This window comes from Mycobacterium decipiens (genome assembly GCF_963853665.1).
Classification (GTDB): domain Bacteria; phylum Actinomycetota; class Actinomycetes; order Mycobacteriales; family Mycobacteriaceae; genus Mycobacterium; species Mycobacterium decipiens.
In genome coordinates, this window is record NZ_OY970459.1 from 1380718 (window position 1) to 1438008 (window position 57291).

General features: G+C 64.5%; 51 protein-coding genes, 1 other RNA gene and 1 pseudogene (2 of these 53 cut by a window edge). 27 read left to right on the forward strand and 26 right to left on the reverse strand.

Going from position 1 to position 57291, the window contains the following annotated elements:
- Nucleotides 1-213, forward strand: partial view of a hypothetical protein gene (locus AADZ55_RS06380; protein ID WP_085323347.1) — the 3' portion only. 117 nt of this gene lie to the left of the window's left edge; only the last 213 of its 330 coding nucleotides appear in the window; the start codon falls outside the window, past its left edge; its stop codon occupies nt 211-213.
- Between the two features lie 8 nt (nt 214-221).
- Here the strand turns inward: AADZ55_RS06380 and AADZ55_RS06385 are convergent, their stop codons facing one another.
- Both AADZ55_RS06385 and AADZ55_RS06390 read right to left on the reverse strand, forming a co-directional pair.
- Nucleotides 222-1370, reverse strand: coding sequence for a PPE family protein (locus tag AADZ55_RS06385; protein WP_085323348.1), 1149 nt, complete (start codon nt 1368-1370; stop codon nt 222-224).
- A 782-nt stretch (nt 1371-2152) separates the two neighbouring features.
- Entirely contained in the window at nt 2153-3289 is a 1137-nt protein-coding gene (locus AADZ55_RS06390; protein WP_085323349.1) for a PPE family protein, read from the reverse strand.
- Between the two features lie 741 nt (nt 3290-4030).
- Here AADZ55_RS06390 and AADZ55_RS06395 point away from each other — a divergent pair.
- From AADZ55_RS06395 to dosS, 3 genes are read left to right on the forward strand one after another with little or no spacing between them, the layout of a single operon-like run.
- Nucleotides 4031-4837: a universal stress protein gene (locus AADZ55_RS06395; protein WP_085323351.1), complete on the forward strand. Its 807-nt coding sequence runs from the start codon at nt 4031-4033 to the stop codon at nt 4835-4837.
- 24 nt (nt 4838-4861) lie between these two features.
- Entirely contained in the window at nt 4862-5515 is a 654-nt protein-coding gene (gene dosR, locus AADZ55_RS06400) for a hypoxia response regulator transcription factor DosR/DevR (protein WP_085323352.1), read from the forward strand.
- On the forward strand, nt 5512-7236 hold the full coding sequence (dosS, locus tag AADZ55_RS06405; protein ID WP_085323353.1) for a hypoxia sensor histidine kinase DosS/DevS: 1725 nt from the start codon (nt 5512-5514) through the stop codon (nt 7234-7236). The genes dosR and dosS overlap by 4 nt, the downstream gene beginning before the upstream one ends.
- Here the strand turns inward: dosS and AADZ55_RS06410 are convergent.
- Entirely contained in the window at nt 7216-8214 is a 999-nt protein-coding gene (locus AADZ55_RS06410; protein WP_085323354.1) for an Acg family FMN-binding oxidoreductase, read from the reverse strand. The genes dosS and AADZ55_RS06410 overlap by 21 nt on opposite strands.
- A gap of 185 nt (nt 8215-8399) precedes the next feature.
- On the opposite strand from AADZ55_RS06410, the gene AADZ55_RS06415 reads away from it, so the two are divergent.
- Nucleotides 8400-9803 (forward strand): WS/DGAT/MGAT family O-acyltransferase, encoded by a 1404-nt coding sequence (locus AADZ55_RS06415; protein ID WP_085323355.1) that lies wholly within the window; start codon nt 8400-8402, stop codon nt 9801-9803.
- Between the two features lie 14 nt (nt 9804-9817).
- On the opposite strand, the gene AADZ55_RS06420 is transcribed toward AADZ55_RS06415, so the two are convergent.
- The gene (locus tag AADZ55_RS06420; RefSeq protein ID WP_085323356.1) at nt 9818-10246 is read right to left on the reverse strand and encodes a pyridoxamine 5'-phosphate oxidase family protein; all 429 of its coding nucleotides are present in this window, start codon (nt 10244-10246) and stop codon (nt 9818-9820) included.
- Nucleotides 10247-10249: 3 nt separating this feature from the next.
- Nucleotides 10250-11233 (reverse strand): Acg family FMN-binding oxidoreductase, encoded by a 984-nt coding sequence (locus tag AADZ55_RS06425; RefSeq protein ID WP_085323471.1) that lies wholly within the window; start codon nt 11231-11233, stop codon nt 10250-10252.
- A gap of 144 nt (nt 11234-11377) precedes the next feature.
- On the opposite strand from AADZ55_RS06425, the gene AADZ55_RS06430 reads away from it, so the two are divergent.
- Genes AADZ55_RS06430 through AADZ55_RS06440 form a run of 3 tightly spaced genes read left to right on the forward strand, consistent with a single transcriptional unit; the run spans nt 11378 to nt 14581 of the window.
- Entirely contained in the window at nt 11378-12742 is a 1365-nt protein-coding gene (locus tag AADZ55_RS06430) for an HNH endonuclease signature motif containing protein (RefSeq protein WP_085323357.1), read from the forward strand.
- Nucleotides 12743-12783: 41 nt separating this feature from the next.
- Nucleotides 12784-12987 carry a hypothetical protein gene (locus tag AADZ55_RS06435; RefSeq protein WP_165759313.1) on the forward strand — a complete coding sequence of 68 codons (204 nt, stop codon included), beginning with the start codon at nt 12784-12786 and terminating at the stop codon, nt 12985-12987.
- Nucleotides 12988-12997: 10 nt separating this feature from the next.
- Nucleotides 12998-14581: an FAD-binding oxidoreductase gene (locus AADZ55_RS06440; protein WP_085323358.1), complete on the forward strand. Its 1584-nt coding sequence runs from the start codon at nt 12998-13000 to the stop codon at nt 14579-14581.
- On the opposite strand, the gene AADZ55_RS06445 is transcribed toward AADZ55_RS06440, so the two are convergent.
- Nucleotides 14582-15958, reverse strand: a complete 1377-nt coding sequence (locus AADZ55_RS06445) for an FAD-dependent oxidoreductase (RefSeq protein ID WP_085323359.1) — start codon at nt 15956-15958, stop codon at nt 14582-14584.
- A 123-nt stretch (nt 15959-16081) separates the two neighbouring features.
- On the opposite strand from AADZ55_RS06445, the gene prfB reads away from it, so the two are divergent.
- The 10 genes from prfB (at nt 16082) to AADZ55_RS06495 (ending at nt 24848) form a co-directional block, all read left to right on the forward strand.
- On the forward strand, nt 16082-17197 hold the full coding sequence (gene prfB / locus AADZ55_RS06450) for a peptide chain release factor 2 (RefSeq protein WP_119184877.1): 1116 nt from the start codon (nt 16082-16084) through the stop codon (nt 17195-17197).
- A complete protein-coding gene (locus AADZ55_RS06455; RefSeq protein ID WP_085323361.1) occupies nt 17187-18158 on the forward strand; it encodes a mechanosensitive ion channel family protein in 972 nt (323 codons plus the stop codon). The genes prfB and AADZ55_RS06455 overlap by 11 nt, the downstream gene beginning before the upstream one ends.
- A 2-nt stretch (nt 18159-18160) precedes the next feature.
- On the forward strand, nt 18161-18583 hold the full coding sequence (locus AADZ55_RS06460; protein WP_085323362.1) for a hypothetical protein: 423 nt from the start codon (nt 18161-18163) through the stop codon (nt 18581-18583).
- A gap of 70 nt (nt 18584-18653) precedes the next feature.
- Nucleotides 18654-19343, forward strand: coding sequence for a cell division ATP-binding protein FtsE (ftsE, locus tag AADZ55_RS06465; RefSeq protein ID WP_085323472.1), 690 nt, complete (start codon nt 18654-18656; stop codon nt 19341-19343).
- Nucleotides 19344-20237, forward strand: a complete 894-nt coding sequence (ftsX, locus tag AADZ55_RS06470) for a permease-like cell division protein FtsX (protein ID WP_085323363.1) — start codon at nt 19344-19346, stop codon at nt 20235-20237.
- Nucleotides 20238-20239: 2 nt separating this feature from the next.
- Nucleotides 20240-20722: an SsrA-binding protein SmpB gene (gene smpB, locus AADZ55_RS06475; protein ID WP_085323364.1), complete on the forward strand. Its 483-nt coding sequence runs from the start codon at nt 20240-20242 to the stop codon at nt 20720-20722.
- A gap of 37 nt (nt 20723-20759) precedes the next feature.
- Nucleotides 20760-21611 carry a maleylpyruvate isomerase family mycothiol-dependent enzyme gene (locus AADZ55_RS06480; RefSeq protein ID WP_085323365.1) on the forward strand — a complete coding sequence of 284 codons (852 nt, stop codon included), beginning with the start codon at nt 20760-20762 and terminating at the stop codon, nt 21609-21611.
- Nucleotides 21612-21700: 89 nt separating this feature from the next.
- Nucleotides 21701-22068: a transfer-messenger RNA gene (ssrA, locus tag AADZ55_RS06485) on the forward strand.
- 463 nt (nt 22069-22531) lie between these two features.
- Nucleotides 22532-24019: an ATP-dependent nuclease gene (locus tag AADZ55_RS06490; RefSeq protein ID WP_242669957.1), complete on the forward strand. Its 1488-nt coding sequence runs from the start codon at nt 22532-22534 to the stop codon at nt 24017-24019.
- A gap of 652 nt (nt 24020-24671) precedes the next feature.
- A complete protein-coding gene (locus AADZ55_RS06495; protein ID WP_207569001.1) occupies nt 24672-24848 on the forward strand; it encodes a hypothetical protein in 177 nt (58 codons plus the stop codon).
- On the opposite strand, the gene AADZ55_RS06500 is transcribed toward AADZ55_RS06495, so the two are convergent.
- Nucleotides 24845-25333 (reverse strand): hypothetical protein, encoded by a 489-nt coding sequence (locus AADZ55_RS06500; RefSeq protein WP_341286269.1) that lies wholly within the window; start codon nt 25331-25333, stop codon nt 24845-24847. The genes AADZ55_RS06495 and AADZ55_RS06500 overlap by 4 nt on opposite strands.
- Before the next feature lie 54 nt (nt 25334-25387).
- Nucleotides 25388-25474, reverse strand: a pseudogene (locus AADZ55_RS23475) (DUF2510 domain-containing protein); the annotation flags it as partial.
- A gap of 143 nt (nt 25475-25617) precedes the next feature.
- Between AADZ55_RS23475 and AADZ55_RS06505 the strand changes: the two are divergent.
- Entirely contained in the window at nt 25618-25902 is a 285-nt protein-coding gene (locus AADZ55_RS06505; protein WP_133056393.1) for a hypothetical protein, read from the forward strand.
- 58 nt (nt 25903-25960) lie between these two features.
- Here AADZ55_RS06505 and AADZ55_RS06510 read toward each other — a convergent pair whose 3' ends face one another.
- The 5 genes from AADZ55_RS06510 to AADZ55_RS06530 all read right to left on the reverse strand — a co-directional run bounded on the left by AADZ55_RS06510 (nt 25961) and on the right by AADZ55_RS06530 (nt 31963).
- Nucleotides 25961-26977 (reverse strand): NAD(P)/FAD-dependent oxidoreductase, encoded by a 1017-nt coding sequence (locus AADZ55_RS06510; RefSeq protein WP_085323368.1) that lies wholly within the window; start codon nt 26975-26977, stop codon nt 25961-25963.
- Nucleotides 26974-27483 (reverse strand): isoprenylcysteine carboxyl methyltransferase family protein, encoded by a 510-nt coding sequence (locus AADZ55_RS06515; protein ID WP_085323369.1) that lies wholly within the window; start codon nt 27481-27483, stop codon nt 26974-26976. The genes AADZ55_RS06510 and AADZ55_RS06515 overlap by 4 nt, the downstream gene beginning before the upstream one ends.
- A 12-nt stretch (nt 27484-27495) precedes the next feature.
- A complete protein-coding gene (locus AADZ55_RS06520) occupies nt 27496-28560 on the reverse strand; it encodes a type III polyketide synthase (protein ID WP_085323370.1) in 1065 nt (354 codons plus the stop codon).
- A gap of 38 nt (nt 28561-28598) precedes the next feature.
- Nucleotides 28599-30890 (reverse strand): MMPL family transporter, encoded by a 2292-nt coding sequence (locus AADZ55_RS06525; protein WP_085323371.1) that lies wholly within the window; start codon nt 30888-30890, stop codon nt 28599-28601.
- Between the two features lie 383 nt (nt 30891-31273).
- The gene (locus AADZ55_RS06530; RefSeq protein ID WP_085323372.1) at nt 31274-31963 is read right to left on the reverse strand and encodes a hypothetical protein; all 690 of its coding nucleotides are present in this window, start codon (nt 31961-31963) and stop codon (nt 31274-31276) included.
- A 236-nt stretch (nt 31964-32199) separates the two neighbouring features.
- On the opposite strand from AADZ55_RS06530, the gene AADZ55_RS06535 reads away from it, so the two are divergent.
- Nucleotides 32200-33576, forward strand: coding sequence for a PE domain-containing protein (locus AADZ55_RS06535; protein WP_242669971.1), 1377 nt, complete (start codon nt 32200-32202; stop codon nt 33574-33576).
- Nucleotides 33577-33657: 81 nt separating this feature from the next.
- Here AADZ55_RS06535 and AADZ55_RS06540 read toward each other — a convergent pair whose 3' ends face one another.
- Nucleotides 33658-34794 carry a cellulase family glycosylhydrolase gene (locus tag AADZ55_RS06540; protein WP_085323373.1) on the reverse strand — a complete coding sequence of 379 codons (1137 nt, stop codon included), beginning with the start codon at nt 34792-34794 and terminating at the stop codon, nt 33658-33660.
- 95 nt (nt 34795-34889) lie between these two features.
- Nucleotides 34890-35366, reverse strand: coding sequence for a winged helix-turn-helix transcriptional regulator (locus tag AADZ55_RS06545; RefSeq protein WP_085323374.1), 477 nt, complete (start codon nt 35364-35366; stop codon nt 34890-34892).
- A gap of 79 nt (nt 35367-35445) precedes the next feature.
- On the opposite strand from AADZ55_RS06545, the gene AADZ55_RS06550 reads away from it, so the two are divergent.
- Genes AADZ55_RS06550 through AADZ55_RS06565 form a run of 4 tightly spaced genes read left to right on the forward strand, consistent with a single transcriptional unit; the run spans nt 35446 to nt 40972 of the window.
- Nucleotides 35446-36576, forward strand: coding sequence for an acyl-CoA dehydrogenase family protein (locus AADZ55_RS06550; RefSeq protein WP_085323375.1), 1131 nt, complete (start codon nt 35446-35448; stop codon nt 36574-36576).
- Nucleotides 36573-37547 (forward strand): LLM class F420-dependent oxidoreductase, encoded by a 975-nt coding sequence (locus AADZ55_RS06555; protein WP_085323376.1) that lies wholly within the window; start codon nt 36573-36575, stop codon nt 37545-37547. Before AADZ55_RS06550 ends, AADZ55_RS06555 begins: the two co-directional genes overlap by 4 nt.
- Nucleotides 37544-38560 carry an NADP-dependent oxidoreductase gene (locus AADZ55_RS06560; protein WP_085323377.1) on the forward strand — a complete coding sequence of 339 codons (1017 nt, stop codon included), beginning with the start codon at nt 37544-37546 and terminating at the stop codon, nt 38558-38560. The genes AADZ55_RS06555 and AADZ55_RS06560 overlap by 4 nt, the downstream gene beginning before the upstream one ends.
- A gap of 36 nt (nt 38561-38596) precedes the next feature.
- A complete protein-coding gene (locus tag AADZ55_RS06565) occupies nt 38597-40972 on the forward strand; it encodes an arylsulfatase (protein WP_085323378.1) in 2376 nt (791 codons plus the stop codon).
- 8 nt (nt 40973-40980) lie between these two features.
- Here AADZ55_RS06565 and AADZ55_RS06570 read toward each other — a convergent pair whose 3' ends face one another.
- From AADZ55_RS06570 to AADZ55_RS06600, 7 genes are all read right to left on the reverse strand, one after another.
- The gene (locus AADZ55_RS06570) at nt 40981-42504 is read right to left on the reverse strand and encodes an acyl-CoA synthetase (protein ID WP_085323379.1); all 1524 of its coding nucleotides are present in this window, start codon (nt 42502-42504) and stop codon (nt 40981-40983) included.
- Nucleotides 42501-43922, reverse strand: coding sequence for a WS/DGAT/MGAT family O-acyltransferase (locus AADZ55_RS06575; protein WP_085323380.1), 1422 nt, complete (start codon nt 43920-43922; stop codon nt 42501-42503). The genes AADZ55_RS06570 and AADZ55_RS06575 overlap by 4 nt, the downstream gene beginning before the upstream one ends.
- Complete coding sequence (locus tag AADZ55_RS06580) at nt 43919-45337, reverse strand: WS/DGAT/MGAT family O-acyltransferase (protein WP_085323475.1); 1419 nt, start codon at nt 45335-45337, stop codon at nt 43919-43921. Before AADZ55_RS06580 ends, AADZ55_RS06575 begins: the two co-directional genes overlap by 4 nt.
- 106 nt (nt 45338-45443) lie before the next feature.
- Nucleotides 45444-46550, reverse strand: a complete 1107-nt coding sequence (locus AADZ55_RS06585) for an NDMA-dependent alcohol dehydrogenase (protein ID WP_085323381.1) — start codon at nt 46548-46550, stop codon at nt 45444-45446.
- Complete coding sequence (locus AADZ55_RS06590; RefSeq protein ID WP_085323382.1) at nt 46547-47398, reverse strand: SDR family NAD(P)-dependent oxidoreductase; 852 nt, start codon at nt 47396-47398, stop codon at nt 46547-46549. Before AADZ55_RS06590 ends, AADZ55_RS06585 begins: the two co-directional genes overlap by 4 nt.
- Nucleotides 47395-48309 carry an alpha/beta hydrolase gene (locus AADZ55_RS06595; RefSeq protein ID WP_085323383.1) on the reverse strand — a complete coding sequence of 305 codons (915 nt, stop codon included), beginning with the start codon at nt 48307-48309 and terminating at the stop codon, nt 47395-47397. The genes AADZ55_RS06590 and AADZ55_RS06595 overlap by 4 nt, the downstream gene beginning before the upstream one ends.
- 5 nt (nt 48310-48314) lie before the next feature.
- Nucleotides 48315-49805, reverse strand: coding sequence for a flavin-containing monooxygenase (locus AADZ55_RS06600; RefSeq protein WP_085323384.1), 1491 nt, complete (start codon nt 49803-49805; stop codon nt 48315-48317).
- A gap of 124 nt (nt 49806-49929) precedes the next feature.
- On the opposite strand from AADZ55_RS06600, the gene AADZ55_RS06605 reads away from it, so the two are divergent.
- Entirely contained in the window at nt 49930-50964 is a 1035-nt protein-coding gene (locus AADZ55_RS06605; protein WP_085323476.1) for an AraC family transcriptional regulator, read from the forward strand.
- Between the two features lie 59 nt (nt 50965-51023).
- Nucleotides 51024-54356: a serine/threonine-protein kinase gene (locus AADZ55_RS06610; RefSeq protein WP_085323385.1), complete on the forward strand. Its 3333-nt coding sequence runs from the start codon at nt 51024-51026 to the stop codon at nt 54354-54356.
- Nucleotides 54357-54377: 21 nt separating this feature from the next.
- On the opposite strand, the gene AADZ55_RS06615 is transcribed toward AADZ55_RS06610, so the two are convergent.
- On the reverse strand, nt 54378-54515 hold the full coding sequence (locus AADZ55_RS06615) for a hypothetical protein (protein WP_165759324.1): 138 nt from the start codon (nt 54513-54515) through the stop codon (nt 54378-54380).
- 230 nt (nt 54516-54745) lie between these two features.
- Here AADZ55_RS06615 and AADZ55_RS06620 point away from each other — a divergent pair, with 230 nt between their 5' ends.
- Complete coding sequence (locus AADZ55_RS06620) at nt 54746-55723, forward strand: DUF808 domain-containing protein (RefSeq protein ID WP_085323386.1); 978 nt, start codon at nt 54746-54748, stop codon at nt 55721-55723.
- A 22-nt stretch (nt 55724-55745) separates the two neighbouring features.
- Here the strand turns inward: AADZ55_RS06620 and AADZ55_RS06625 are convergent, their stop codons facing one another.
- The 3 genes in view from AADZ55_RS06625 to AADZ55_RS06635 are tightly spaced (at most 35 nt apart) and all read right to left on the reverse strand, a layout consistent with a single transcriptional unit that may run on beyond the window.
- Complete coding sequence (locus AADZ55_RS06625) at nt 55746-56174, reverse strand: flavin monoamine oxidase family protein (RefSeq protein ID WP_085323387.1); 429 nt, start codon at nt 56172-56174, stop codon at nt 55746-55748.
- Nucleotides 56171-56785 carry a hypothetical protein gene (locus AADZ55_RS06630; protein WP_085323477.1) on the reverse strand — a complete coding sequence of 205 codons (615 nt, stop codon included), beginning with the start codon at nt 56783-56785 and terminating at the stop codon, nt 56171-56173. Before AADZ55_RS06630 ends, AADZ55_RS06625 begins: the two co-directional genes overlap by 4 nt.
- A gap of 35 nt (nt 56786-56820) precedes the next feature.
- Nucleotides 56821-57291 carry the final stretch of a WS/DGAT/MGAT family O-acyltransferase gene (locus AADZ55_RS06635; RefSeq protein WP_085323478.1) on the reverse strand. Its footprint extends 1002 nt past the window's final position, so 471 of the gene's 1473 nt are visible here — the last part of the coding sequence; its start codon lies off the right edge, out of view; the stop codon is at nt 56821-56823.

A 57291-nucleotide genomic window follows, 5' to 3' on the forward strand; every position in this document is an offset into this window, starting at 1 on the left:
ACCGGGGTCAGCCCACGACCGGACGCCGACGGCGAGCAGTATGTCACCATCGCCGGGATCATCAACGGGCCCACGGTCAATGAGCACGCCGTGTATCAACGCATGGCCGTCGACGTCGACCAATGGCCCACCGTCGGCCAAATACTTCCGGTGGTGTATTCGCCGAAGAATCCGGACAACTGGAGGTTCGCACCGACCGAGCCGACTGGTTAGGGCCCGTGTCATCCGGCCGCGGGCGGATGCGCCATCACCGTGAGCCGGACCCCGTATCGGGGTAGGACGCCGGAGGCTCGCCCCGCCGCCACTGGCACCCCCGGTACGCCCGGCATCCCGTGCTCGGCCACATCGGTCCCCGGGAGTGTGGTCAAGCCGGCGGGCGACAATGCCGCGACAGTGCGCGCCGACGGTGCGGCCCAGCTGGGCGGTACCGACAGTTGCCCGATCGAGCCCGCCCGGCCGACACTCGCGAGCACCGCATTGCCCAGGCCCGCGCCGCCGCCCGACGCAGACACCGCACCGGCCGGACTGGTCGCCGAGAAGAACGAGCCGATCCCAAAGTCGAGCGGCGCCAACTCCGCGGGATTCTCGCTGCTACCCAACATGCCCTGTATCGTGCTGTCGGTCGAAATGAGCCCGCTAACCATCGACTGCAGATCCTGGGTCACGCCGACCGTCGCGTAGACCGCAAACACTTCGTCAAGGAAGGTGAAGTCGTCCGGGACGATCGGTGGCAACCCCGGTATCTGCTGCAACAAACTGGCGATCAGCTGCGACACCACGTCGATAACCTGGGCGCTACCGACAGCTTGGTCGACAGCCGCGCTCTGAGCGGCTATCCCGGCCGGGTCGGTGGTCTGCTGTGGGGCGGAGAACGGCGTCAACTGCGCCGCCGTCGCGGCGGCGGTGGCGTAGCCGTACATCGCGGCGGCGTCCTGGGCCCACATCTCGGCGTACTGCGCCTCGAGAGCCGCGATCGCCGCGGTGTTCTGGCCGAAGAAGTTCGTCGCGATCAGCGTTAGCAGCTGCGTCCGGTTGGCCGCGACCAGTGGTGGTGGCACGGTCATGGCATGTGCTTGCTCAAAGGCCATCGCTGCCGCTCTGGCTTGGAATGCAGTTTGCTGTGTCTGTTCGGCGGTCGCATACAGCCAGCCGATATAGGGAGCGGCCGTGGCCGTCATCAACTCCGATGCCGGTCCGCGCCAGTTCAAGCTGCTGAGGCCGGAAATGACCGACCCATATGTCTCGGCCGTCGTGCCCAACTCAGCGGCCAGCGCGTCCCAGCTGCCAGCGGCGGCCAACATTGATCCTGACCCGGGGCCCGTGTACATCCGGGCAGAGTTGACCTCTGGCGGCAATAGTGCGAAATCCATTGTGTCACAGCTCCTTAACTAGATATTGATGTGGTGTCCCGAGCGCTCCGAATAACGCCGCTCATCGTGGGTGCCCGCAGTCTGGCACAGGTCAGCGCTTGTTTTTGGCGTTTCCGTGCGTGCTCGTCACTGTCGCGTGGTGGGTGGGCGCGTCGCAGACCAGGTCAAGGTGGAGTGCCGGCGGCGCTACTCGGACCGACTATCTCGACGCCGACGAGGCTGCCCCGGGCGCCTGACAAGCCTGGCCGCCGAGTCAAAATGGCTGTGGCCCAAGTCATATAGGGGCTCGCGGCGATTGAGCGCCAGTGGCTCGGGTCTGGTTACGGGCGGGTCCGAGTACACGTTCGGGGTTTCGGTGCTCGGATAGCGGCTGACGCGCTGGACACCGTGCCGTGGGATCGTGCCGTGCCGTGCCGTCAGAGGAACTCGCTGCAGGCAACAACTGATCGGGTATCCAGGCATGCACAAGGGGCATCTCGGGTTGCCTTCGGTGACGGCGTGTCCTAAAACTTGCAAAGGTATCCGGGTGCCGGGCGAAGATTCGAGTGAATTCCAGGCAGCTATTCAGTGAATTCCTGGGGCACGGCGAATCGCCGAAATCATTGAGCGCCTAGTAGATTGCAGCGCGGTCGGCGAAGGGAAATACCTAGGGTGTGGTGCAGGTCGCCGCGAGAACCGGCGCGCGGACATTTGACTCGTGTATCGACGAAAGCCGCAGTCACACAGCTGAATTCACTAGCGGCACGCTACCGGTGATCGGGGTCAGCGCGCCCGTAGCCGCGTTACCCGGCCGCGGGTGGACGCGACATCACGGTGAGCCGGACCCCGTATCGGGGGATGACACCCGAGGCTCGCCTTCCTTCCCCTCCCGGCACCCCGGGGAAGCCGGGCGTGCCATGTTCGGCTACGTCGGCCCCGTCGAGCGTGGTCATGCCGGCGCCCGACAACGCCGAGACCGGGCTGGCCGTCGGTGCGGCCCACGACGGTGGTACGGACATCGGCCCAATCGAACCCGCTCGGCCGGCACTCGCGAGCACCGCATCGTGCATGCCCGCAGCAACGCCTTTTTCCGCCGAGCTGAGCGCCGCGCCGAGGCCAAGCGCGCCCGGCGCCATCTCCGCTGGATTCTCGCTGGCGGCGCCCAGCATGCCCAGGTTGTTCTCGGCCCCGATGATCCCGGCGCATATCGACTCGATGTCCTGTGTCACGCCGACCGTCGCGTATCCAGCGAATATGGCGTCCAGGATGGAGAAGTCATCAGGGAGGATATTTGGCCACGCCCCTACTGCCTGGGACGCCGACGAGGCAAGTTGCGACAACACCGAAGCCGCATTTCCGGCGGAGTTGGCGGCGGCCTGGCTGACCGCGGCGTTCTGGGCGGTTAGCCCCGCCGGGTTGGTGGTCTGTAGTGGGGTGGAGAACGGCGTTAACTGTCTCGCGGCCGCTGAGGTGGTGGCGTAGCCGTACATCGCGGCGGCATCTTGTGCCCACATCTCGGCGTATTGCGCCTCGAGAGCGGCGATCGCCGCGGTGTTCTGGCCCAGGAGGTTCGAAGCAATCAGCGCTTTCTGCTCGAGCCGGTTGGCTGTGACCACCGCTGGGGGCACCGTCATCGCAAACGCCTGCTCGAACGCCGCGGCTGCCGCCCTGGCTTGGGTGGCGGTCTGTTTCGTCTGCGCGGCGGTCGTCTCCAGCCATTCCACGTACGGGGCCGAGATGGCCAGCATCGAAGCGGACGCCGGGCCCCACCAGTGCATGCCGGTCAGATGGGTAATCACCAAGCCGTAGTTTTCGGCCGCTGATGCCAACTCGGCGGCGAGCCCATCCCAACTGCCCGCGGCAACCAGTATGGAACTCGGTCCGGGACCGCTGTATATCCGTGCGGAGTTGATCTCCGGCGGTAGGAACGCGTACTCCATACTCCGCAGGCCCCTAACGTTCGTTGCTCGCCCGACCCCATTGACTGGTCGGTGTGGGCATGCGGGAGACGGCAGTGGCTCCCCGGATGAATCACAAGCGGTTCCCGAGGTGGCCCCCGCCCGCGCAGACCGCCTGATAGTTGTTGACCAGTACGGTAAGTCGTGCCGCGGTCAGTGTATAACTGGGCGGGGTCCGTCGCATGGTGCCGAATTGGCGAATGATCGACGTCTCGCCATCTGAATCCGCGCCACGATTCGCAGCGCGATTGGGGCGAAAAGCCATGTGGGACAATCGATATGCGGTGAAAGGATCATCGCCGGCCCGGCAAACCTGGACCATTCCTGGACTATTTCTGGGATGTTCCTGTGAAAGTTTGCAGGGGCCGGTTGTGGCAAAGATTCTTTCTCGCCCTGACGGGTTGCGGCCATCAGATGGGCGATTTCGCGCCCGTCCGCAATCGTTCACGTTTTCGACGGCGCCCTGCAAATGTTTCCGATTGTTACGGGAGTGGTGCGCCGGTGTCGACCGGCAGCGGAACGCCATCGTCGAGTTCAGTTTTGCGGCTAACTCCAACAGCGTTTCTAGATCTGTACCAACCGTCGTCTTCGCCATCGCCGGTTCATAGGGACTAATGGCCCTCGATTGGGGACCAATGCCCCTGGGAGACAGGGGTCCCCGGCCAATAGCGTGGGGATCAACCAACGGGATATGCCCGCCACCGCTGAGAATAGGAGAAGGCGATGAGCGCTCTTCGTACAGCTCCGGCAGTCGTTGTTGGCATCGACGGGTCAAGGGCGGCAACGCATGCGGCTCTGTGGGCGATCGATGAGGCGGTCAAACGAGACATTCCGCTACGACTCGTGTACGTCATCGATCCGTCCGAAACATCCGCGGCTGGCGGGGACGGGGGCCGACAATCAGCCGCCCGCGCGGCGCTGTACGAGGCCTACCGGGCGGTCGACGCCATGGGGCGACCGGTCAAGATCGAAACGGAGATCCTGCGTGGAAGGCCGCTCACCAAGCTGATGCACGAGTCCAGGTCGGCGGCGATGCTGTGTGTCGGTTCGGTCGGGCTCAATCACGTCCGCCGTGGCCGCGGTTCGGTTGCGGCGACCCTGGCCGGGTCGGCCCTGTGCCCGGTGGCTGTGATCCTGCCGGACTCGGGTGGACCGGCGACCCCCCAGGTCAGCGAGGTCGTCACCGAGGTGGACAATGGTGGCGTGCTGCGACACGCATTCGAGGAGGCGAGACTGCGGGGAGTTCCGGTGCGGGCGGTCGCTGCCCACGTTGCCGAAACACCCGAGGACGTCGAAGACGGAAACCGCTTGGCGCAAGCGCAACTGAGCCGCCGGCTCGCCCGCTGGACCCGGTTGTATCCCGACGTGCGGGTCGAGTCGGCCATCGTCCGCGGAAGTGCGTGCCGCCATCTGGCCGCCAACGCAAAGCCGGGCCAGCTGTTCGTCACCGACTCGCGCTCCGCGCACGAATTGTGTGGCGCATACCAGGCGGGATGCTCAGTACTGACGGTACGTAGTGCCAACTTGTAGGTAGCGGATCGCGGGAGTGGTGCCTTGGTAAAGGTCTTCTTGGTCGACGATCACGAGGTGGTACGCCGTGGCCTGATCGACTTGCTTGGGGCCGATCCCGAGCTCGACGTCGTGGGTGAGGCGGGCTCGGTCGCCGAGGCCTTGGCCCGGATTCCCGCGGCGCGTCCAAATGTCGCAGTGCTTGATGTCCGGTTGCCCGATGGCAACGGAATCGAATTGTGCCGGGATCTGTTGTCCCGCATGCCCGATCTGCGCTGTCTGATCCTCACGTCGTACACGTCTGACGAGGCGATGCTGGATGCGATCCTGGCCGGCGCCAGCGGATATGTCGTCAAAGACATCAAGGGGATGGAGTTGGCGCGGGCCGTTAAAGACGTGGGCGCGGGACGGTCGCTGCTGGACAACCGGGCCGCGGCCGCGTTGATGGCCAAACTGCGCGGCGGCACCGAGACGCAGGACCCGTTGTCAGGCCTCACCGACCAGGAGCGGACGCTGCTGAGCCTGCTCAGCGAGGGCCTGACCAACAAGCAGATCGCCGACCGGATGTTCCTAGCCGAAAAGACGGTGAAGAACTACGTGTCGCGACTGTTGGCGAAGCTGGGTATGGAACGCCGGACCCAAGCCGCGGTATTCGCAACGGAGTTGAAGCGCTCGCGGCCGCCCGGTGACCGACGATGACAACGGGGGATCCCGTCGACGATAGCGACGCCGCAACGCGTCCACTGCGCCATACACTTTCCCAACTGCGCCTGCGCGAGCTGCTGGTCGAGGTGCAGGACCGAGTCGAGCAGATCGTGGAGGGCCGCGACCGCCTCGACGGGTTGGTAGAGGCCATGCTGGTGGTCACCTCGGGGCTGGAGCTGGACGTCACCCTGCGGACGATCGTGCACTCCGCGACCAATCTCGTCGACGCGCGGTACGGCGCCCTGGAGGTGCACGATCGAAACAACCGCGTGCTGCAATTCGTCCACGAAGGCATCGACGAGGAAACCGTTCGGCGCATCGGCCATCTACCCGAAGGGCTGGGCGTCATCGGGCTACTCATCGAGGAGCCCAAACCTCTACGGCTGGATGATATTTCGCGGCACCCCGCCTCGATCGGCTTTCCGCCGAACCACCCGCCGATGCGGACTTTCCTCGGCGTGCCCGTCCGGGTGCGCGACGAATCGTTCGGCACCCTATACCTGACCGACAAAACCAATGGGCAGCCGTTCAGCGACGACGACGAGGTTTTGGTCCAGGCGCTGGCGGCGGCTGCGGGTATCGCCGTCGCGAACGCCCGGCTCTACCAGCAGGTCAAGGCGCGTCAATCGTGGATCGAGGCGACCCGTGACATCGCCACCGAGCTGCTGTCCGGCACCGAACCCGCGACGGTGTTCCGGCTGGTCGCCGAGGAGGCGCTGACGCTGACCGCGGCCGATGCGGCTTTGGTCGCTATCCCCGTCGAGGAGAACATTCCGGCCGTTGAGGTGGGGGAGTTGCTGGTGATCGAAACGGTTGGCAGCCCGGCGGCCGCCACCGTCGGGCGAACCATTCCGGTGGCCGACACCGCACTCGGGGAGGTCTTCGTCAACGGCACTCCGCGGCAGGTCGACCGGGTCGATCTGGACGGTCTCGCTGACGCGGGTCCAGCGTTGCTGCTGCCGCTGCGGGCCCCCGATACCGTGGCGGGTGTCGTCGTCGTGCTGCGTCAAGACGGTCCGGGATCATTCACCGACGAGCAACTCGAGATGATGGCCGCGTTCGCCGATCAGGCCGCGCTGGCCTGGCAGTTGGCCACCTCGCAGCGCCGGATGCGCGAACTCGACGTGCTGTCGGACCGGGACCGCATTGCGCGTGACCTCCATGACCATGTGATCCAGCGTCTCTTCGCGGTCGGCCTGGCGTTGCAGGGTACCGTTCCGCGGTCACGCGATTCCGAAGTGCAGCAGCGACTCTCGGAGGCTGTCGACGATCTGCAGGACGTCATCCAGGAAATCCGGACGGCCATTTTCGACCTGCACGGAGCAGCGCAGGGCCCCACTCGGCTCCGGCAGCGGATCGACGCAGCGGTGGCCCAGTTCGCTGGCTCGGGGTTGCGCAGTTCGGTCCAGTTCGTCGGACCGTTGTCGGTGGTCGACAGCGTGCTCGCCGATCACGCCGAGGCGGTGGTCCGCGAAGCGGTCAGCAACGCGGTCCGGCACGCGCAGGCAAGCGCGTTGACGGTTCGGGTGAAGGTCGACGACGACTTGTGCATCGAGGTGAGCGACAACGGCCGCGGGATGCCCGACGAGTTCACCGGCAGCGGCCTGACGAATCTGCGGCGGCGCGCTGAGCAGGCCGGCGGTGAGTTCAGGATCGAGCGCACGACCGCGGCGGGCGGAACGTTGCTGCGATGGTCAGCGCCACTGCTCCAATAGCCGTTCCGGCCACTCGATGACCTCGGAAAGTGCCCGCCGCGGTGTCGACGGCAACGGGTCGGCGTTGATCGGGGCCCAGCCCACCCGCAGCAGCATCTGCGGGTGGCCGCTGGCGCCGAAGACGTCGGCGCGCAGGGCGTCGCGTGTTTCGGCGATCTCCAGGGGTTCGGTGATCGGGCAGGACGCCAACCCCATCGCGGTCGCGGTCAACAGCACGACGCTGGTCGCCTCGCCGGCACGCAGCCGGGCCAACCGGTCGTCGGCTTCGGTGCCCAGGGCCAGGATCGCGGCGTTGTCGTTGGCGGGTGACACACCGGACGGCTGAGACAGGCCGGGCCCGGCGAACAGGCGACCGGGGATCGGCGCGCTGGGGTCCGACGGCGGGGCGCTGCGGGCCGGAACCCCGGCCACCGAACCGTACCGTCCACTCCAGGTGGTGAGTTCACGGAGGTATTCGTCGTTGCTGGAATGGTCTCGGACAGCTTGCGCCACAATGGCTTTCATGCGTTCCAGGGCACCAATCTGCCGCAGCATGACCCCGCTGCGAGCCGCCCGGGCAGCCATCAGCGCAATGTCACCTCCCGGCACCGGCCAGGAGCCGTAGGCGCGCCGGTCGGTGCGTCGCCGCGGTATGGCCGCCGCCAGCGCGATATCGGTGTGATCGGGAATGTGCGGTTGCACCTCGATGGTGGCCAGGTGACGGGGGTTCTCGGGGCTGGGAAGGCGACGGACCTTGGCTTGCCATCCCAGCGAGGCCATAGCGACGACGCAGTGGTGCAACGCAATACCGCAGCTGATGATCAAGTCGCGTGCGTCCGGGTCGGCGCTGCGCAGCTGCATGTCCGAGTCGCAGTACAGGTCCAGGCGATCGGTGCCCACCCGCCACCGCCATGGTTGTGTGTTGTGGATCGAGGGTGCGCGGGTGGCCAGTGTCAGGACGGTCTGGAGCGTGTCGGCGTCCGGGAAATGGGCGTTCATGGCTGCCGGGCCCTTCCGATCGACGACTGTGGTCATACCTCAAGGATCGCGCGACCACAGCTGCGGTGGCAGGGCACGAAGGCCCCCGCAGCGGAGGACCTTTGGCCCTGCTTCACGCACCCCTAGCAGCGGATAGTGGTACTGCGGGTTGCAGATAAACCGCGGATAGCTGGGAGGGGCTGATCATGAATCACCTGACGACACTGGACGCCGGGTTCCTCGAGGCGGAGGACGTGGATCGGCACGTCAGTCTGGCAATCGGCGGTCTGGCGATCATCGAGGGGCCGGCGCCCGATCAGGATTCGTTCCTGTCGTCGCTTGCCCAGCGTATCGGTGCCTGTCCCCGGTTCGGCCAGCGGTTGCGACTGCACCCGCTCGACCTCGGTGCGCCCGAATGGGTGGACGATCCCGACTTCGATCTTGCTCGTCATGTGCGGCGCACCGCATTGCCGCGGCCTGGCGCCGAAGGCGACCTATTCGAGCTGATCGCCGATTTGATGGCACGTCGTTTGGACCGGGATCGACCGCTGTGGGAGGTCTGGGTTATCGAGGGCCTGGCTGACAACAGGTGGGCCATATTGACCAAGCTTCATCACTGCATGGCCGATGGAATCGCGGCTACTCACGTGCTGGCCGGGCTGTCCGACGAAGGCGTCGGCGATAGCTTCGCGAGCAACATCCACGCGGCCCGGGAGTCGGAATCCCCAAGTGCGCAGCGGGGCGGATTCAGGATCAATCCGATAAGCGCGCTGGGCGGGGTGTGGAACGCGTCAACCACCATCGCGGCGGGCGTTGTCCGCGCGGCCCAGGGGGCCGGTGAGATCGCGGCCGGCCTGCTTAGTCCCGCCGCGTCGTCGCTGACCGGGCCGATCAGCGATTTGCGTCGCTACAGCGCGGCACGCGTCGCGCTTGCCGACGTCGAACAGGTCTGCCGAAAATTCGACGTGACCGTCAATGATGTTGCACTCACTGCGATTACGGAAAGCTACCGCAATATCCTCATTCAGCGAGGTGAGCGGCCTCGGTTTGATTCGCTGCGTACGCTCGTGCCGGTTTCGACGCGCTCCAACGGCGCTCTCGGGGAGACGGATAACCGTGTCTCGTTGATGCTGCCCTATCTGCCGGTGGATGAGGAGGACCCGGTTCAGCGATTGCGCATCGTGCACTCGAGGCTGACACGGACCAAGACGAGCGGACAGAGCCAAGCCGGAAATGCGTTGATGACGATGGCCAACCGCCTTCCGTTCCCCTTGACCGCGTGGGCGGTCAGGCTGTTGATGCGGCTGCCGCAGCGCGGTGTCGTCACCGTGGCGACAAATGTGCCCGGTCCACGTCGGCCGCTGCAGATCATGGGCAGACGGGTGCTTGGCCTATACCCGGTTCCACCGATCGCGATGCAACTGCGCACCGCTGTCGCGATGCTCAGCTACGCCGACGACTTGTACTTCGGGATCCTGGCAGACTATGACGTGGTGGCCGATGTGGACCAGCTTGGGTGGGGAATCGAAGCCGCCGTCGCACGACTGGTGGCGATCAGCAAGCGGCGCAAGGTCCCTCGCGCTCGCGGAGCATTGTCCCTGGTTGTGTGACAGCGCGATAATCGTCATGCAAAGGTATCGCTGCGGTCCGGTTCCGGACCGAACCTGAAGTGGCGGCCGCTGATCTCCGACGGGATCACCCGCACGTAGTGAAGTTTTAGCGTCGCGGTCCACGGCAGCAGCTGGGCGCCCTCGGCCTCGCGGATCTCTGCATCGGTTTTCAGCACCTGGGCGCGACCTTTGATGATCACACTCCAGCCCTCGGCGACGTTGTGGTCGTCTGCCTCGAATACCACGGTGCTCTTGGCGACGGCCGAAAACAGTTTGGTGCCCTCCGCGGTGCGAAACAGCACGGTACGGCCTTGCACAACGAAGTTGACCGGGAAGATCTCGGGTTCGCCGGCGAAGGCGGTAACCAGCCGGCCCAGCGCGACGCTGCTCAGCCGATCCCAACTCTGGCCGTCTGACAGCAAGGAAACGGGCTCATCGGTCATGGCTCAACCTTTCTCGGGCATCTGACGAATCTCTAGAACGCCGTCCAGCGGACGCCGCGGGCTGGGGGCGGGAGCATCTTCCAGTGGCGGCGCTGTCCCTACCCGGATCAAGGCCTGCGGCTCGCCGCGCTGTCCGATCAGGCCGCGCACGATGTCGCGACTCTCGCGCGATTCGATCAAATGGGTCAACGTGCAGGTGGCCATACCGGACATGGTGCATTCGAGTAGGACGGTCGACAGCACTTCGCCACACCTCAACACGTCGGTCCGGGTGTCCTCAGGTGTCGACAGGACAAGGATTTTCGACCGGTCGGCCGTGATCGGTGCCCGGCGATCCTGATGGCCTCGGACTGGGAAGCTTCGGCCCACGTCAACCCGCAAGCGTTCGGCATCTGACGCCAGCGCGTCCGGCGGCACGCCCTGGGCCAGCGCGAACGGTGAAGTCCACCATTCGAGTTCGGCATGGTAGTACGGATCGTCACGTCGCAGGGCTTCGCTGAGTTGTGACGCTTCCACCAGTCGTGTTCGTTGAACATCAGACAGGACATCAAGCATCGCAACGTTTTTGTCGAAGGCGTCTCTCAGGATGGGCTCAAACAGGTGCCAGTAGGTGGGACGGTCAAACGGAAGTCGATCGGTTCTGCGTTGCAGAATCGCCTGGGCGCGATTGCGCTGCGCTGCGCTGCCCTGATCGATGGGACTGAATTCGACGGTGGCCAACTGATCGGGCCTGCTCGGATTGGGAAAACGAGTGATATTCGCTTGCCAATGCGCTGCCGCCATGGTGATCCTTAGGTGATCCAGTACGGCACCACAACTGATGATCGCATCCCGGCCGGAATGGTCTGTGGCCGGCACTATTCGGCGACGATCGACGAATAGGTGGACAGTCCTATTCTCGGGGCCGCCTTCTGCCACCCAACGCCAGGGTTGGCTGTTGTGCACTGAGGGCGCGCGGCAGGCCAACAGCACCGCCCACTTAAGCACGTCCATGTCCACGACTTGACGCTACGGCGAAACATCTTGAGCCAGTAGAGCCTTTGGTCCTCGGTGCTAAACCCCTTGTGTCACAGTAGTTTCAGCCGCCTCAGGGCGGCGATTCTTGTCGGTAACCCCGCATAGTATTCAGGCATGGGTTCGAGTAGTCGTGAGGAGATCGTCGAGGTCTTCGACACACTCGATGCCGATCTGGACCGTGTCTGCGAGTTGACGTTTGATGCGTTGACGACCCCAGAGCGATTAGCGCTGTTGGAGCGCCTGCAGCGGGTGGCGCGCCGGCTGCCGGTGCCCCAACACGCGCTGATCAATCAGATCGCCGAGCAGGCGGGCGAAACCGAGTTGGGCGGCACATTGTCCCGGGTGTTGGCCGATCGGTTGCGCATTACCCGCGGCGAAGCCGGCCGGCGGGTGGCCGAGGCCGCCGAGCTCGGGGAGCGCCGAGCCTTGACAGGTCAGCCGTTGCCGCCGGTGCTGACCGCGACCGCCGCGGCGCAGCGCGACGGAAGAATCGGGGCGGCGCACGTGCAGGTGATCCGCGGGTTCGTACACCGGTTACCGGCCGATATCGACGTCGAGACGGGCGAGAAGGCCGAAGCCCATCTGGCCAAGCTGGCCAGCCAGTTTCGGCCCGATCAGCTCACCAAACTGGCCCAGCGGCTCACCGACTGCCTGAACCCCGACGGCGAGTACACCGAGGAGGATCGGGCCCGCCGGCGTGGGCTGACGTTAGGGAAGCAGGATGTCGATGGGATGTCGCGGTTCAGCGGCTGGTTGACTCCCGAGGCGCGCGCCACCGTGGAGGCGGTGTTGGCCAAACTGGCGGCCCCGGGCATGTGCAATCCCGCCGACGACACCGCCTGCGTGGACGGCCCACCGTCCCACCAGGTCATCGGGCGTGATACCCGCAGCGCCGGTCAGCGCAATCATGACGGGCTCAATGCCGCGCTGCGTGCACTGCTGGCCAGCGGCACGCTTGGGCAGCACAACGGATTACCGGCGAGCATCATCGTGTCCACCACGCTCAAGGACCTGGAAGCCGCGGCGGGCACAGCTCTTACCGGGGGCGGCACGCTGCTGCCCATGAACGATGTGATCCGGCTGGCCCGCCATGCGAATCACTACTTGGCGATTTTCGACCAGGGCAAGGCCATCGGGCTCTACCACACCAAGCGGTTGGCGTCCCCAGGGCAGCGAATCGTGTTGTACGCCAAGGACCGCGGTTGCACCCGCCCCGGGTGCGACGTGCCCGGGTATGAGTGCGAGGTCCACCACCTGACCCCCTACGCCCAATGCCGCACCACCGACGTCAACCACCTCAGCTTCGCCTGCGGCCAAGACCATCCGCTGGCCGAACAGGGCTGGACCACCCGAAAAAACGCCCACGGCCACACCGAGTGGATCCCGCCGCCCCACCTCGACCACGGCCAACCCCGAACCAACACCTACTTCCACCCGGAGAAACTGCTCGCAGGAGACGACGACGAAGACGACCGCTGATCGCTGCTTGCATTGTGGTAGTCAGCTGGCATCCTGAAGGCATGCCAGGCAAGGAAATCGATCGGGTCCGGGCGACCAGTGCGCTCGCAGTGATCAGGCAGCACCCGGTAATGGTGTTATTCGTGCTGTCGCCGGTGCTCGCCGGATTGGGTGTCATCTGGTGGCTCGCCGGCGCTGGCTGGGCTATCGCGGCGGCCCTGGTGCTGCTGGTCGCCGGCGGAGCCATGGTCGTCCTCAAGCGCTGACACCGTCGGCATGCGTTCCTGGTGGGGTTGGGGCACGGTCGAGGACGCGCTCTCCGAGCGCGAGACGCGCGAACTAGTGTCCCGGGTCGCCGCGTTGCTGTCCGGAGCGGACCTGACCGACCACCCGCCGCCGGACCCGACCGCGCTCGGCGTCGCGGCCCCACGGATCACCCCGCCGGCATCGCTGGCCGCGCTCTGCTCGACTGATCCTGTCGACCGGGCTGGACACGCCCGCGGCAAGGCGTTTCGCGACGTCGCACGCAACCTGCAGGGCCAGCTTGAGCACCTCCCCGACCTGATCGCCCGACCGCGCAGCGAGCAAGACCTGGTTGACGTGCTCGATTGGTGTGCGTGCGGGGAAATTTCGGTCATCCCGTACGGCGGCGGCAGCTCAGTGGTCGGCGGCGTCGAGCCACGCTTCGACGAGCCGGCGGTCACGATGGACGTCACCGCCATGGGCGCGGTGCTGGAGATCGATCGCGTCAGCCGCGCTGCGCGCATCCAGGCGGGTGCGCTCGGTCCGGCGCTCGAGGACCAGCTTCGCCCCCACGATCTGACCCTGCGTCACTTCCCACAGTCCTTCGGGTTCTCGACTCTCGGCGGTTGGTTGGCCACCCGCGCCGGCGGGCATTTCGCCACGCTCTATACCCACATCGACGACCTGACCGAATCGCTGCGGGTCGTCACTCCGGCCGGAATCAGCGAATCGCGGCGGCTGCCCGGATCCGGCGCTGGGCCATCCCATGACCGGCTGTTCCTCGGGTCCGAGGGGACGCTCGGCATCATCACCGAGGCGTGGATGCGGTTGCAAAACCGTCCCCGGTGGCAGGTCACGGCGTCAGTGGCGTTCGACGATTGGGCCGCCGCGGTCACCGCGACCCGAACGATTGCGCAGGCCGGGCTTTACCCGGCGAACTGCCGGCTGCTGGATCCGGCCGAGGCGTTCCTGAACGCCGGCACGCCGGTCGGCGGCGGGCTGTTAGTGCTGGCGTTCGAATCGGCTGACCACCCTATTGACCCGTGGCTTGACCGCGCCGTGGTGATCACCGCCGAACACGGCGGCACCGTGATCGCGCGGCGCAGTCGCGAAACTACAAGTGACGCAACCGAACACGACGCCGCTACGAACTGGCGCTCCGCTTTTCTGCGGATGCCGTATCAACGAGACGCGCTGGCCCGCCGCGCAGTCATCGCCGAGACGTTCGAAACCGCGTGCACCTGGGCCGGATTCGATGCGCTGCATGCCGCAGTGACCGATGCCGCCCGGGCGGCGATCGGAAAGGTCTGCGGGACCGGGGCGGTGACCTGCCGGTTCACCCATGTCTACCCCGACGGACCGGCGCCCTACTACGGCATCTACGCCGGTGGGAGTTGGGGATCGCTCGACGTGCAGTGGGACGAGATCAAGGCCGCCGTGTCGGAGGCGATCAGCGCCACCGGCGGTACCATCACCCACCACCACGCGGTCGGTCGCGACCATCGCCCCTGGTACGACCGGCAGCGTCCCGACCCGTTCGCCGCAGCCCTGCGGGCAGCGAAGTCCGCACTCGACCCGGCCGGGATCCTCAACCCGGGGGTGCTGTTCGGTCCCTGATCAGCCGTGCCCAATCCGCAGCAGCTCGGCCAGGCTCGGCAATTTGACCCGGGGACGCCCGTGCGGTTCGCCCGCCGCCCGCTCGAAGTGGTCGATGGCCTGCCAGTGCTCGGAGGTCACCAGTTTCGGTTGGCGTGCGGCCAGCCAATCGATCAGCTTGTCGGCATGGTCGGCAGCGAAATCGGCCAGGCCGTTGTCCCCGGCACCGGCAAGATCCTTGATCAAGGTGTCCACGGTGTCCTGGGAGTCCTTCTTGTTGGTCCCGATCACTCCGGTCGGCCCGCGCTTGATCCACCCGACGACGTATTCGTTGCGGCTGCCGTCGATTCGGCCGCCGGTGTTGGGGATGGTCCCGCTCTTGTCGTCGAAGGGCAGCCCGGGCGTGGGCACACCGCGGTAGCCGACCGACCGCACGACGAGCTGAACCGGCAGCTCCTCGCGTTCGCCGGTGTCCTTGGCTGCCACCCGCCCGCTGCTGTCGGAGACCAGCTCGTTGCGGCCCAGCACGATCCGCTCCACCTTGCCGTCGCCTCGGATCTCGATCGGAGAGGTCAGGAACCGGAACACCATGCGGCGGTGTCCCGGGCGGGGTTCGCGGCCCGCATAGCCGCGCAACACCTTGATGTTTTGCTTGCAGACCTTGCCCACCGCGGCCGCGTCCTCGTCGGTAATGCCGTCCAGGTCCGCCGGGTCGATCACCACGTCAACCCCGTCGAGGTCGGCCAGCTCGCGCAGCTCCAGCGTGGTGAACGCGGCCTGTAGCGGGCCTCGCCGGCCGACGATCACCACTTCCTCCACACCGCGTGGGCGCAGCGACGCCAAGGCGTGGTCGGCGATATCGGTGCGGGCCAGCTCTTCGGGATCGGTGATCAGAATGCGTGCGACGTCCAGCGCGACGTTTCCATTGCCAATGACGACGGCTCGGGCACCCGACAGATCCGGTGCCACCCGCTCAAAACTTGGGTGCGCGTTGTACCAGCCCACGAAGTCGACCGCGGCGATACTGCCCGGCAGGTCCTCGCCGGGGATGTGCAACGCACGATCGGACTGCGCGCCGACAGCGTAGATCACGGCGTCGTAGTGCTCGGCCAGTTCGGCGGACTGGACGTGTTCGCCCACGACCACGTTGCCGAAAAAGCGGAAGCGGGGGTCTTCGGCCGTGTTCTCGAACTGTTTGCTGATCGACTTGATCTTGGGGTGATCCGGCGCGACCCCGGAGCGCACCAGCCCCCAGGGCGTCGGCAACATCTCCAGCATGTCGACGGCCACGTCGATCTCCTCGGACGTGTCGGCGGCCTTCAGCAAAGATGCCGCGGCGAAGAACCCCGACGGTCCGGAGCCGACGATGGCTATGTGATACGGGTGGTACTGGCGCATACGCGAGCCTTCTGTTTGTGCCCGGCTGCGGCGCATGGGGCTGTGAAACGGATGGGCCGCAGTCGCGCGGTGCACACGATGGTCATCTGATGCTAAACGCTGATGCCGGTAACGTTGGCGGCTGTGGACCCAGATCGTCAAGCCGACATCGCCGCCCTTGACTCCACCCTGACCACGGTGGAGCGGGTGCTCGATGTGGACGGTCTGCGCAGCCGCATCGAGAAGCTGGAGCACGAGGCGTCCGATCCAAAGTTGTGGGACGACCAAGCCCGCGCGCAGCGGGTGACCAGTGAGCTGTCCCACACCCAGGGGGAGCTGCGGCGCGTCGAGGACCTACGGCGCCGCCTGGACGACCTGCCGGTGCTCTACGAGCTGGCCGCCGAGGAAGAAGGTGCGGCCGCCACCGAAGCGCTCGCGGAGGCCGACGCGGAGCTCACGGCGCTGCGCGCCGACATCGAGGCCACCGAGGTTCGCACCCTGCTGTCGGGTGAATACGACGAGCGTGAGGCGCTGGTCACAATCCGGTCCGGCGCGGGCGGCGTGGATGCCGCCGACTGGGCCGAGATGCTGCTGCGGATGTATATCCGATGGGCCGAGCAGCACAAATACGCCGTCGAGGTGTTCGATACCTCCTACGCGGAGGAAGCCGGGATCAAAAGCGCCACATTTGCCGTGCACGCACCCTTCGCATACGGGACGTTGTCGGTCGAACATGGCACCCACCGGCTGGTGCGGATCAGCCCGTTCGACAACCAGAGCCGGCGACAGACGTCGTTCGCCGAAGTCGAAGTGCTGCCGGTGGTGGAGACCACCGACCACATCGACATCCCCGAGGGTGACGTCCGGGTCGACGTGTACCGCTCCAGCGGGCCCGGTGGGCAGTCGGTGAACACGACGGATTCGGCGGTGCGGCTCACCCACATTCCCACCGGTATCGTGGTCACCTGCCAGAACGAGAAATCGCAGCTGCAGAACAAGGTGGCGGCGATGCGGGTTCTTCAGGCAAAGTTGTTGGAACGCAAGCGCTCAGAAGAACGCGCGGAGCTCGACGCATTGAAGGGGGAGGGCGGCAGCTCCTGGGGTAACCAGATGCGTTCCTACGTGCTGCACCCCTATCAGATGGTCAAGGATCTGCGAACCGAGTTCGAGGTCGGCAATCCGGCGGCGGTTCTGGACGGAGACATCGACGGATTCCTGGAAGCGGGGATCCGCTGGCGCAATCGACGAGATGACGATTAGCAGCACTACCCTTGCCGCCTCGATTGCGCAGGGTTGGCATGACTTCTGGCACGGTGCGATAGGCGAATGGATCCTCAACCGGGGTTTGCGCATCGCCATGCTGCTGATCGCGGCGGTGCTGGCGGCCCGCTTCGTGACCTGGGTTGCCAACCGGGTGAGCCAGCGCCTCGATCTGGGGTTCGCCGAAAGTGATGCGTTGGTGCGCTCGGAGGCGACCAAGCACCGCCAGGCCGTCGCGTCGGTGATCTCGTGGGTGTCGATAGTTCTCATCTATGTCGTCGTCGTGTACGAGATCATCGATATCTTGCCGGTTCCGGTCGGTTCGTTGGTGGGGCCGGCGGCCGTGTTGGGCGCAGCGCTGGGCTTCGGCGCCCAGCGCGTGGTGCAGGACCTGCTGGCCGGGTTCTTCATCATCGTGGAGAAGCAGTACGGATTCGGTGATCTGGTCGAACTCAGCATGGTGGGTTCGCCGGAGAATGCCGCCGGCACGGTCGAGGAAGTCACGCTGCGGGTGACCAAGCTGCGTTCCAGCGACGGCGAGGTCTTCACCGTACCCAACGGCAACATTGTCAAGTCCATCAACCTGTCCAAGGACTGGGCACGCGCGGTCGTGGACATCCCCGTCCCGACCGGCGCCGATCTCGGCCGGGTCAACGAGGTCCTACACCAGGAGTGTGGGCACGCCCGCGACGACGAACTACTGGGCGAGCTGTTGTTGGATGAGCCCACAGTGATGGGCGTGGAGCGGATCGAGGTGGACACCGTCACCCTCCGGTTGGTGGCCCGCACCCTGCCCGGCAAGCAGTTCGAGGCGGGCCGGCAGTTGCGAGTGTTGGTGATCCGCGCGCTCTCCCGCGCCGGTATCGTCACCGCGGCCGATGCGCAGGCCGAGGTGAGAGCCATCGTCCATCCGGCCACCGCTGCCGGCGCGGCGGACCAGACTGCGGGCCCGGAGCAGTAGCGGTGAAGCTCAGCAACCAGAAACGGCGCTGGCCGGGCTACCTGTTCGGCCGGGTGCGCACGTCGACCCTGGTGTTGATCGTGGCGTTCCTGGCAGTTTGGTGGGTCTACGAGACGTACGGGCCGCAGCAACCGGCTCCCAAGGACACCGCGCCGACCCAGGTGGTGCCGCCGGGCTTCGTGCCCGATCCCGACTACACCTGGGTGCCGCGCACCCGAGTGCAACCACCCACCGTCAAGGTGACGCCGACCACCACGCCCAGCCCGCCGGAAACTCCGACCAGCCCGCCGGAAACCACGCCCAGCCCGCCGCCGTTTGGGCCGCTGCCGTTTGAGCTGCCGCCGCCGTTCGGCCCGGGCCCCACGACCCCAACATCACCGGCACCGCTACCGCAGCCCGAACCGGGTCCGGCGGGCAACTCCTAGCTCAACCACGGGCCACCGGCCCGTTAATTTCGCCTACCAGCGAAAGTCACCGCTACACTGGCGTGCCGTGATGATCACCCTGGACCATGTCACCAAGCAGTACAAGTCGTCGGCGCGTCCCGCGTTGGACGACATCAACGTCAAGATCGACAAGGGTGAGTTCGTCTTCCTGATCGGCCCGTCGGGTTCGGGCAAGTCGACCTTCATGCGGCTGCTGCTGGCCGCGGAGACGCCGACCAGCGGTGATGTCCGGGTCTCGAAGTTTCATGTCAACAAACTCCGCGGTCGCCACGTACCGAAGCTGCGTCAGGTGATTGGCTGCGTCTTCCAGGACTTTCGGTTGTTGCAGCAGAAGACGGTGTACGACAACGTGGCCTTCGCACTGGAGGTGATCGGCAAACGCACCGACGCGATCAACCGGGTGGTGCCCGAGGTGCTCGAGACGGTCGGTCTGTCCGGCAAAGCCAACCGGCTGCCCGACGAGTTGTCAGGCGGCGAGCAACAGCGCGTTGCGATTGCCCGCGCATTTGTCAACCGGCCTTTGGTACTACTGGCCGACGAGCCCACGGGCAACCTCGACCCGGAAACCAGTAAGGACATCATGGATTTATTGGAGCGAATCAACCGCACCGGCACGACGGTGCTGATGGCTACCCACGACCACCACATCGTCGACTCGATGCGGCAGCGAGTGGTTGAGCTGTCGCTGGGCCGGCTGGTGCGTGACGAACAGCGTGGCGTCTACGGGATGGATCGCTAAGTGCGCTTCGGTTTCCTACTCAACGAGGTCCTTACCGGCTTTCGTCGCAATGTCACCATGACGATCGCGATGATCGTGACGACCGCGATCTCGATCGGCTTGTTCGGTGGTGGTTTGTTGGTCGTCCGGTTGGCCGATAGCTCCCGAGCCATCTATCTCGACCGGGTCGAATCCCAGGTCTTTCTCACCGACGATGTCTCCGCCAACGACCCGACCTGCGATGCCAACCCGTGTAAGGCGCTGCGGGCGCAGATCGAAAAGCGATCCGACGTCAAAGCGGTGCGTTTCCTCAACCGCCAGCAGGCCTACGACGACGCAATCCGCAAGTTCCCGCAGTTCAAGGACGTGGCGGGCAAGGATTCGTTCCCGGCGTCGTTCATCGTCAAGCTGGACAACCCCGAGCAGCATAAAGACTTTGACACCGCCATGCGGGGGCAGCCCGGCGTTCTCGACGTGCTCAATCAAAAAGAGCTGATCGACCGGCTGTTCGCGGTCCTGGACGGTTTGAGCAAAGCCGCGTTCGCCGTCGCGCTGGTGCAGGCCGTCGGGGCGATTCTGTTGATCGCCAATATGGTTCAGGTGGCCGCGTATACGCGGCGCACCGAGATCGGCATCATGCGCTTGGTCGGCGCCAGCCGCTGGTATACCCAGCTGCCCTTCCTGTTGGAGGCGATGCTGGCCGCGACGGTGGGGGTCGGCATCGCCGTCGCGGGCTTGATCGTGGTGCGGGCGATGTTCCTGGAGAATGCGCTGAACCAGTTCTATCAAGCCAATCTCGTTGCCAAGGTCGACTTTGCGGACATCCTGTTCATTTCCCCGTGGCTGTTGCTGGTGGGCGTGGCGATGTCCGGGTTGACGGCATACGTAACGTTGCGCATCTACGTGCGGCGCTAGCCGTGTCCAAGTCGTCGCATGGCGGCAGACGAATCGTCGCCACCAATCGCAAAGCCCGGCACAACTATTCGATCATCGAGGTGTTCGAGGCCGGGGTAGCGCTGCAAGGCACCGAGGTGAAGAGCCTGCGGGAAGGGCAGGCGTCGCTGGCCGATTCGTTCGCCACCGTCGACGACGGCGAAGTGTGGCTGCGCAACGTGCACATTCCCGAATACCGGCACGGCAGCTGGACCAACCACGAGCCGCGACGCAACCGCAAGCTGCTGTTGCATCGCCGCCAGATCGACACCCTGATCGGCAAGATCCGCGAAGGCAACTTTGCCCTGGTGCCGTTGGCGCTGTACTTCTCCGAGGGCAAGGTCAAGGTCGAGCTTGCGTTGGCACGAGGCAAGCAAGCCCGCGACAAACGCCAGGACATGGCCCGTCGCGATGCCCAGCGCGAAGTGCTGCGCGAGTTGGGTCGCCGCGCCAAGGGCATGACCTGATCGAGCGCTCGGCGAGGCGAGGTTTAGCATCGCTTTCGTGACCAAACCGGGCCGTCCCCTTACCGAGCTCGACAAGTCCGAGGTGCTGGGCGGGCTGTTCGCCGTATGGGATTCCCTCGATGCGCTGCTTGATGGACTGTCTGAGCCGGACTGGCGGGTGACGAGTCCGCTGCCCGGTTGGGATGTCAAGGCGGTGGTGGCACACATCGTCGGTACCGAGTCGTTTCTGCTCGGCATCGCCGCACCCGAACCAGACGTCGACGTCTCCGCGCTGGGGCATGTGCGCAACCCCATCGGCGTGATGAACGAGTGCTGGGTGCGACATCTCAGCGCAGAATCGGGTGCCGGCGTACTCGCGCGGTTTCGCGAAGTGACTGGTAGGCGGCGCAAGGCATTGGCGGGCCTTTCCGATGACGAATGGAACGCGGCGACTACGACGCCCTCCGGCCCGGACAGCTACGGGCGGTTCATGCGGATACGCACCTTCGACTGCTGGATGCACGAGCAGGACATCCGTGCTGCCCTGCAGCGCCCCTCTTCCGACGGTGACCTCGACGGGCCGGCGCCGCGACTGGCCCTTGATGAGATCGCGGCAACCATGGGGTTCGTCGTCGGCAAGCTGGCCAAAGCGCCCGACGGCTCCCGCGTGCTGTTCGAGCTGACCGGCCCGCTGGCCCGTAGCATGCGCGTTGCTGTTGATGGTCGCGCCCAGGTGGTCGACGACTTCGGCGGGGCAGAGCCGACGGCGACGATCCGGCTGGACGGGTTGCAGTTCACCCGGCTGGCCGGTGGGCGCCCGATGAGCCCGGCCCGCGACCAGGACGTGGAATTCGGCGGCGACAAAGACCTGGCAGCTCATATCGTCGAGCGCCTGAACTTCGTGATCTGATCGGGAAGTTTATTCAGTCGCCACTGGTTGTAATCGGCGTACTATGGGTTGTCCTGCCGAAGGTCGGCGGGATGCGCAAAATCAGACAAGGGGCTGAACGGTTTCGACTTCGCGCATCGAATCAAGGGAAGCGTGCCGGTGCAGGCAAGAGACCACCGTAAGCGTCGTTGCAACCATATAAGCGCCGATTCACATCAGCGCGACTACGCTCTCGCTGCCTAAGCGACGGCTAGTCTGTCAGACCGGGAACGCCCTCGGCCCGGACCCTGGCATCAGCTAGAGGGATCCACCGATGAGTTCGGTCGCGGGACTCATCGGGACAACCACAGCGACTGGGATCGTCATCCTGGCTAGTTCGCGTGACCGGGAGATCCGAGTAGAGGCATAGCGAACTGCGCACGGAGAAGCCTTGAGGGAATGCCGTAGGACCCGGGTTCGATTCCCGGCAGCTCCACCGACTTCACCAGCACTTATAAGGTCACCCTAAGACACCGTGTACACATGGTCTGCGAATTGTTTGATCGTCCATCGCCAGATGCCGCAACGGCGGGCCCTCGATGGCCCAGGAGAAATGCCGGGAAGCGCTATCGGGGCCTATGTACGCAGAAGGCGGACGGAGTCCCAGTCGCAGGCCCGAGTCGGCGGTTGACTAGCAAACATTTCAGTCGAGACTGCGACGAGTGCCGCCGCGACCAATGTAACGGTGTCCATGGGTTAGAGTGGCGGCGATTCGCCGCCCTTCACCACGCGGGGGCGCCAGTGTTCGGGTGGTCGCGATGCAACAGGCGTCGAACTTCGAGGTCGAACATTTCGGACCAGTACGAGTATGAAGACACGCGCGTCGGGACCCGCATGCAGCGGAGATCGTCGGAGTACTGTTTGGTCCGACGAAGTTTGTCGTTCATAGGGGTTCTGCGCAGTTGACCGAGATTAAGAGTGAGATCCGCACTAGCACGATCCATGCTCTTGAGGAGAAGGTTTCAAAGGGAAACTACGGGAAGTATCTGAGCAGACTCGTGCTCAAACGAGTGCGTGGCTTTACGGATCGCGAAGTCACATTTGACTTTCCAGTTACCGCTCTGGTGGGACCGAATGGTGGAGGCAAGACAACGATACTCGGCGCAGCCGGACTCATCTATCGCGATGTGCCGCCAAGGCGATTTTTTGCTAAGAGTGGCAAATATGACAGCAGTATGAAGGACTGGACTGTTGAATATCAGCTCATCGACAAGGAGATAAATCCAAGAATTCCGGTTCCACGTACAGCAAGTTACCTTAAAGCAAAATGGAACCGCTCTGCTGTTGAACGGGAAGTATTGATATTTGGCGTCGAGCGCACCGTGCCTGCAACGGAACGCAGAGAGTTGGTCAGAGCAGTAGGCGGTAAGTTTATGGCTTTCCAAGAGATTGCATTGACAGACATTGTTTCGGAAAACGTTGCGCGAATATTAGGGAAGCCTATTGAAGGTTTTAATCGGCTGTCTGTGGACCAATCCGGCAAAGTCACAATGTATGCAGGCCAGACTAATAAAGGGGCCGAATACTCTGAATTTCACTTCGGGGCTGGTGAAGCCAGCGTCATCCGGATTGTTAGTGACATCGAGAACGCGTCAGAAAACGCCTTGATTCTAGTGGAAGAAATTGAGAACGGGCTTCATCCCGTTGCGACTAGACGGATGGTCGAGTATCTAATCGACGTCGCAGCGAGAAAGGCCTGCCAAGTTATCTTCACTACCCATTCGAATGATGCTTTAGCGCCTTTACCATCTCGCGCTATATGGGCTGCTTACAACGGAGAAGTCCTGCAAGGTAAGTTGGATATTGCCGCCCTGCGAACGATCACGGGTCAAATAGATGCGAGTCTCGCAATCTTTGTGGAGGACGCGTACGCCGAGTTGTTAACAGCGACGGTGCTGCGGTATACGAAAGGCGTCGAGTTATCCGCCATTAAAATCCACCGCATGGGTGGTGCAAGTCCGGCGCTGAAGGTGAATGAGCAACACAATCTCGACCCGACCTCGACGTTTCCGTCTGTCTGCTTATTGGATGCCGACCACTCGGCCGGCGCAGATGCAGAAAAGAAGGTATTTGTACTTCCCGGAAGTGGGCACCCCGAAGCGCATATTCTGGATCGTGTCGTCAGCCGACTTGATACCGTTGCTGCGAAATTGACAGTATCTATGCAGTTACCCCCAAACCAACAAGTACGCGTAAAAGACGTCATCAATGCGCGAATGCTGACAAATTACGACGTCCACGTCATCTGGGAACAAATAGGCGAAGATCTCGATTTTACGTCTGGCCAAACGGTAGCAACGGCTTTTATGGCGATCTGGGCTCAGGAGTTCCCGGACGAGGTCACTCAACTTGTCGATCAATTTCGCAATCTAGTGCCGGTCGCTACGTAGGATACGACATCGTGCGCCGCGATAATTCCCGGCTGGCCGCCGCTTCGAGTTGCGAAGTGCAAATTCTGGAATCGTAGGCACGGCGTGTACGCTATCCGGCCGACGACCGATGATTTGAGCTGTCGGGAGTTGTTCGGGGCATAGCAAACCCCGTCGTGAAGCTGCCGGGAATATGTGCGCGGTGGGTACACGTACACACCCGACCTCCGAAAACGCCGTAATACCAGGCAATTTCTCGGAACGCTACGTAGGCCAATAGCCAGGTCAGGGGGTGTTTCCCAGCGCAACGGCGTAATTCTACTCCCGGCAGCTCCACAGAGTGAGCAGCATGAATAGTACAAATATCGGCCACATCAGCACCGCGTCAGCACGATTCGACGCTAGGATGCCCGGCGTGGCCCTTGTTCGTGAACGCAGCGAAAGGACGATCGCCCTACTTCTCGGTGGCCTACCGGATAGGCGGGCGGGGTAGTCGCCAGACCTCTACCTCCTTCCCGGACGCAGGGCAGGCCGACAAGTTCTGTGCCTTGGTCGATGCGTTCGGGCCGGAGCAAGCTCCAGAGAAGGCCGATATTGCCGACACCCCGCAACGCGCCATAACAGTCCGCTGGGGAAGCTCACCCGCGACGACGTAGCCGTGTGGGTTAACGCCGTGCGCGGAGCCGGAGCAGCGGGCGGCTGCGCGAATGTCCCGTGGAGTGCCGCAGGCGGGGCATCGGGCGTTGTCGGGGCCACCCCCCAGGAACCGGCAAGCTTCCACGCCCGCCAATACGCCACCCGTCCGGAACAGATCAAGCCGGCGCACTGCCGGGTGACGACGCTCACCTAGTCAAATTGGGAAGCCTCCGGGATAAGGATTGTCACACGTGCCCGGATGATCCCGTCATCGCTCTTCACCCAAATCCTCGCCTCACCTGTTGCCAGACTGCCCCGCCGCGCGATGCGTTGGAGGCCATCGGTGTACGACGCAGCAAGGCCGGCGGCGAGGTAGCCGACGTGGTTCTGCCCGATCATCACAGCGACCGCGTTCGGGTCGTGCTCGTTCCATGGCTCGGGGACGAGGATGCAGCGGACCGACTTGAGGGTCACACCACATTCGGTGATCGGCACACCGGCTTCCTGGAAAACCCGGCGAATGTCTTTGGTGCGGTAAGTCTCCCCGACAACTTCGATCTGCTCTTCGAGAGGATAGCGGGGCTCCTCAAGTGTCGCCGCTGCGACGACATCGGCAAGTGGAGATGAGTTTCGACCGTTCGCCCCTCTAGGGGCCATTGCCGGCTTTCCGGTCGGCCGAAGCGTGTAGTCAGTGACCAACGATGAATTGTGCGTGGCAGATCGAGCGGGCACAGCCGATACGGCGGGCTCTGGCGCGGGAATTTGCGCGTAATGCTCGGTCCACTTGGAGCCGTCCCACCAGCGGAGCCGGTTGGTGCCTGCCGGGTCCGGACACCACATAGGCGGAGGCAACGACTGCGGGTATTGGTTGGGCTCCACGTCGCCTCCTTAGCGCTTGGATCGAAGCGAAGTATCTGCCAATGCTACGAGCAGCCACGAGATTCCGTGAGCGGTATGGCGAACTGTCGGGAGTACCTTCCCGCGTGCGCCACCGGACACCCGCATGGGGTGTGCTCGATACCGGTCCAGCGGTTTCATCGCACGCACCGATGGGCTTCGAGCATTCCCTCGTCTACCACTCCTGGGCAGACCAGGCCGCGTTTGATCTCAATTCCGCGCACGTGCACGGCGGACCCACCGCAGATCTCAGCCGGCAAGTCGCCGACATGTCGACCCAGTGCGTTGGTGACAACCCAGACCGAGTGGTCCTGGGCAAGTTCGACGGCCACGAAGACGGCTACGTCGGGGTGAGTTCGCATCCATGCTGAAGCGTCGTGGCGGCGACGCATGCACCAGCGCCGCCGCTTCGGCTGCCGCGAGCAATGGCTACTCGGCGAGCCGGTTCACGAGAGCGCTGAAGACGGTGGGCAGCCGCGTTGCGGCCGGCACGATCCGGGAGCGCACCGCCGGGTAGGCGCTGGCGTGCAGCGCCGCCGCCGTCAGCATGCGGTACCGGCGGGACATGCGGCGCCATCGGCGTTCATAGGCGGCGGGCCGGTCGGCGGCGACGCACCCGACCAGCAACTCGGCGCCCCCGAACGCAATGCCCAGCCCCTCGCCGGTCAGCGCGTCGACGTATCCTGCTGCGTCACCGACCAACAACACCCGGCCGGCAACCCGGCTGCGTACCTTCTGCCGTAGCGGGCCCGCGGCGCGGTCGCGGCTGTGCGGCCGGCCTGCTACCCGGTCGTCCAGCGACGGGAACGATTCGAGGTGCCGGTCGAATCGCCCGCGGCGGGAGGTGAGGATCGTGATGCCGACGCACTCGTCGGACACCGGGGTGACGTACGCCTCTTCGTCGTCGGACCAGTGCACCTCGATGTTCTCCTGCCAGGGAGCGATCTGGACGTGGCGGCGAATTCCCCACCGGCGCCGGTCATTTGTTGGCATAGCCAGCCCGAGCGCGGTGCGGATCGGCGAGTGCAGCCCGTCTGCGGCGGCGAGGTAGCGGGCGCGAAAGCCGCCGCACCGCACCGACATCGCATCCTGACTGACCTCGCCGACGTCGCCTTGCACGACCTTCACACCGGCGGCTGCCACCGCGTCCAGGAGTGCGCCGTGCAATGCCGATCGCTGTACTCCGCGCCCAACACCGGATCGAAACGCCGCGCTGACGCTCCGACGTCCGTCGTGATAGCTAATGCCGTGGAACAGTTTACCCGGGGGATCTACGCCAAGGCGGTTGAGATGTGCCAAGGAATGCGGCATCAATCCTTCACCGCAGGCCTTGTCTATTGTCCCCGAGCGCTTTTCGATCACGACGACCTCGAGTCCGGCCTTGGCGCCGTATAGCGCCGTCGTGAGTCCGGCCGGGCCTCCACCTGCCACCAGGAGGTCAATCATTTCAGGCCTGCAAGGGCAGCGTTTTCGACACCGATCCGCGTGCGCAACAATGCGGCGTTGAGCACGGTGAACACGAGTGCTGTGATCCATGCGCCGTGCAGCAATGGCAGCGCGATTCCCTCGACCACCACGGCGACATAGTTCGGGTGTGAGAAGAACCGGTATGGGCCGCCAGTGACCCGGGGTGCATCGGGTATGACGACGACTCGGGTGTTCCACTGCGGGCCCAACGTGGTGATGCACCGCCACCGCAGGACCTGAGCCCCGACCACCAGCGCCAACATCGGCCAGCCGAGCGCTCCAACGAATGGACGGTGCAGCGCAAGCACTTCCACCAGGCATCCCATCAGCAAACCGATGTGCAGTGTGACCATGGTCGGGTAGTGGCGAGCGCCGAATTCGATGCCGCCACGGGCGCGGCTCCACGCGAGGTTACGGTTCGAGACGACCAGTTCAACGACGCGCTCGACCGCGACCGCGACGATCAGCAATATGTACCAGGACATGGGCGGCGAAGGTCAGTGCCACCGCAGCAGCACGAGCTCTGCGCAGAAACCGGGACCCATTGCCATCAGCATCCCTGGACTGCCGCTGGCCGGCTGCTTTTTTACAAGCGTGTCGCGCAATACGTGCAGCACCGACGACGACGACAGGTTTCCGACCTCGCTCAACGAACGCCACGTCAGCTCGAGCGCCTCATCGGGCAACACCAGGGATTTGTTGATCGCCTCGATGACCTTCGGGCCGCCCGGGTGGCTCACCCAAACGCCGATGTCGTCGATCGTCAGCCCATGGCCGGACAGGAATCCGGTCAGGTCGTCGGCCAGGTGCCGCTCAATGAGGGTGGCAACGTTGGGAGACAGGACAAGCGAGAGTCCGGACGCGCCGAAGTTCCACCCCATCGTGGTCAGGGAGTCCGGGTACAGCCGGCTTCGCGAGTCCACGACAGTTGGCCCACGCACACCGATCCGCTCGGCGCGTTGATCGCCCACGGCGACCACCGCCGCGGCGCCGTCAGCGAACAGCGCACTTCCGACCATGGTGGCGACCGTAGGCTCGGCACCGGGGTAAGTCAGCGAGCACAACTCGACTGACACCAGTACCGCCACATCGTTCGGCGCACCTCGCAGGTAGTCGTTCAACCGCGCGACGCCGGCCGCTCCGGCGACGCAGCCCAGGCCGAACAGCGGCATACGGCGCACATCTGGCCGCAGACCCAGGCGGCCGGCAATGCGGGCGTCCAACGACGGCACCGCCAAGCCGGTCACCGTGGTCGTGACGATCAGATCGACGTCCTCCGGCTTGAGGCCCGCCTCGTCGAGCGCACGAGACAGGGCGGCAGATCCGAGCTCGACCGCGTTCTCGATGAAGATGTCGTTCGCCTCACCGAAATCGGTAAGGGAGGAGTATCTCTCCAGTGGAAGAACGAAATGGCGACTGTCGACTTTGGCATGCGCGTGTAGTTTCCGGACGAGATCCTCATGGGGTGCGTAACCCGGAAGCCGGACGAACGCTTCGGTGATCTCCTCTTGGGCGTAGCGGTGCGGCGGTAACGCACCCTGCACTCCTGCGATAACACTCATATCAACTTTCCCTAGAACGTGGTTGTGGCGCAATTCGGTTAGACGCGCAACCCATTGGTCAATTCGGCATTGAATTGTTGGTCGGTTGGGCCCGTGGCCAACCCTTGCTCGGGTATCGCGACGGAGTCACCGTCGTTGAGCCCGAGAAGCTTGTGCACGCGGACCAGGGCCGCGGGAGCCCACCAGTTTCGTCGTCCGAGGATGTGCATGAATGCCGGCACCAGAACCATTCGCACCAAAGTGGCGTCGACGAGGACGGCCACCGTGAGGCCAAGGCCGAACATCCGCAAGAACGACACGTTGGACGCAATCAGCGCAGCGAAGGAGATCGACATGATCAATGCGGCAGCGGTAACGACCCGACCGGTGCGGGCGATTCCGCGGGCCACACTCTCGTCGTTGTCGGCGGCTCCGGATGCCAGCCAGAACTCGCGGATTCTGGAGACCAGGAACACCTCGTAGTCCATCGACAAGCCGAAAGCGATACAGAACAGCAGCACCGGGATGTTGGCGACCAAGATCCCGCTGGGCGTCGTTCCGAACGCGCCGAGGTGCCCATCCTGGAAGATCCACACCACCGCGCCGAAAGCGGCAGTGAGCGAAAGGACGTTGAGCACCAACGCTTTCAGCGGCATCACGACGCTGCCCGTCAACAGGAAGAGCAGGACGAACATGATGCTGGCGATCAGCCCGAGCACCAGTGGCAAACGTGATGCGATGGCGTCGACACTGTCTCGATTGGTCTGGGCGGTGCCGGCGAAATCGACTTTCGTGCCACCCGGGGTGGGGACCGCGTGCAGGCGGTCGAGCTGGGTTTCGGAGCGGTCGGAGAACAGCGGAGCTGTGCTGTCGACGGTAAGGAACGCGCTGCCTCGGGTCTGGCCCGCCGGGGCAGACTGTTGTCCGACGGCGGCGCCAGCGATGTAGGTTGCGGTCGGGGTGGAGACCGCGGAGACCTCGGGCACCCGCGACAGGTCAACGGCGTATTCCTCAATCTCGCTGCGGGTTAGATCGTCTGTGTCGGGAATGACGATGGTCACCGCGGTCTCGGAATTGATGGCGAAGTTGTCGCGCAGTTGGTCGCCGACCTGGTGCGCGGAGGCCGAGGTAGGCAGCACGCGGTAGTCGGGGAAGCCCCATTTGACGCTGAGGAACGGCAGACCAAGGAACACCAGGACGGCGACGCCTCCCAGTCCGACCGGCGCGGCACGGCGGATGACAAACTTCGTCCAGCGGTACCAGAACTGCCGCTGGACGGGCTGCGGGGCGGGCTCGGGCCGGCCCAGCGGGCGGCGAACGAGCCGACGGATGTTGAAGGAATCCAGCCGGTCGCCGAGCACGACCAGCGCGGCGGGCGTGACAACCACGGCGGCGAAGGCGGCGAACGTAACGACGGCGACACCCGCGTAGGCGAAGGACTTTAGGAAATGCATCGGGAACAACACCATGACCGCCATTGAGAGGGCGACCGTTGTGGCCGAGAACAATACGGTGCGACCCGCCGTGACCACGGTGCGAACCACGGCAACCTCGCGGTCTGCGCCGTCAGCCAACTCGTCGCGGTAGCGGCTGATTATCAACAGCGTGTAGTCGATGGCCAGCGCCAAACCCATGGCGGTGGTGAGGTTGAGTGCGAATATCGACACGTCGGTGGCGAACGAGATCGCACGCAGCACCGCAAGGGCGCCGAAAATCGCCATTCCGCCGATGGCCACGGGCAGGGCTGCTGCGATCAGACCGCCAAATACCCAGACCAGCACGAGGAAGCTGAGTGGGATCGCGATCGATTCCATCAACAGCAGGTCGCGCTGCGACTGCTTGGTGATCTGAACGTTGACCATTGCGGCGCCGCCCGTCCGCACGGTCGCGCCGCTACGGTCGTGCGTCACCTGGGTGGCGAGCTCGTCGGCGTACTTCTGCTGGTCGCTTTCGTTTCCCGTGATGCCCGCGACGATTAGCCCCGTGTTTCGATCCTTGCTAACCAGATCGATGGCGGCCTGCGGTGCTGTCCACGGCGAGGCCACATCGACCACATGTGGCGAGCTTCTCAGTTGGTCGGCAATTTCAGTGCCCGCGGCCCGAGCGGCCGGGCTGTCGACGCCATCTGGTGTGGAGACGGTGACGAGCAGCTGTGTGTCACCCTGGCTGAACTTGTCCGTCAGGAGCTGGCTCGCCCTCGCCGATTCCGACGTCGGATCTTGAAATCCACTGACGGACAGGCTGTTTGCTACTGGGATACCAAAGATGGCCAGGGCCAATGTGAGGAGGGCTGCCGCGACGATGACGCGTCGTGGACCGGTGATCGCCATCCTCGCAATCTGGTTTAGCAAGGTTCTCTCTTCTGTCAGGATTGAACTTGATTCGATTAACTAGCCGCTGCTTTGACAGGGAGTCCCACTGCACTTCTCCTTGTCGGTGTCGATATCGGGACGGTCGCCGCCGCCCGGCTTCGTTCGAAGTTACGGATTGGCGGTGATCGTGGCTCGCTTGTGCGCAATACCCACGCAACCGCCGATTTTGAGCTTTTGCGCATTGTGCTCAGGATGCGGCGGCGGTGCGGATGGCAGATGCTTCCCTATCCCTCACGTGGCTTGTGGAGTGGTGCGCAGTGGGGCGCCGCGGCAGCACGCCGATATGACGGGGGACGCCGGATCGATGCCATGCCAGCGGACGGTAGCGGGCTTTTGCTCAGGTCAGAGTCCATCACCGTCTGCTAGTCATCGCTCATGCGGGTCTTGATCGCGTCCTGGGAGATGTAGACGTCGTATTCACCGGGCGCAGAGATGACGGCGTTGCCGTATGCCGACCGCACGAACGGCTTGGTCCACCACTTGCCCCCGCGCATGTCGGCGAAAAAGCTCGCGTCACCGCCGTTCAGCAAGATGTGGTGCTGTGTCGGCGCAACCCCGTCGAGGCGTTCACCAAACAGGCGGGTCACCTTGTAGCCGGAATGCACCCCCAGGACATTCACCCAGTGGTGGAGCTCGACGATGTTGGCTTGCAGCACCCACAGGTCGCCTTCGACCTGATAGGTCTGGTGCGCGTATGCGTTGCCGTCATCGTCGTAGAGCGTGAGATCCACGTTCAGGCGGTGTGTGGCGTTGCTGACCGGAGTCGCCAGCACGTGGGCGGCTTTGACTTCGCCAGTCAGACCCAAATAGGTCTGCACCAGCGTGGCGAACCAGAGCAGCAGAAGCGAAACAATCAGCAGTGCAACGCCGCTCACCGCTCGTGCGGGCCGGAATCGCAGTCGGCGCCCCCGCTGCGCCGACTGCGCAGAACTGTCGCTGGATTTCATCATCCGGCGTCGCCCGACCACCGACGACAGCAACATCACCAGAGCGCCGACGGCCACACCTGCCAGCACAATCTGCGGCACGCCAAACTGGTGAGGATAAGTCATAGCCTCTAGTTGTACCCGCCGCGGTTGACCGTAGCTGCGGCAGCTGCGGCTTGCGAATCTTGGGCTCGGGCAAGTCCGAATCCGACGGCGCGAGTTCGGTGCAAACTGCTTCGCGATTCCTCGGCGCGGGCATAGGCTCCGACTACTCGGCGATCTGTATCGGCTGGGCAACTTGGGAGGTTGTCTGGGGTGGCGGGAGCGGCGCGGTGCCTTATCTTTTTGCATTGCCGGAGGTGATGTCCGCCGCGGCCACGGATGTGGCCGCAATTGGTTCGTTGGTCGCGACGGCGAACCAGGGCGTGGCGGGTGCCACCACGGGAGTTTTAGCCGCTGCCGAAGACGAGGTGTCGACGGCGATCGCGGCGTTGTTTTCCGCCCACGGCCAGAGCTATCAAGCTGTTAGCGCACAGGTAGCGGCTTTTCATCAGCGGTTTGTGCAGGCATTGACCGGCGCTGCGGGGGTATATACCGCTGCCGAGGTGGGCAACGCTGCGCTGTTGGAGGGCGGGTTCGCCGGAGCTATCGGTAACGGTTTGGCCTTCGTTCAGCAGGAAATTCAGCAGACCCCTACGACGCTGGCCACTGGTTTCACCCGGTTGACCAACACGGCGTTCACCGAAATATTCGGAGCGCCGGCTGCTGGGCCCTTCCCGGCAACGCAGGAAGGGACCTTCACCGGCACACCATCCCTGGTAACCAGGTTGGAAACCGCCGCGCTGTGGCCGGTGAAACCGCTGCTCAGCTTGTCCGGACTCGAAACTCAACTTGCTGTGCCAGGCAACCCCCTATTGTCGCTGATTGCCAGCGACATCCCGCCGATATCGTGGATTGTCGGGAACTCTCCGCCACCGTTGTTGAACTTGCTGCTGGGACAAACGGTCCAGTACACCGCATATGACGGGATGAGCGTCGTGCAGATCACGCCGATCAGTCCCACCGGCGAACACGTGGTCGCCATTCACGGTGGCGGGTTTGTCCTTCCGCCTTCATTTCTCCACTGGATCAACTACTCGGTGATGGCCCACCAGACCGGCGCGACCGTTCAAGTGCCGATTTACCCGTTGGTCCAGGAAGGTGGAACCGCTGGCATTGTGGTACCCCAGATGGCGGGCCTCATCTCCGCCCAAATCGCTCAACACGGGGCGTCCAATGTCAGCGTGATCGGTGACTCCGCGGGCGGCAACCTCGCATTAGCGGCCGTTCAGCACATGGTGGGCCAGGGCAACCCCGTACCCGAGTCGATGGTTCTGCTGTCCCCGTGGCTGGACGTAGGGATGACCAATCCAAACATCGCGTTGGTCGCCGATCCACTGCTGCCGGTTGGGCCTGCCCAACAGATCGGCAAGGTGTGGGCAGGCGATCTTGCGGTAACCGACCCGCTGGTGAGTCCGCTGTATGGGTCGCTTAGCGGACTCCCGCCGACGTATGTCTATGCGGGCAACCTGGACATACTCGCACCCGACGTGTTCGTCCTCCAACAAGCGGCCGTAGACCAAGGGGCTCCGATCAGCTTCGTACTGGCCAACGGCCAAATTCACGATTGGGTTCTGCTCACCTTGGACGGTTTGCGATACCTCCCGCAGATCAACCAGCAACTCGGCATCGCGGCCTGAGCGGGAGTCACGCAGAGATGCGGCCCGGTTGTCCAGGAGTCCGGTTGCGGCCGAAGACTGGCTCCCCAAAGAATCGTGTGGCTAATCCTGGCTCTGCGCGCCGGTCAGCTTGCGAATCGTGTGAACTTCGTCGTCGTGATAGGGCCGCCCATTGGGTTGTAGCAGGTCGCTGAACCACACTTTCGGGGGCGCTTTGTACGGGTGATCCCACGAGTCCCACGGCAGGTACGTCTGAGTCTTTCCAGCGACCAAACCCCAATTGAATGCGCCAACGTTGTGTCGCTTGGCGATTGGCAGGATGCCTTCAACTGTGCTGCCCCGGGACCGAGCCAGGTACTCGGTGCATAGGATCGGTCGCCCCAGCGGGGCAAGTTCAGCGATCCGGGCTTCGAAGTCGGCCGGGGCGGCGTAGCTATGGAAGGTGATCACGTCGGCGTTGTCGAGCTGAATGCCTCCGATTGTGCTGCGGTGCCCGGGATCCGCCCAGTTCCCCTGCCAGACGCCACTTGTCAACGGCTGACTCGGATCGACCGCACGCGCCCACCGGAACACTTGCGGAAGCAGCTCTGCGACCCGCTCCAGCTTGTCCTTCCTTTCCACCTTGCGATACACGCGCGCGGGATTGTCGGGCTCATTCCACAGGTCCCATCCCAACACGCGATCATCATTGCGGAACTGACTCAAGACCGCGGTGACGTAGTCGCACAGAATCCGTTGGTAGCGCCGGTCATCGAGGTGTTCGGCGCCCGGGCTCTGCACCCAACCGGAGTTGTGCACCCCGGGTCTGGGCGCGCGTTGACGACCTGGCCTGGGGATCGGATCCCAACAGGAGTCGAACAAGACAAAGAGTGGCTTGATGCCGTGCTGCGCCGCGATGCCGACAAACTGCGCGAGACGGCCTTGGAAGCCGCGTGGATCCTGGGCCCACAGCAGATCGTGGAGGAAGACGCGCACCGTGTTGAACCCGTGAAACCGGGCCACACCCAGCTCGCTGTCGATGCGCCGCGGGTCATAGGTGCCCGGCTGAAACATCTCGAGCTGATTGATGGCGGTTGAGGTGATGTAGTTCGCGCCGACGAGCCAGCCGTGCGCCCGATACCAGTTGTTGGCACGGTCAGCCGACCACCGGCCTGGTTCGGCTGCGGCACGGGGCGCGCGGGCCAGTGCCGTGCCGGCCGCCAGCAGCAGCGGCAGTTTCAGGGTCGTTCGACGATGCACGAAGCGACGATAGATTTCGCGGGCGATGTGTTCGCCTTGCGCGGCGCCGTGTTTGGGCTTGCTTATCGATTCGCAATACTTGAGGTTGGGAATCGTTACGACGACGCCGGTTTGGCGCGGAAGCCCGGGCCCGGTTCGGGCGTCACATTTCGCGCGGTGATCTCATCGCCGCAGTGGGTGCAGATCAGGCGGGGATCGGCATCCTCGCCGCAGGTGTGGTGGCGCAGCACGATCGGTGGCCCTTCCGGCTGCGCCAAGTGCTCGTCCCCCCACCGCATGAGGACGACGATCGCGGCGAACAGATCGCGGCCCGCCTCGGTGAGCCGGTACTCGTGGCGCTCGGGATCGGAGGAATACGGCACCCGGTCGAGCAGGCCCACGTTCACAAGCATCCGCAGCCGCGACGACAGCGTGGGTCGCGGAATGCTGAGGTTGCGCGCGAACTGACCGAAGCGCCGCACCCCGAAGAACGCCTCACGCAGGATGAGGAGTGTCCAGCGCTCACCGACCAGCTCGAGTGCCCGGCCGACCGACTCCCCGTCGAAGCGGTGGGAGAGATCGGTAACGGCCATGGTTCACCAACTGTACCCGGTTCAATCACTGAACCAGGGGTGGTAACTTCATTGAACCGTCCGTACCCAGGAGCCGCCGATGAAGCAGAGCGACACCGAGATCGAGATCCTCGCCGAGAAGATCGCGCTTTCGGCCCGGGAGTTATCCGCGCAGATCGACCGGGATCGCGGGCTGCCCGACGAGCTGGTGACCCGGCTGCGCGAGGCGGGGCTGCTGCGGGCCACCATGCCTGCAGAGGTTGAGGCGCTGGAGCTGGCGCCCGGACCGGCATTGCGGTGTGCCGAAACGGTGGCGCGTGGCGACGCCTCGGCGGGCTGGTGCGTGTCGATCGCGATCACCAGTGCCCTGCTGGTCGCCTACCTGCCGGCGTCCAGCCGCGCGGAAATGTTCGGCGACGGGCGGGGTGTCGCGGCGGGGGTGTGGGCTCCGCGTGGCACGGCAAGATCGGTCGATGGCGGTGTTGTGGTGTCCGGGCGCTGGCCATTCTGCAGCGGGATCAACGACGCCGACATGATGTTCGCCGGCTGCTTCGTGGACGAGCGGTCGGGGCCTTCTGTGGTTGCACTACCCAAAGGGGACCTGCGGGTCCTCGACACCTGGCACACGCTGGGTCTGCGCGGCACCGGCAGCCATGACTGCGTTGCCGATAATGTCTTCGTGCCCGCCGATCGCGTGTTCTCGGTGTTCGACGGGCCGAGGGTGGACCGGCCGCTGTATCGCTTTCCGGTGTTCGGATTCTTCGCGTTGTCGATCGGTGCCGCCGCGCTGGGGAACGCTCGTGCGGCCATCGACGACCTCATCGAGCTGGCCGGTGGCAAGAAAGGGCTTGGATCGACGCGCACCTTGGCGCAACGCTCAGCGACCCAAGCGGCGGTGGCCACGGCCGAGTCGGCTTTGAGCGGCGCTCGCGCGCTGTGCTACGAGGCGATCGAGGCGGCCTGGCAGGCCAGCCACGAGGCTGAGGTGGTGCCGGTGGCGATGCGCAACCGGCTACGTCTGGCGGCCACCCACGCGGTACGGACCTCGGCCGACGTGGCGCGCACCATGTATGACCTGGGGGGCGGCAGCGCCATCTACGACGGCTCACCGCTGCAGCGTCGGTTCCGCGACGCATTCACGGCGACCGCCCACTTCCAGGTCAACGAGGCATCACGAGAGCTGCCCGGCCGCGTCCTGCTCGACCAACCGGCCGACGTGTCGATGCTGTGACCGGGATGGAAGTCGCCCTACCGTTCTGGCTGGACCGGCCCGACGGCGAGGCGATGGATGTCGCGCTGGCGGCGGCCGACACCGGCTTCGAGGCGGTGTGGATTGGCGAGATGGCCAGCTACGATGCGTTCGCGCTCGCGACCGCAATCGGGCTCCGAGCGCCCGAGATGGCCTTGAAGATCGGCCCGCTGCCCGTCGGCGTTCGTGGCCCGGTGGGGCTGGCGCTGGGGGTAAGTTCGGTCGCCTCTCTCACCGGCAGCCGGGTCGACGTCGGGTTGGGGGCCTCCAGTCCGACCATCGTGACGGGCTGGCATGACCGACGATGGGCGCACCACGTGCCGGTCATGCGCGAAACCATCGAATGCTTGCGGTCGATACTCACCGGTGCGCGCGTCGAGTACAGTGGCAAGCACGTCGAAAGCCGCGGATTCCGGTTGCGCGGTGCGGCACCCGACACTCGAATTGCGTTGGGGGCGTTCGGTCCTGGCATGATTCGGTTGGCGGCGCGGCACGCCGATGAAATCGTGCTCAATCTGGCATCGCCGTCTCGGGTCGGGCAGGTTCGGGCGGCCGTTGACACCGCAGCCGCGGCGGCCGGTCGCGCCGCGCCCCGGCTCACGGTGTGGGTGCCGGTCGCCGTCAACCCCGGCGCTGCCGCGCACACCCAACTGGCATCGCAGTTGGCCGTGTATCTCGCCCCGCCCGGCTACGGAGAAATGTTCGGCGCGATGGGTTTTGCCGACTTGGTCCGCACGGCCCGTGCCGGAGCGAGTCGTCGTGACCTGGCGGCCGCCGTCCCCATCGAACTGCTCGACAGGGTGTCCGCGTTGGGCAGCGCCGATCGAGTCGCGGCACGGCTGGCTGCCTACGCCGAAGCCGGCGCCGACTGTGTTGCGGTCGTGCCCGTCACGGCCGAGGACCCGGGCGGCCGCGCGACCCTGCACGCGCTGACCGGAAAGGGTGCATCATGACGCTGGTCAACACCGTGTGCCGGCTGGCCGCCCGGCCGACCGGCCTACCCCAGCCCTCGGATTGGCGGGTCGCCGACGAGCCCGCCGCGAGCCCGGCCGACGGCGAGTTCCTGGTGCGGGTGGAGTATCTATCGGTCGATCCGGCGATGCGGACGTGGATGAACGCGGGTCGGTCGTACGTGCCGCCGGTCGAGGTCGGCGAGGTAATGCGGGCGGGCGGCATCGGGCGCGTCATCGACTCGCGTCACCCGGATTTCGTAGCGGGCGATCAGGTGCACGGCCTGTTCGGGGTGCAGCGGTACGCCCTTTCCGACGGTGGCGGTGTGACGCCGGTCGACACCACCCTGGCGCCCGCTCCGGTACATCTCGGTGCACTCGGCATCAGCGGGCTGACGGCCTACTTCGGGCTACTCGATGTTGGCCGGCCGCGGCCCGGCCAGACCGTCGTCGTCTCCGGAGCCGCCGGTTCGGTGGGCAGCATCGCCGGGCAAATTGCGCGGATCAACGGGTGCCGGGCGATCGGCATCGCCGGCGGCGAGGACAAGTGCCGCTGGTTGGTCGAGGAGCTGGGATTCGACGCCGCCATCGACTACAAGGTCGGCGATCTACGCAAGCGGCTAAAGGCGCACGCACCCAACGGCATTGATGTTTTCTTCGACAACGTCGGGGGCGAGGCGCTGGAGGCTGGGCTGTCGCGGCTGGCTCATGGCGCGCGCGTCGTACTCTGTGGGGCCATCTCGCAGTACAACGCGACCGGCGAGCTGCGCGGGCCGGCCAACTACATGCAGCTGCTGGTGGCACGGGCCTCGATGACGGGCTTTGTGATCTTCGACTACGCCGACCGCTACGGCGAAGCCGTTGTGCAGCTGGCGACTTGGTTGGGCAGTGGCGAGTTGCACTCGCGTGAACAGGTCGTCCACGGCGACGTCGGCGACTTTCCTGAGGCGCTATTGGCGTTGTTTCGTGGTCGAAACACCGGCAAACTGGTTCTCGCGCTCGACGGCGCTTCCTAGCCGACCAGGCTTAGGTATTCCTGTGGGGAGGGAACCATGGCAACGTCATCAGCCCCGGGCAACCGGCGTGACATTCTGCCCATTCCAGATGTCGGTCATGTCGGTCTGACTACTTACGACGCAAAAGACCCAGATACCAGCTATCCGCCGATCAGGGATGTGCGGCCGCCCGAGGAAGCGCCGAACGTGGTGGTGGTCTTGATCGATGATGTTGGGTTTGGCGCCAGCAGTGCGTTCGGGGGGCCATGCCAGACTCCGAATTTCGAGAAGCTCGCCTCCGGTGGCCTGAAGTACACCCGATTGCATACCACGGCGTTGTGCTCGCCAACCCGGCAGGCACTGCTCACCGGCCGCAACCATCATTCGGTGGGTATGGGAAACATCACCGAGACCGCCACTGCCGCACCGGGATACACCTCGGTACTGCCGAACACGAAAGCACCACTCGCGTTGACGCTAAAGCTCAACGGCTATTCGACCGCGCAGTTCGGCAAGTGCCATGAGGTCCCCGTCTGGCAGACCAGCCCGGCGGGGCCGTTCACCGCGTGGCCGACGGGCGGCGGTGGCTTCGAGTACTTCTACGGCTTCATCGGCGGGGAGAACAATCAATTCGACCCCGCCCTTTATGAGGGCACTACCCCGATCGAGCCCCCGAAGACGCCGGCCGACGGCTATCACCTGACCGAGGACCTGGCGGACAAGGCCATCAACTGGGTGCGCCAGCAGAAGGCACTCTTGCCGGACAAACCGTTCTTCATGTACTTTGCGCCGGGCGCCACGCACGCACCCCATCAGGTGCCGAAGGAGTGGATCGAGAAATACCGGGGCAAGTTTGCCCACGGCTGGGACCGCCAACGCGAGATCACCTTCGAGCGGCAGAAGGAACTCGGCGTCATCCCGCCCGACGCGGTGCTCACCCCGCGTCACGCAGAAATCCCCGCCTGGGACGACATGGATCCCCAACTCAAACCGGTGCTGGAACGCGAAATGGAGGTGTACGCCGCCTTCCTCGAGCACACCGACTATCACGTCGGTAGGTTGCTCGATGCTCTCGAACCGATACTGGACGACACACTCATCTACGTCATCGTCGGCGACAACGGCGCATCGGCGGAGGGCACGCTGCAGGGCGCGTTCAACGAGATGGCCAACTTCAACGGGATGGCCGACATGGAGACCCCCGGATTCCTGATGTCCAAACTCGACGATTTCGGTGGCGAAGGGTCATACGGGCATTACGCGGTGGGTTGGGCGTGGGCGATGGATACTCCCTATCAGTGGACCAAACAGGTGGCCTCGCACTGGGGTGGCACCCGCAACGGCACCATCGTGCACTGGCCCAAGGGGATCGAGGAGAAGGGCGGCATACGCAACCAGTTCACCCACGTCATCGATTTGGCGCCTACCGTGTTGGAGGCGGCCGGGATCCCGCAGCCGACGATCGTCAATGGAGTACTACAGAGTCCGTACGAGGGCACGAGCATGTTCTACAGCTTCAACGACGCCGCGGCGCCCGAGCGGCACGAGACCCAGTATTTCGAAATGTTCTGCAACCGCGGCATCTATCACAAGGGCTGGAGCGCGGTGACCAAGCATCGCACACCCTGGGAGATGAGCGGGCAGGCCATGCCTGCCTTTGATGACGACGTCTGGGAACTCTACGACGGCAACTCGGACTGGACGCAGTCCAACGACCTCGCCAAAGAGAACCCGGACAAATTGCATGAATTGCAGCGCCTTTGGCTGATCGAGGCGGTCAAGTACAACGTGCTCCCGCTCGACGACCGGCAAATCGAACGCATCAACCCCACTTTGGCGGGCCGGCCCAGCCTGATCAAGGGCAACTCGCAACTGCTATTTGCTGGGATGGGCCGCCTGTCGGAAAACAGCGTGCTCGACATCAAGAACAAGTCGTTCGCCATCACGTCAGAGGTGGAGGTGCCGTCGGAGAGTGCCCAAGGCGTAATCATCGCCCAGGGCGGGCGTTTTGGCGGCTGGAGCTTGTACATCAGAGACGGCAGAGTCAAGTTCCATTACAACGTGCTGGGCATCAAGGCATACGACATCGAAGCGACCGGGAAGATTCCGGCCGGTGTGACGCAGCTACGTATGGAGTTCGCCTATGATGGCGGCGGCATGGGCAAGGGTGGTGACGTCACCCTCTTCTACGACGGCAAGCACGTCGGCGCGGGGCGCGTCGAGCAGACCCAAGGCTTCATATTCTCCGCCGACGAAACCACCGATATCGGCTACGAGTCGGGCACCACCGTCAGCCCCGACTACACCGCCCATACCAGCAGATTCAGCGGCAAAATCAACTGGGTCCGAATCGATCTCGGCGAGGACGCCAAAGACGCCGATCACTACATCGAACCCGATGAACGCTTCCGGATCGCGATGGCGCGCCAGTAGTCACCGCATCACGTCGGGACGCTCACCGAATACTGTTCGCGCAGTATCCTTTTGAGGATCTTGCCAGTCGGGTTGCGGGGAATGGTCTCGGCGAAGATCACCTTCTTCGGCAACTTGTAGCGCGCGAGTCTGGCTCCGCAGAACTCGACGATCTGTTGCTCGCTGACCTCGCTCTGATCGGCAACGACAATGGCGCAAGCGATCTCGCCCCACTTCTCGTCGGTCAAGCCAATGACCGCCACCTCGCTGACCCCGGGAATGCCGATGATTACGCTTTCGATCTCGGCCGGGTAGACGTTCTCGCCACCGGAAATAATCATGTCCTTCAGACGGTCCTTAATGTAGAGGTAGCCCTCTTCATCGATTTCGCCGATATCGCCGGTACGGAACCAGCCGTTATCGAAAGCGTCGCGGGTGGCATCCGGGCGATTCCAGTATTCCTTGAGCAGGATGTCGGACTTGATCACGACTTCGCCTTCGCCCCGCTCGCAGATCACGCCGTCGTCACTGCGCACGGCCACGTCGGTGAACATGGTGGCGCGGCCGGCCGAGCCGGCCTTGCGCAGCGCGTCTTCGCCGAGCAGCAGGGTGCCGCCGCCACAGGATTCGGTGAGCGCGTAGCCCTGAACAACCTCGATGCTCTTGGCGGCATACATCTTGATCAGGGCCTCCGGCATGGGCGCACCACCGGTGATGAAGTAGCGGAAGTCGGGCGCATTGAGTTCGGCGAACTCGGGCACCTGGCGCATGAAGTTGAGGATCGCCGGCACGGCGCCACCAATGCAAACTCGTTCATCGACGATCAGTGACCACACCTTCGTCGCATCAAATTGTGGCATCGAGATCAGGCTGACGCCGCGCATGGCGCTGAAGATGACCGTCGTCAACGCCGCCACGTGGAACATCGGCAGGGGTAGCAGCAGGCGGTCCCGGTAGCGCACATCGACCGTCGAGGACCATGAACTCGCCGCTGCGTGCACCGAGTCGTGGGTATGCACCACTCCCTTCGGATTTCCGGTAGTGCCCGACGTGTACATGATGAACAAGTTGTCATCGCCGCCGCAGTCGCAGGTCGGTTCGTTGGCAGCCGCCGACCTCAGACGTTCACCCAACGAGTCAATGCCGTCGCCTACCGGTACCCAGTCGGTGACCGTGCGGGGAGGGTCGGTCTCCGCCCTGATGGCGTCAACCACTGTCGCCGAGGCAGCACCGTAGATCACTACCTTGCTGCCGCTGTCGGACAGAATGAAACTCACCTCAGGCGCCGCGAGGCGTGTGTTGAGGGGGACCGCCACCGCCCCAATCTTGGCTGCGCCATAGAACAGGCAACAGAACTCGACACTATTAGGCATCAGCAATCCCACGCGGTCGCCTTTGGCGATCCCGAGTGAAGTCAGTACGTTGGCGCACCGGTTCGCCAGTGCGTTCATCTCTGCATAGTTCATGCGGACGTTGGTTGATGGCTCGACGTAGGCTTCGAGCCGCGGCGAGACGCTTGCGCGTTGTCTGAGCATGGAGCCAATGTTCTTCATCGGGTTCTCGACTTCGCTGTCGTGCGGTTGATCAGACTCGTTGCCCCAGTTTCGATTTGGAGCGCCGCAAAGGCCCGTTCCATGAGTTCGGCAAGCCGGAAGGGCTCGTGGACGGCTTCCGGCGCTGCGCCGATGGCGATGCACAGCGCGGTGTTGATGCTTGCGAAGGTGACGTTGAGTCCGGCGCCCGGCGGCACGATGGGCAGACCACTGAATGCAACCATCGGCGCACCGGCGAGGTAGAGCTGCTCGGTGGGCCCCTTCATGTTTGATATCACCAGGTTGGCGCTCGGCAGCTTCCCGAGCAGGGGCAGGGTATCCGACATGGTCAGGCTGCTCAGCAGCAGGAGCGCATAGGCCTGGCGCGACGTCGTTTGCATGCCGCGCCCCTTGTCCTTGGCGCTCGTGGTCGCTGCGTTTATCTCCTTCAGGCGCTCAATGGGACTCGCCTCGGGTGTACCCATCGGGATCAGTTCGGCGCTCACCTGGTTGCCTCCGCCCCCGCCCGACTTTTCACGCAGCGACATCGGCTTGAAAGCCACGAGCGGTCGGTCCGTGGGTGCCTGATGTTCGTCGAGGTAATGATGCAGCGCGTCATCGATGACTGTCATCACTACGTCATTGACGGAGGTGTCGGTCGCCTTGGCGAGGGCCTTTACGTCGGCGAGTGGCAACTCCACATTCGCATACGCGCGCGCCGCTGATTTCGCCGTGTTATTGAAGAGAGTGTTTCGCGCCGTGAAGGGCAGAGAAGCCTTGCGTGCCTTCAGGGTCAGCGCTTGCGCACCAAGGTCTGCCGCGTCCGCACCGACGCCGAAAACGCCTCCCGGCAGCCTACCCAGTCCCTTGACCATTCCTTGTAATTGCGCTCTGCGCGACAACGTGGTGTCTGTCCGGCGTGGCCGGTCAGTGCTCTCGAACGACATCCAGGGACCGGCCAGTGTCTTGTCGTCCGGCGAATCGCTGAGAAAGTTGCGCATCGCGCGCAGCCCTCCTTCGCCGTCGATGAGCGCGTGGTGCACTTTGAGCAAGACGGCGATCCGGCCGTGCTCGATACCGTCGATGATGTAGCACTCCCAGAGCGGGTGCCCCCGATCGAGCAGGCTGGTGTTTAGGAACGAGACTGTTTCGTGAAACTGCTGCATGGAACCCGGTGCGGGAAGGGCGATGTGCCGAATGTGATATTGCATGTCGGGCTCAACCGTTTCCCACGCCGCGACATCTCTGCCCAGCCATTTCAGCTTTTGATTGAAGGGCTTGGCCGCCTGGCTGTGCCGATACGCGTCGAACAGGCGTGGCCCGAACGAAGACTTCTGTCCTCTTGGCTTTTGGAAGATCGTGAAAGCAGCCATGTGATTTGGCCGGTTGGCTCTCTCCAGCAGCAGGAATGACAGATCAATCGGACTGATGCGAGTCATGTGGCCATCTCCTTGGATGTGGCGTGCGCACGGGCCGCCGCGAGCAGCTCCTCGAGCGAGGTCGCAAAGCCACGGACCAGCTCCCAGGTGTTCCGAACCGCGACGGCATCGGCAAGGACGCACAGATTGAACTGGTCGCAATAGCTCCAGACGGTCATGTTGAGCGTGGCGCCATGGGAGATCTGCCCGGTGGAGAACCACTGATCGACGCGCCACCGGCCGAGATACCGCGGCTCACGCGGCCCCGGCACGTTGGACACAACCACGTTCTTGAAGGTGTCGAAGCGGCCCTTAGTCCGCGCATTGCCACGCGCCAGGCCCGAGATGAGGCGTTCCGGCAGGAGCTCGACCACCGCGCCGAGGTCGGCGTCCTTGGTCTGGGCGAAGTGCTGCTTGGTCGCCTCGGCGGCGACGTGTGTCGCGCGCAACCGCTCGATCGGGTCGGCGATCTGAGCGTACAGCCAGACGTAGTCGACCGACGAGTAGTTGCCCGGGTGGACGCGCTCGGCCGCCGGGGTGACGGCGAGCGGCATCGTGGCCACCATCGCTTCGGTGGGAAGCGAGCCGAAACGGTCGAGATAGTGGCGAACGCCACCGGCGACACACGCCAGGAAGACGTCGTTGATCGTGACGCCCAGCGTCTTGCTCACCTCGCGAACCTCGGCGAGCTGGAACGACTCGCAGCTAAACCGCCGGCTGCGCGACAGCCCGCGCTGGAACGGGCCTGGCGGTGCGGAACGGTCGAATGCGGGTGGGACGCGGCGCGCGCCATCTTTGGCGAACTCGCGTTCGATGCGCACCCGATCCCGCACCGCCCGCACGGTCGGCGCGATCTTGCCCAGCCTGCCGGGCAGGTCTCGCAGCGCCCAACCCAGTCGCTGCCTTGTCGATGGCAGTGGTGGCGGTTCCCACGCGGGCGCAACCACCCCGGCATCGTCAGGCGTGTCGTTGTAGAACGCGGCGAGCATGTCCAGGATGCCGACGCCGTCGGAGTAGGCGTGGTGCAGCAGCGTCACCAGGGCGACGCGGCCGCCTTCGAGGCCCTCGACCACCCAGGTCTGCCACAGCGGGCGGTCGCGATCCAGCGGATGGGCGTAGATCTGCTCGACGAGCTCGCAGAATTCCGCCATCCCGCCGGGAGCGGGACACACGACCCGGCGCACGTGCGCGTCGAGATCGAAATCGGGGTCCTCGACCCAGATCGGGTGATGCAGGCCCAGCGGCGTCGGTAGGTACCGCAGCCGGAACACCGGAAGCAGGTGGGCGCGGTCCGCAAACATCTGCCGCGCCTTCGGCCACGACCAGCCGTCGGGATCCGTCGACGGGTCGAGCACGCTGATCTTGAGTGTGTGGTTGTAGGCGCTGCCTTTGTCGAGGTACAGCATCAGTGCGTCAACGCCGTTGAGCCTGCGCATCATGTTCGGGCCTCCTGTCGCGCCTGCCGGGCGGTGGGTCCCCAAGGCCAGCCTAGATACCGGCAGGGGTCTCGTTCAATTGCTTTCAACGCCTTTTCCTGGCTTGTCAGTGCACGATCACGCCGCGAATGTTCTTGCCGTCGCGCAGATCTTGATAGCCCTGGTTCACTTGCTCGATGGTGTAGGTGGTGGTCACGAGCTCGTCGAGCTTCAGCTGGCCGGCGTCGTAGAGCCGCAGCAGCCGCACGATGTCGTACTGCGGATTGCAGGATCCGAACAGTGATCCTTTGATCGTCTTCTCGTGCAGCGTCAGGTCGGTTCCGGAGACATGCACCGTGAGTTCGGCGGGGTCCGCCAGCCCGGTGATGACGACGGTGCCGCCCTTGCCGACGACCGCGGTCGCCGCCGAGACCACCTCTTCGTCGACGGTGCCCACCAGGATCAGCGCCGCGTCGGCGCCCTTCCCCCAGGTGAGTTCGTCGACCTTCGTTGCGGCGCTGGCGGCATTGGCAAAGGCATGGGTCGCGCCGAACTTGAGCGCGGTCTCGCGCTTGAACGGCACGGGGTCCACCACTACGACGTACTTGCAGCCGGCGGAGGTTGCGCCCTGGACCGCGTTGATGCCCAAACCTCCGACGCCGTAGATGACGGCGGTGTCGCCCGCCCGGAGGTTTCCGGCATTGACCGCGGTGCCCCACCCGGACGGCACACCGCAGCCAACCAGCACCGCCGTCTCCAGCGGTAGCCATTCGTCCACCTTCACGACCGAGTGCTGGGAGATGGTGGCCCGCTCGGCGAAGGTACCGAGCATGCACATCGCGCCGAAATCTGTTCCCTTGGAATGGAATCGGAAACTTCCGTCCGGCATGCAGCCCTCTAGGATGGTGGCACCCATGTCGCACAGATTTTGCCGTCCGGTCGAGCAGTAGCGGCAGGTCCCGCAGTTCGGGATGAAGCTGCACACCACGTGGTCGCCGGGCTTGACCTTGGTGACCCCGGGGCCCACCTCCTCGATGACCCCGGAACCCTCATGGCCACCCACGATCGGGAACCGTGGTGGCAGGTCGCCGTCGGTGAGGTGCAGGTCCGAATGGCACAGTCCGGCGGCGGTGTATTTGATCAGCACCTCGCCCGGACCTGGCCCGTCGAGGTCGAGCTCCATCAGCTCGAACGGCTTGCCCGCTTCAAGCAGCACTGCGGCGGTGGTTTTCATTGGGGTGTCCTCTCCAATTGCTTGGCCCAGGGGAAGAATTTCGCCACGCCGGCGGCAACCAGCCGCTGATACGGCGAACCCATGATTCGGGCGAGCACATCGACGGCTTTTGCCTCCAAGCCCACCACTACCCGGGCGCGGCCCTTGGCGACTCCGTTGACGATGGTCTTTGCCGCCATTTCCGGCGAATGGATGAGGAGCCACTTGTCGTAGAACGCCGCAAGGCTCTGCTGATCCTCGCCATCGGCGACGGTGGCGTTGCGTGCGACGGCGGTCTTGATACCGCCGGGATGCACGCACGTCACCTTGACCGGGTGCTTGGCGACCAGCATCTCCTCGCGCAGCGCCTCGGTGAAGCCGCGCACCGCAAACTTGGCGGCGTTGTAAGCGCTCTGCCCGGGTACCGCGATCAGCCCGAACAGACTGGAGATGTTGACAATGTGCCCGTCCCCGGACGCAATCACATGCGGCAGAAAGGCTTTGGTCCCGTTGACGACGCCCCAGAAGTCGACATCGATGATACGCTCGATGTCCTTGAACTCGCACCTGTCGACGTTGCCGTTGTATGCGATGCCGGCGTTGTTGTAGATCTGGTTGACCGTGCCGAAATGCGCGACGACCGCGTCGGCGTAGGCCAGCACGGCCTCCCGCTCGGAGACGTCGAGCCGGTCCGACTTCACCTGCGCGCCGAGTGCCTGGGCTAAGCGCACAGTTTCGGTTAGTCCGTCCGTGTCGATGTCGGAGAGCGCGAGCTTTGCGCCCTGCTGCGCGAGATTGAGGGCCAATGCCCGGCCAATGCCGGAGCCGGCCCCGGTGATAACGACGACTTTGCCTTCGAATGAACTCATCTGACTACTTCCTGTGGTTGGTGGAGGTGACTGCGCAGCCTTGCTCCGAGGTCGGTGATCGCCTCGCGCGCTTCGGGGAGCAGACTGACCTGGAGATGAAAGTCGTGCCACATGCTGTCGAACCGTCGATGTTCGAGGCCTGTTCGGGAAGCGGCACAAGCGGTTTCGATCTTCGCCGCATCGACGGATATCGGATCGTCGCCCGCGGTCTGCAGCACGATCGGCGGCAGGCCGCGCGTGTCGCCGTACACCGGAGAGATGCCCGGCGACCGGGGATCGAAGGACCCGATGTAGCGCGGCGCCCATTCGGCACACATGGACGGAAGAATCAGGGGATCGCGCAGTACCGGTCGTGTGCGCTCGATGTCTATGGCGAGATCTGCCCACGGGCAAATCAAGCCGAGTGCGGCCGGGGATTCGACGCCTCGATCGCGCAACTCCATGGCCAGCGCCAGGGTTAGACCCCCGCCGGCCGAATCACCAGCGATCACGATCATTTTCGGGTCGATCCCATCCTCGAACAGGTGGGTATAGATCGCAACCACTTCCTCGAGGGCCTTCGGATACGTCGCCTGCGGTGCGCGGGTGTAGTCGGGGACCAGTGCCGTCATGCCGGCCGCCGCGGCGAGTTGGGCGACCAGACCGCGATAGCCCCTGGCGCTGCCCAGGGCGTAGGCGCCTCCGTGCAGGTAGACCAGTGTCCCGTTGGTTGCAGCCCGACGCGGTTGCACGCGCTCGACCGGGACACCGGCGATGGTGATGCGCTCGAAGCGGGTGCCCTTGGGGGCGCGCGCGGCGGCCGTGAGCGTTGCGAGCATGAAGCGACGGCCGACCACGCCCAGCCGGCGCGATGCGAACAATGGTCGGGCCCCGCGCAACGCGGACCGGATGATGCTCTTGCGCAGATTCATGATGCTCAGGCCGCCGCGGTGTCTCGGACGGTCGCGGCAAACCGCAGCACACCGTCTTCGATGGGGTCATCGAGCAGAACCTTTGCGTCCTTCTCGTAGTGCATGAGCACCTGCCACGGGTGTTTGGAACCCTGGCGCGGGATGAGGTCCTGGCCGCGCTTCACGTAGCCGGAGTTCAGCTGGTCGAACATGCCGACTTCCAACGCGCAGTTCTGGGCATCGCGCGGGGTTGCCACCGCGTAGCCGTTGTCCTCCATGTGCTGGAACAGCCGGCACAGGTAGGCGCCGGCGATGTCGGCCTTCAGGGTCCACGACGCGTTGGTGTAGCCGATGATCCATGCCAGGTTGGGGAGGTTCTCCAGCAGCACACCCTTGTAGGTCATCCGGTCGTGCAGCTGGTACCGTGCGCCGTCGACGAAAAGTTGTATCCCACCCAGCATCTGGATGTTCAGACCGGTCGCGGTGACGACAATGTCGGCCTCGAGTTCGCTACCGGACTTGCACAGGATGCCCCTCTCGGTAAACGTGTCGATCTGATCGGTGACCACCGACGCCGCACCCGATGCCAGCACCTTGAACAGGTCGCCATTGGGCACGGCGCACAACCGCTCGTCCCACGGCAGGTAGTTCGGGGTGAAGTTGCTCATGTCGACGCAGCGCCCGAGGCGGCGTCGTACTTCCCAGAGCAGAAGTCGTCGCATGAGATTGGGCCAGCGGCGGCAGGCCTGGTAGAGCTTGCGCTGGATGGCGATGTTGCGCCTGCGGCCGAACGCGTACACCCAGCTGTCCGGCAGGAAACGTGCCAGCGCTTCGGAGATCTTATCGATTGCCGGCAGCGAGAAGATGTAGGACGGGGACCGCTGCAACATCGTGACGTGCGCGGCGCAATCGGGGCGGGGGCCGGCCATCGCCGGGACCAGGGTGACCGCCGTCGCGCCACTGCCGATTACCACGACCTTCTTGCCGGCGTAGTCCAGGTCTTCGGGCCAGTGTTGCGGATGAATGCAGCGGCCCTGGAAGCGGTCCACGCCGGGGAAGGTCGGTAGGTAACCGGCGTCGTAGTTGTAGTAACCGGTGCAGCTGATGAGGTAATTGCAGGTGTAGATCTGCGTTTCGCCGGTAGCCTCGTGCACGGCGGTGACGGTCCAACGGCACTGCCGGCTCGACCACTCGGCGGTGCCAACTTTCAAGCCATAGTGGATCTTCTCGTCGATGCCGAACTCCGCTGCGGTATCGGCGATGTAGCGCCGGATGGACGGGCCGTCCGCGAGTACCTTCGCGTCCTGCCACGGGCGGAACTGGTAGCCGAAGGTGAACATGTCAGAGTCCGAACGGACTCCGGGGTACCGGAACAGATCCCAGGTACCGCCCAGCCTTTCACGTCGTTCCAGCACCGCGATGACTTTGCGGGGGAACTTGCGCATCACGTGACAGGCGGTACCGATACCGGACAGGCCGGCGCCGATGATCAAGACGTCGAAATGTTTTGCAGCCATGGGAATCCTTGCGTTTCCAGCCTGCTCTTCCTGGCAGGACGCGGTAGAAACAGAATCGCTCAGGCTGCGCGGATAAGTCTTGACATCTTGCGACACACTTTTATCATTTCCCGACAGGGAGGTGATTGACATGGGCAGTCTCATCCGCGCCACCAACCTGTGGGGATACACCGATCTGATGCGCGAACTCGGCGCTGACCCGCGGCCGTTCCTGAAGCGCTTCGAGATCCGGCCGGGCATCGAACACCAGGACGAAGCGTTCATGTCCTTGGAGGCGTTTGTTCGGATGCTGGAAGCCAGCGCCGACGAACTCGATTGTCCGGACTTCGGACTTCGCCTTTCGCGCTGGCAGGGCCTTGCCATCCTTGGCCCCATCGCCGTGATCGCGCGCAATGCGCAGACGTTGCTCGGCGGGTTGGAGGCGATCGGGCGCTACCTGTATGTCCATTCGCCGGCCCTGACGTTGAGTGTTTCGCCAACCACGACAGGATCCAACATCAAGTTCAGTTACGAGGTGACCGATCCGGCGCTTCCGTATCCACTTCAGGGATACGAGCTGAGCATGGCCAACGCAGTCCGGATGATCCGCTTTCTCGGCGGACCACAGGCACGAGCCCGCGTCATCTCGTTCATGCACCACCAAGTGGGTTCTGACGACGCATACAACGATGCGCTGGGTTGTACCGTGCGCTTCGCGCAGACGTGGTGTGGGTTCGAGGTACCCCGTCGTCTGGCCGACAGGCCCATCGACAATGCGGATCCGGAAACCAGACGCATCGCCACGAAATATCTTGAGTCCCATTACCCGCCGAGCTCCGCAGTGCTGTCGGAAAAGGTGTCCGAGCTGGCCCGCCGCCTGCTGCCTACCGGCCAGTGCAGCGCTGAGGCTATCGCGGACCAACTCGCCGTGCACCCACGGACGCTGCAACGACGCCTAGCTGTCGAGGGTGTGCGATGCCAGGACCTCATCGAGCGGGAACGCCGCGATCAAGCGGCTAGGTACCTCGCCGAACCGGGGCTGTACTTGAGCCAGATCGCGGTCCTACTCGGCTATTCCGAACAGAGCGCGCTCAACCGTTCATGTCGACGCTGGTTCGGTAAGACGCCTCGGCAGTACCGAGCCGACCTACCGGTGTCCTCGTCCTGCGCCCGCAGGTAACCTGCGATTAGAGTCGATTGACTGGTGAAAGCCTCTCGGCCGAGAGATGGTGAGCGTCGATGACCGACGTCGACCCGCTTGCGACACGGCGGGACCTGGTTCGCGATATTCCCGCGGAACTACATCAGGTTGGGTTCGACAACGTCGAGCAGATCGGACGCGGCGGATTCGGGGTCGTTTATCGCTGCGCCCAGCCCATGCTCGATCGCGTCGTTGCCGTCAAGGTGTCGATCACTGACCTCGATCCGGACAATCTCGACCGCTTCCTACGCGAACAGCGCGCCATGGGCCGCCTTTCCGGACATCCGCACATCATGAACGTTTTGCAGGTAGGCGTGTTGGCTAGTGGCCGGCCCTACATCGTGATGCCGTACCACGCGAAGGATTCGCTCGAGGTACTGATCCGCCGGCACGGACCCCTGGACTGGAGCGAGACACTCACCATCGGCGTGAAACTCGCGGGGGCGCTGGAAGCCGCGCACCGCAGCGGAACACTGCATCGTGACGTGAAACCCGCGAACGTCCTGCTGACCGACTACGGGGAACCGCAGTTGACCGACTTCGGAATCGCCCGAATCGTCGGGGGCTTCGAGACGGCGACCGGGGTGATTACCGGTTCGCCGGCTTACACCGCACCCGAGGTGCTCGAGGGCAGGTCGCCGACGCCCGCATCGGACGTGTATTCGCTGGGTGCGACGTTGTTCTGTCTGCTGACCGGTCATGCGGTGTTCGAGCGCCGCTCCGGCGAGCAGGTAGTCGCTCAGTTTTTGCGAGTGACCTCGCAGCCCACCCCAGAGGTGGAGATGAAGGGCGTGCCGAGCGACCTAGCCGAGATCATCGAACAGGCGATGGCTAGGGATCCGTCGGATCGTCCGGCGACCGCTGCAGCATTTGGCGAAGAGCTTCGTGCAGTTCAGCGTCGCAACGGTGTCGCCGTCGACGAGATGCCCTGCCCCGTCGAGCTCGGTGTGGAACGCCGAAAGTCGTCCGCGGCACGCTCTGTTCATCGGGACACGATCGGCACCCCGACGTTCCAGACGCCCCCGACACCCGCGACGAAGTACCGGCCCTCGATCCCCACCAGGTCACTGGTCGCCCGCACCCGGCTCACCGACATCCTTCGCGGCGGTGGACGGCGACGGCTAATCCTCATCCACGCACCCTCGGGGTGCGGCAAGAGCACGCTGGCGGCGCAATGGCGTGCGGAACTGTCCAGTGACGGCGTCACGGTCGCCTGGCTGACGGTCGACGACGATGACAACAACGAGGTGTGGTTTCTGGCGCATCTACTCGAGTCGATTCGGCGGGTCCGCCCCGCCCTCGCCGAGTCGTTGGGGCAGCTGCTCGAAGAGCACGGCGCTGACGCGTGCCGCTACGTATTGACGTCGCTCATCGACGAAATCCACCAACAGGACGACCAAATCACGGTAGTAGTCGACGACTGGCATCGGGTGTCCGACAGCCAAACTAGCGCCGCCCTGGGGTTCCTGTTGGACAACGCATGTCACCACCTACAGGTCATCGTCACTAGCTGGTCTCGCGCAGGATTGCCGCTGGGCAGATTGCGAGTTCGTGACGAGTTGGTCGAGATCGATTCCGATGCTTTGCGTTTCGATACCGACGAGGCGGCCTCATTGCTCAACGAGGTGGGCGGCCTAGAGCTGTCGCGCGGCGATGTGGAGGCGTTGACCACATCGACCGATGGGTGGGCCGCGGCCCTGCAGCTGGCCGCGTTGTCGCTGCGCGGCGGCGGCGATGCGAGCAGCCTCGTGGGCCGACTTTCCGGCGCCAGCGAAGTGATCCGCGAATTCCTCGGCGAGAACGTATTGGACACCCTCGACCCCGATCTGCGTGAGTTCCTACTGGTCACGTCCATCACCGAGCGGACCTGCGGCGGGCTGGCCGCCGTGCTGGCGGGGGTGACCAATGGGCAGTCATGGCTGGAAGAGGTCGAGCAGCGCGGCCTGTTCCTGCAGCGGATCGACGACGACCCAAAGTGGTTCCGCTTCCACCAGATGTTCGCCGAGTTTCTGCGCCGTCGCCTCGAACGTGATCGGCCCGACGGGATCGAAGAACTGCACCGCACCGCTTCGGCCTGGTTCGCCAAGAACGGTTTTCTCAACGAGGCCGTCGATCATGCGTTGGCCGCGGGCGATCCAGCCCGTGCCGTTGATCTTGTCGAGCAGGATGAGTCGAACTTGCTGGAGCAATCCAAGATGACGACGTTGCTCGGAATCGTGAAAAAGCTGCCGCAACAACTGGTGGTTCCGCGGCCTCTGCTCCAGCTCGTGATCGCGTGGGCGAACATCCTGTTGCAGCGTTCGGCGCACACCGACGGCGCGCTTGATCGTTTCGAAGCGGCCTTGGGCCGGGCAGACCTCGCTGACCGGGTGCGTGCGGATCTGCGCGCTGAGGCAGACGTGCTGCGAGCAGTCGCCGAAGCCCTAGCCGATCGGGTTGAGCGTGTCGACGAGTTGGTCGCAGAGGCGATGTCGAGACCGGACACTTTCCATCCGCGGGTGGCTGGGTCCGCAGGTAACGTCGCGGCGTTTGCCGCGATCTGCCGCTTCGACTTCGATGCCGCCGACCGGTTGCTTGACTGGGCCGCGCCCTATCAGGAGATGATGGGGCCGTTCTCCACCGTTTATGGGCGCTGCTATCGGGGCCTGGCCGCGAAGTATCGCCTCGATATTCCCGCGGCACTGGAGAACCTCTGGGAAGCGTACGAGATTGGCACCGGAGTCGGAACCCATTCGCACGCGGCCCGGCTCGCGGGTTCGCTTCTCGGCGAATTGCTCTACGAGACGGGCGGGGTGGCCGAGGCCGCGCGTCTTGTGGAGGAAAGCTATCTGCTCGGGTCCGACGGTGGAGCGGTGGACTACTTGGCCGCCAGGTATGTGATCGGTGCGCGGATCAAGGCGGGTCAGGGGGATCTCGGTGCGGCGGCTGATCGCCTTGCCGCCGGGGCAACGGCCGCAGTTCACCTGCGGCTGCCCCGCCTTGCCGCCCGGATCAACAACGAGCGCATCCGGCTGGGAATCGACCTACCTCCGGGGCTTGCCGCCAGTTTGCGGTCGCCCCGCACTATCCCTCGCGACAATGGAATCGCCACGATGACGGCCGAACTCGACGAGGACTCCGCCGTTCGCCTACTGTCCGCAAGCGTTTCTGCGGACGACCACGAGCAAGCCTGCCGACGGGCCACCGATCTGGTCGCTGCGATCGATTGCCAGCGCCGACCGCTGGCTGCGCTGCAGGCGCAAGTGCTCCGGATCGAAACCCTCACGGCGGCCCGCCGGGAAGACGACGCCCGAATCGCTCTGGGGCCGGTAGCCGCGCAGTGTGCCGAAGCCGGGGTGTCACGTCTGCTGGTCGATGCGGGCCTCGCGTAACGCCGCTCGCGGCGCGCTCCGTCAGGCGACCGCTGGCGTGTTGGTAATCCGTTCACGCCGCCGCTGGCGGGCGTCGGCGATCGCGCCGACCGCGCTCACGGCGGCTGGGATGAGAACCGGGAGCATGACGATAAACAGGATCATGGCGATCGGGAGCATGGTGTACTCAGCTTTCTCCGCAGGGCGGATCGGTAAATTTCTATAAGCGGGTCGCGAAAGATCCGCTCGGGGCCAGGAATTCGGATGAAGTGTCGTGCACAAATAGGATCGCCGATGGTGCGGCCGCGGGTATTGACATTTCCCGACGCATTTTTGTCATTTTCCGACACACCAGAATGCCGCCGTGGTGGTACCCGGGTAGTCTCCGACGCGATGCGGGAGAAGACGCGATGAGTGCGGGTCTGTTGGGGCTCTTGGACGACGTCGCGGCGCTGGCGAGGCTGGCCGCCGCTTCGGTTGACGACATCGGCGCCGCCGCCGGCCGCGCGACAGCAAAGGCCGCCGGCGTGGTCATCGACGACACCGCCGTGACGCCGCAATATATCCGCGGGATCGCCGCCGAGCGCGAGTTGCCCATCATCAAGCGCATCGGGATCGGCTCCCTGCGCAACAAGTTGTTGTTCATCCTGCCCGGCGGATTGCTGATCAGTCAGTTCGTGGGGTGGCTGATGTTTCCGATCCTGATGCTGGGTGCCGCCTACCTGTGTTACGAAGGCGCTGAGAAGGTCTGGGCCGCCATCCGCGGTCATGACGGCGATGCTGCGCGACCCGGCGGCGAAGACCACATGGTGACCTCGGCGATCCGGACCGACTTCATCCTGTCCGCCGAGATCATGGTGATCGCCCTCAACGAGGTGGCCGAGTCGCCGTTCGTGCAACGGCTCGTCATCCTCGTCGTCGTGGCCGTGGTCATCACCGCCGCGGTATACGGCGTCGTCGCCGGCATCGTCAAGATGGACGACATCGGACTGCGCCTCGCCCAGACCACCTCCCGCTTCGGGCAGAAGGTCGGCCGGGGCCTGGTCGCCGGGATGCCCAAGCTGCTTTCAATGCTCTCGGTGGTGGGGACCGTCGCAATGCTTTGGGTGGGCGGCCACATCCTCCTGGTCGGCAGCCACCACCTCGGCTGGCACACGCCGTATGGCTTGGTGCTTCACCTCGAGGAGCACGTTCACCACGCTGTCGAGTCCGTCGGTGGCGTGTTGGCCTGGTTGATCAACACCGGGGTATCCGCGGTGATCGGAGTGGTGGTCGGAGCCTTGGTCGTCGCCCTCATGCACCTGGTGGCCTTCGGCCGCCGGACCGGTAGGCACGAATCCTGGGTCGCCACGCCGACGAAGGACATGGGATCGCGGTCGGGGTCATAGTGTCGGCGAACGTCATCGCGTCCTAGTCGTCGGCGCGCGCCGCGCCCCACGGCGCATCGACGGGCACCGTTTCCGCGAGTCGATCAAGGTTGCCTACGAAATCCTCGTTGGTGATCGGGCTCTCCGTCGTCGGCACGCGCGTCGGCCGGCCGTCGACGACGATGAAGGTGTCGCCGCGATTGAATTGCGGGCGCAGACCCAGCCCGAGTTCCTTGGCGAGATCGATCACCGCCGATTGCCCCGGTCCGACCCAGGCGGCACCCATCTCGACGGTATGCCCCGCCGCGACTTCGGCGTTCCAGACACGGCCGCCCACGCGGTCGCGCGCCTCGATCACGGCCATGCGTCGCAGTCCGCCTTGACGCAATGCACGGGCGGCGGCCAGGCCGGAAAAGCCGGCGCCGATCACCACCACATCGAGGATGTTGTCGGTGCAGAATTCCTGCGTCATGCTCGTACCGGCTCGCCGAGGAACGGGTTGTGGTCGGGTAGCGGCTTGATCAGGGGTTCGAGCAACTTCGAGGACTGCGCGACGGTGAGGACATCGACCGGATCGAGCCGGACGAACTCACGAACCGTTTCGTCGTACTCCCAGACGTCCTCGCCGACCAAACGGCCCCGGTCGTCGTAGGGCCAGATCATGTGCTCGGCGGTCTTCACCAGGTACATCGCGTCGGGGTCGACCGGCGCGCCCTCGGCGGCCAGGATGGCACCCGGCGTCTGCTGGTACATCACCGAGCTCGAGACGATCATGTTGTCGCTGACCGCCAGTTTCTCTTCGTCGACGTAGAAGATGCACTGTGCTGTTTCGGCCCACATGTGGTACACGGATTCAACTGCCTCGGCGCCTTCGAGCGTCAGGGTCTTGCCGAGCATGTTGAAGTGGTAGACGGGCTTCTCGACCGTCATCTCCGGAGCGAAGATCTCCTGGTAGCGGCCGGCCATCTCCAAGTAGCGGTGCCGGTTGTAGGCGTGCAGGAGATAGCGATGGCGCGGGTTCTCGGTCGTCTCGATCAAGCGCTCCACGGCGCGGTTGGTCTGAGTGATGTCGAAGCGGCTCATGCTGGTTTCCTTTCCTAGTTGGTGCATCAGGCTGGTCACGCGCGAGCGTGGCGGCTGGCCAGTTCACGCAGTTCGTCCATCCCGGCGCGTAACGCGTCCAGGATTGGCCACGGGTCGTCGACCATCTCGCGATCGACGACAATCCCGAACTCAAGCGAATCCTGATAGCTCATCACGGTGATGTTGATGCCGATCCCGTCAACGACTCCGGAGACCGGGAACTGTGCGCGTTGCTTCGCGCCGCCGAGATGCAGCGGGGCCGACGGCCCGGGGACATTCGAAATCATGACGTTGGCCGGTTGATTGATGCCGCGCACGCTGGCCAATCGGGAAGTGGCTCGTGCCGCCTGTGCGAAAAGGGCTGGCGGAATAAAGTGATTGACGTCCTGCAGCAGCGACGCCGGCAGCGCGCGGTGACGCTCCTTTGCCGCCCGCATCGACTCGTTGATCCGGCGCAGACGCTCCGCCGGGTCGGCCGAGTCGGTCGGCAGCTCGGCGATCATCAC

Excerpts from the sequence above, each read along its gene's own strand:
- AADZ55_RS06420 (WP_085323356.1), bottom strand. The coding sequence starts at position 10,246 with ATGACCGATGAGCCCGTTTCCTTGCTGTCAGACGGCCAGAGTTGGGAT.
- AADZ55_RS06440 (WP_085323358.1), top strand. The coding sequence starts at position 12,998 with ATGCGTTCCTGGTGGGGTTGGGGCACGGTCGAGGACGCGCTCTCCGAG.
- AADZ55_RS06570 (WP_085323379.1), bottom strand. The coding sequence starts at position 42,504 with ATGAAGAACATTGGCTCCATGCTCAGACAACGCGCAAGCGTCTCGCCG.
- AADZ55_RS06600 (WP_085323384.1), bottom strand. The coding sequence starts at position 49,805 with ATGGCTGCAAAACATTTCGACGTCTTGATCATCGGCGCCGGCCTGTCC.
- AADZ55_RS06630 (WP_085323477.1), bottom strand. The coding sequence starts at position 56,785 with ATGAGCCGCTTCGACATCACTCAGACCAACCGCGCCGTGGAGCGCTTG.
- AADZ55_RS06595 (WP_085323383.1), bottom strand. The coding sequence starts at position 48,309 with ATGAATCTGCGCAAGAGCATCATCCGGTCCGCGTTGCGCGGGGCCCGA.
- AADZ55_RS06575 (WP_085323380.1), bottom strand. The coding sequence starts at position 43,922 with ATGACTCGCATCAGTCCGATTGATCTGTCATTCCTGCTGCTGGAGAGA.
- AADZ55_RS06610 (WP_085323385.1), top strand. The coding sequence starts at position 51,024 with ATGACCGACGTCGACCCGCTTGCGACACGGCGGGACCTGGTTCGCGAT.
- AADZ55_RS06585 (WP_085323381.1), bottom strand. The coding sequence starts at position 46,550 with ATGAAAACCACCGCCGCAGTGCTGCTTGAAGCGGGCAAGCCGTTCGAG.
- AADZ55_RS06415 (WP_085323355.1), top strand. The coding sequence starts at position 8,400 with ATGAATCACCTGACGACACTGGACGCCGGGTTCCTCGAGGCGGAGGAC.
- AADZ55_RS06510 (WP_085323368.1), bottom strand. The coding sequence starts at position 26,977 with ATGATTGACCTCCTGGTGGCAGGTGGAGGCCCGGCCGGACTCACGACG.
- AADZ55_RS06535 (WP_242669971.1), top strand. The coding sequence starts at position 32,200 with ATGTCCGCCGCGGCCACGGATGTGGCCGCAATTGGTTCGTTGGTCGCG.
- AADZ55_RS06410 (WP_085323354.1), bottom strand. The coding sequence starts at position 8,214 with ATGAACGCCCATTTCCCGGACGCCGACACGCTCCAGACCGTCCTGACA.
- AADZ55_RS06395 (WP_085323351.1), top strand. The coding sequence starts at position 4,031 with ATGAGCGCTCTTCGTACAGCTCCGGCAGTCGTTGTTGGCATCGACGGG.
- ftsE (WP_085323472.1), top strand. The coding sequence starts at position 18,654 with ATGATCACCCTGGACCATGTCACCAAGCAGTACAAGTCGTCGGCGCGT.
- AADZ55_RS06385 (WP_085323348.1), bottom strand. The coding sequence starts at position 1,370 with ATGGATTTCGCACTATTGCCGCCAGAGGTCAACTCTGCCCGGATGTAC.
- AADZ55_RS06620 (WP_085323386.1), top strand. The coding sequence starts at position 54,746 with ATGAGTGCGGGTCTGTTGGGGCTCTTGGACGACGTCGCGGCGCTGGCG.
- AADZ55_RS06565 (WP_085323378.1), top strand. The coding sequence starts at position 38,597 with ATGGCAACGTCATCAGCCCCGGGCAACCGGCGTGACATTCTGCCCATT.
- AADZ55_RS06625 (WP_085323387.1), bottom strand. The coding sequence starts at position 56,174 with ATGACGCAGGAATTCTGCACCGACAACATCCTCGATGTGGTGGTGATC.
- AADZ55_RS06560 (WP_085323377.1), top strand. The coding sequence starts at position 37,544 with ATGACGCTGGTCAACACCGTGTGCCGGCTGGCCGCCCGGCCGACCGGC.
- AADZ55_RS06390 (WP_085323349.1), bottom strand. The coding sequence starts at position 3,289 with ATGGAGTACGCGTTCCTACCGCCGGAGATCAACTCCGCACGGATATAC.
- AADZ55_RS06615 (WP_165759324.1), bottom strand. The coding sequence starts at position 54,515 with ATGCTCCCGATCGCCATGATCCTGTTTATCGTCATGCTCCCGGTTCTC.
- AADZ55_RS06435 (WP_165759313.1), top strand. The coding sequence starts at position 12,784 with ATGCCAGGCAAGGAAATCGATCGGGTCCGGGCGACCAGTGCGCTCGCA.
- AADZ55_RS06430 (WP_085323357.1), top strand. The coding sequence starts at position 11,378 with ATGGGTTCGAGTAGTCGTGAGGAGATCGTCGAGGTCTTCGACACACTC.
- AADZ55_RS06445 (WP_085323359.1), bottom strand. The coding sequence starts at position 15,958 with ATGCGCCAGTACCACCCGTATCACATAGCCATCGTCGGCTCCGGACCG.
- AADZ55_RS06455 (WP_085323361.1), top strand. The coding sequence starts at position 17,187 with ATGACGATTAGCAGCACTACCCTTGCCGCCTCGATTGCGCAGGGTTGG.
- AADZ55_RS06530 (WP_085323372.1), bottom strand. The coding sequence starts at position 31,963 with ATGACTTATCCTCACCAGTTTGGCGTGCCGCAGATTGTGCTGGCAGGT.
- dosS (WP_085323353.1), top strand. The coding sequence starts at position 5,512 with ATGACAACGGGGGATCCCGTCGACGATAGCGACGCCGCAACGCGTCCA.
- AADZ55_RS06580 (WP_085323475.1), bottom strand. The coding sequence starts at position 45,337 with ATGCGCAGGCTCAACGGCGTTGACGCACTGATGCTGTACCTCGACAAA.
- AADZ55_RS06520 (WP_085323370.1), bottom strand. The coding sequence starts at position 28,560 with ATGAGTGTTATCGCAGGAGTGCAGGGTGCGTTACCGCCGCACCGCTAC.
- AADZ55_RS06550 (WP_085323375.1), top strand. The coding sequence starts at position 35,446 with ATGAAGCAGAGCGACACCGAGATCGAGATCCTCGCCGAGAAGATCGCG.
- AADZ55_RS06545 (WP_085323374.1), bottom strand. The coding sequence starts at position 35,366 with ATGGCCGTTACCGATCTCTCCCACCGCTTCGACGGGGAGTCGGTCGGC.
- AADZ55_RS06590 (WP_085323382.1), bottom strand. The coding sequence starts at position 47,398 with ATGAGTTCATTCGAAGGCAAAGTCGTCGTTATCACCGGGGCCGGCTCC.
- AADZ55_RS06515 (WP_085323369.1), bottom strand. The coding sequence starts at position 27,483 with ATGTCCTGGTACATATTGCTGATCGTCGCGGTCGCGGTCGAGCGCGTC.